Annotated in this window: 44 protein-coding genes and 1 riboswitch; of the genes, 26 read left to right on the top strand and 18 right to left on the bottom strand. The window is 68.4% G+C overall.

Annotated elements, in window-relative coordinates; translation table 11 throughout:
• Nucleotides 1-368 (bottom strand): 2-phospho-L-lactate guanylyltransferase (locus RJ03_RS17580; protein ID WP_036503779.1); only part of this gene is annotated, 368 nt, incomplete at its 3' end.
• A 112-nt stretch (nt 369-480) separates the two neighbouring features.
• On the opposite strand from RJ03_RS17580, the gene RJ03_RS17575 reads away from it, so the two are divergent.
• Genes RJ03_RS17575 through RJ03_RS17565 form a run of 3 tightly spaced genes read left to right on the top strand, consistent with a single transcriptional unit; the run spans nt 481 to nt 2,960 of the window.
• On the top strand, nt 481-1,476 hold the full coding sequence (locus tag RJ03_RS17575; RefSeq protein ID WP_036503803.1) for an NAD(P)H-dependent glycerol-3-phosphate dehydrogenase: 996 nt from the start codon (nt 481-483) through the stop codon (nt 1,474-1,476).
• Nucleotides 1,477-1,510: 34 nt separating this feature from the next.
• On the top strand, nt 1,511-2,629 hold the full coding sequence (locus tag RJ03_RS17570; RefSeq protein WP_036503778.1) for a D-alanine--D-alanine ligase family protein: 1,119 nt from the start codon (nt 1,511-1,513) through the stop codon (nt 2,627-2,629).
• A 31-nt stretch (nt 2,630-2,660) separates the two neighbouring features.
• Nucleotides 2,661-2,960 (top strand): DUF6191 domain-containing protein, encoded by a 300-nt coding sequence (locus tag RJ03_RS17565; protein ID WP_245552313.1) that lies wholly within the window; start codon nt 2,661-2,663, stop codon nt 2,958-2,960.
• Between the two features lie 5 nt (nt 2,961-2,965).
• Here RJ03_RS17565 and RJ03_RS17560 read toward each other — a convergent pair whose 3' ends face one another.
• Entirely contained in the window at nt 2,966-3,664 is a 699-nt protein-coding gene (locus tag RJ03_RS17560; RefSeq protein WP_036503773.1) for a DUF3515 domain-containing protein, read from the bottom strand.
• A 205-nt stretch (nt 3,665-3,869) separates the two neighbouring features.
• Here RJ03_RS17560 and RJ03_RS17555 point away from each other — a divergent pair, with 205 nt between their 5' ends.
• From RJ03_RS17555 to RJ03_RS17545, 3 genes are all read left to right on the top strand, one after another.
• On the top strand, nt 3,870-4,868 hold the full coding sequence (locus tag RJ03_RS17555; RefSeq protein ID WP_281032287.1) for a thiamine-phosphate kinase: 999 nt from the start codon (nt 3,870-3,872) through the stop codon (nt 4,866-4,868).
• Nucleotides 4,869-4,942: 74 nt separating this feature from the next.
• Nucleotides 4,943-5,620, top strand: a complete 678-nt coding sequence (locus RJ03_RS17550; RefSeq protein WP_036503772.1) for a uracil-DNA glycosylase — start codon at nt 4,943-4,945, stop codon at nt 5,618-5,620.
• Between the two features lie 38 nt (nt 5,621-5,658).
• Nucleotides 5,659-5,937: a hypothetical protein gene (locus tag RJ03_RS17545; RefSeq protein WP_036503766.1), complete on the top strand. Its 279-nt coding sequence runs from the start codon at nt 5,659-5,661 to the stop codon at nt 5,935-5,937.
• Here RJ03_RS17545 and RJ03_RS17540 read toward each other — a convergent pair.
• Nucleotides 5,921-6,451 carry a GNAT family N-acetyltransferase gene (locus RJ03_RS17540; RefSeq protein WP_157163445.1) on the bottom strand — a complete coding sequence of 177 codons (531 nt, stop codon included), beginning with the start codon at nt 6,449-6,451 and terminating at the stop codon, nt 5,921-5,923. The genes RJ03_RS17545 and RJ03_RS17540 overlap by 17 nt on opposite strands.
• 115 nt (nt 6,452-6,566) lie before the next feature.
• Nucleotides 6,567-6,758 (bottom strand): 50S ribosomal protein L28, encoded by a 192-nt coding sequence (gene rpmB / locus RJ03_RS36055; protein WP_011210730.1) that lies wholly within the window; start codon nt 6,756-6,758, stop codon nt 6,567-6,569.
• A gap of 323 nt (nt 6,759-7,081) precedes the next feature.
• Here rpmB and RJ03_RS17535 point away from each other — a divergent pair, with 323 nt between their 5' ends.
• Nucleotides 7,082-8,962 (top strand): DAK2 domain-containing protein, encoded by a 1,881-nt coding sequence (locus tag RJ03_RS17535; protein WP_036503764.1) that lies wholly within the window; start codon nt 7,082-7,084, stop codon nt 8,960-8,962.
• Nucleotides 8,963-11,254: an ATP-dependent DNA helicase RecG gene (recG, locus tag RJ03_RS17530; RefSeq protein WP_036503763.1), complete on the top strand. Its 2,292-nt coding sequence runs from the start codon at nt 8,963-8,965 to the stop codon at nt 11,252-11,254.
• Here the strand turns inward: recG and RJ03_RS17525 are convergent, their stop codons facing one another.
• Both RJ03_RS17525 and metE read right to left on the bottom strand, forming a co-directional pair.
• Nucleotides 11,255-12,667: a short-chain fatty acyl-CoA regulator family protein gene (locus tag RJ03_RS17525; RefSeq protein ID WP_051024804.1), complete on the bottom strand. Its 1,413-nt coding sequence runs from the start codon at nt 12,665-12,667 to the stop codon at nt 11,255-11,257.
• Nucleotides 12,668-12,961: 294 nt separating this feature from the next.
• Nucleotides 12,962-15,232: a 5-methyltetrahydropteroyltriglutamate--homocysteine S-methyltransferase gene (gene metE, locus RJ03_RS17520; RefSeq protein ID WP_245552312.1), complete on the bottom strand. Its 2,271-nt coding sequence runs from the start codon at nt 15,230-15,232 to the stop codon at nt 12,962-12,964.
• Between the two features lie 135 nt (nt 15,233-15,367).
• Nucleotides 15,368-15,586: riboswitch (cobalamin riboswitch) on the bottom strand.
• Between the two features lie 213 nt (nt 15,587-15,799).
• Between metE and RJ03_RS17515 the strand changes: the two genes are divergently transcribed.
• Together RJ03_RS17515 and rsmD are read left to right on the top strand one after the other, a co-directional pair.
• Nucleotides 15,800-19,204 (top strand): pyruvate carboxylase, encoded by a 3,405-nt coding sequence (locus tag RJ03_RS17515; RefSeq protein ID WP_036503758.1) that lies wholly within the window; start codon nt 15,800-15,802, stop codon nt 19,202-19,204.
• A gap of 153 nt (nt 19,205-19,357) precedes the next feature.
• Nucleotides 19,358-19,915: a 16S rRNA (guanine(966)-N(2))-methyltransferase RsmD gene (gene rsmD / locus RJ03_RS17510; RefSeq protein WP_036503756.1), complete on the top strand. Its 558-nt coding sequence runs from the start codon at nt 19,358-19,360 to the stop codon at nt 19,913-19,915.
• Between the two features lie 83 nt (nt 19,916-19,998).
• Here the strand turns inward: rsmD and coaD are convergent, their stop codons facing one another.
• The 3 genes from coaD to RJ03_RS17495 all read right to left on the bottom strand — a co-directional run bounded on the left by coaD (nt 19,999) and on the right by RJ03_RS17495 (nt 22,352).
• Complete coding sequence (coaD, locus tag RJ03_RS17505; RefSeq protein WP_036503754.1) at nt 19,999-20,484, bottom strand: pantetheine-phosphate adenylyltransferase; 486 nt, start codon at nt 20,482-20,484, stop codon at nt 19,999-20,001.
• A gap of 45 nt (nt 20,485-20,529) precedes the next feature.
• A complete protein-coding gene (locus RJ03_RS17500) occupies nt 20,530-21,540 on the bottom strand; it encodes a hypothetical protein (protein ID WP_051024801.1) in 1,011 nt (336 codons plus the stop codon).
• Nucleotides 21,541-21,842: 302 nt separating this feature from the next.
• Nucleotides 21,843-22,352 (bottom strand): GtrA family protein, encoded by a 510-nt coding sequence (locus RJ03_RS17495; RefSeq protein ID WP_306304681.1) that lies wholly within the window; start codon nt 22,350-22,352, stop codon nt 21,843-21,845.
• Nucleotides 22,353-22,609: 257 nt separating this feature from the next.
• Between RJ03_RS17495 and RJ03_RS17490 the strand changes: the two genes are divergently transcribed.
• The 7 genes from RJ03_RS17490 (at nt 22,610) to RJ03_RS17460 (ending at nt 27,603) form a co-directional block, all read left to right on the top strand.
• Nucleotides 22,610-23,356, top strand: coding sequence for a DivIVA domain-containing protein (locus RJ03_RS17490; protein WP_036503753.1), 747 nt, complete (start codon nt 22,610-22,612; stop codon nt 23,354-23,356).
• Between the two features lie 96 nt (nt 23,357-23,452).
• Nucleotides 23,453-24,112: a YceD family protein gene (locus RJ03_RS17485; protein WP_083870934.1), complete on the top strand. Its 660-nt coding sequence runs from the start codon at nt 23,453-23,455 to the stop codon at nt 24,110-24,112.
• A gap of 2 nt (nt 24,113-24,114) precedes the next feature.
• Nucleotides 24,115-24,297 (top strand): 50S ribosomal protein L32, encoded by a 183-nt coding sequence (rpmF, locus tag RJ03_RS17480; protein WP_030513024.1) that lies wholly within the window; start codon nt 24,115-24,117, stop codon nt 24,295-24,297.
• Between the two features lie 23 nt (nt 24,298-24,320).
• The gene (gene rnc / locus RJ03_RS17475; protein WP_036503747.1) at nt 24,321-25,076 is read left to right on the top strand and encodes a ribonuclease III; all 756 of its coding nucleotides are present in this window, start codon (nt 24,321-24,323) and stop codon (nt 25,074-25,076) included.
• Nucleotides 25,076-25,933 carry a bifunctional DNA-formamidopyrimidine glycosylase/DNA-(apurinic or apyrimidinic site) lyase gene (gene mutM / locus RJ03_RS17470; RefSeq protein WP_036503745.1) on the top strand — a complete coding sequence of 286 codons (858 nt, stop codon included), beginning with the start codon at nt 25,076-25,078 and terminating at the stop codon, nt 25,931-25,933. Before rnc ends, mutM begins: the two co-directional genes overlap by 1 nt.
• Nucleotides 25,934-25,996: 63 nt before the next feature.
• Nucleotides 25,997-26,578, top strand: a complete 582-nt coding sequence (locus RJ03_RS17465; protein ID WP_036503792.1) for a dihydrofolate reductase family protein — start codon at nt 25,997-25,999, stop codon at nt 26,576-26,578.
• Nucleotides 26,578-27,603 (top strand): PHP domain-containing protein, encoded by a 1,026-nt coding sequence (locus RJ03_RS17460; protein ID WP_036503743.1) that lies wholly within the window; start codon nt 26,578-26,580, stop codon nt 27,601-27,603. The genes RJ03_RS17465 and RJ03_RS17460 overlap by 1 nt, the downstream gene beginning before the upstream one ends.
• A 10-nt stretch (nt 27,604-27,613) precedes the next feature.
• On the opposite strand, the gene RJ03_RS17455 is transcribed toward RJ03_RS17460, so the two are convergent.
• The 8 genes from RJ03_RS17455 to RJ03_RS37215 all read right to left on the bottom strand — a co-directional run bounded on the left by RJ03_RS17455 (nt 27,614) and on the right by RJ03_RS37215 (nt 34,632).
• On the bottom strand, nt 27,614-28,066 hold the full coding sequence (locus tag RJ03_RS17455) for a DUF350 domain-containing protein (RefSeq protein WP_036503742.1): 453 nt from the start codon (nt 28,064-28,066) through the stop codon (nt 27,614-27,616).
• 36 nt (nt 28,067-28,102) lie between these two features.
• The gene (locus RJ03_RS17450; RefSeq protein WP_036503738.1) at nt 28,103-29,269 is read right to left on the bottom strand and encodes a glutathionylspermidine synthase family protein; all 1,167 of its coding nucleotides are present in this window, start codon (nt 29,267-29,269) and stop codon (nt 28,103-28,105) included.
• Nucleotides 29,270-30,256, bottom strand: coding sequence for a hypothetical protein (locus tag RJ03_RS38450; protein WP_245552311.1), 987 nt, complete (start codon nt 30,254-30,256; stop codon nt 29,270-29,272). It abuts the gene before it with no gap.
• Between the two features lie 24 nt (nt 30,257-30,280).
• Nucleotides 30,281-30,562, bottom strand: a complete 282-nt coding sequence (locus RJ03_RS17440) for an acylphosphatase (RefSeq protein ID WP_036503737.1) — start codon at nt 30,560-30,562, stop codon at nt 30,281-30,283.
• Nucleotides 30,559-31,074 carry an OsmC family protein gene (locus tag RJ03_RS17435; protein ID WP_083870942.1) on the bottom strand — a complete coding sequence of 172 codons (516 nt, stop codon included), beginning with the start codon at nt 31,072-31,074 and terminating at the stop codon, nt 30,559-30,561. The genes RJ03_RS17440 and RJ03_RS17435 overlap by 4 nt, the downstream gene beginning before the upstream one ends.
• Nucleotides 31,075-31,191: 117 nt before the next feature.
• The gene (locus RJ03_RS17430; RefSeq protein ID WP_036503736.1) at nt 31,192-31,899 is read right to left on the bottom strand and encodes a response regulator; all 708 of its coding nucleotides are present in this window, start codon (nt 31,897-31,899) and stop codon (nt 31,192-31,194) included.
• 67 nt (nt 31,900-31,966) lie between these two features.
• The gene (locus RJ03_RS17425; protein WP_036503734.1) at nt 31,967-34,489 is read right to left on the bottom strand and encodes a DUF4118 domain-containing protein; all 2,523 of its coding nucleotides are present in this window, start codon (nt 34,487-34,489) and stop codon (nt 31,967-31,969) included.
• A complete protein-coding gene (locus RJ03_RS37215; protein WP_157122018.1) occupies nt 34,486-34,632 on the bottom strand; it encodes a hypothetical protein in 147 nt (48 codons plus the stop codon). The genes RJ03_RS17425 and RJ03_RS37215 overlap by 4 nt, the downstream gene beginning before the upstream one ends.
• 368 nt (nt 34,633-35,000) lie before the next feature.
• Here RJ03_RS37215 and kdpF point away from each other — a divergent pair, with 368 nt between their 5' ends.
• From kdpF to RJ03_RS17405, 4 genes are read left to right on the top strand one after another with little or no spacing between them, the layout of a single operon-like run.
• Nucleotides 35,001-35,087: a K(+)-transporting ATPase subunit F gene (gene kdpF / locus RJ03_RS38445; protein WP_223273250.1), complete on the top strand. Its 87-nt coding sequence runs from the start codon at nt 35,001-35,003 to the stop codon at nt 35,085-35,087.
• A complete protein-coding gene (kdpA, locus tag RJ03_RS17415; protein ID WP_036503730.1) occupies nt 35,088-36,758 on the top strand; it encodes a potassium-transporting ATPase subunit KdpA in 1,671 nt (556 codons plus the stop codon).
• A 1-nt stretch (nt 36,759) separates the two neighbouring features.
• Nucleotides 36,760-38,913 (top strand): potassium-transporting ATPase subunit KdpB, encoded by a 2,154-nt coding sequence (kdpB, locus tag RJ03_RS17410; RefSeq protein WP_051024800.1) that lies wholly within the window; start codon nt 36,760-36,762, stop codon nt 38,911-38,913.
• 16 nt (nt 38,914-38,929) lie between these two features.
• The gene (locus tag RJ03_RS17405) at nt 38,930-39,838 is read left to right on the top strand and encodes a potassium-transporting ATPase subunit C (RefSeq protein WP_036503786.1); all 909 of its coding nucleotides are present in this window, start codon (nt 38,930-38,932) and stop codon (nt 39,836-39,838) included.
• 34 nt (nt 39,839-39,872) lie between these two features.
• On the opposite strand, the gene RJ03_RS17400 is transcribed toward RJ03_RS17405, so the two are convergent.
• Nucleotides 39,873-41,105: a L,D-transpeptidase gene (locus RJ03_RS17400; protein ID WP_051024799.1), complete on the bottom strand. Its 1,233-nt coding sequence runs from the start codon at nt 41,103-41,105 to the stop codon at nt 39,873-39,875.
• A 354-nt stretch (nt 41,106-41,459) separates the two neighbouring features.
• Here RJ03_RS17400 and RJ03_RS17395 point away from each other — a divergent pair, with 354 nt between their 5' ends.
• The 5 genes from RJ03_RS17395 to RJ03_RS17375 all read left to right on the top strand — a co-directional run bounded on the left by RJ03_RS17395 (nt 41,460) and on the right by RJ03_RS17375 (nt 45,483).
• The gene (locus RJ03_RS17395) at nt 41,460-42,170 is read left to right on the top strand and encodes a response regulator transcription factor (RefSeq protein ID WP_036503729.1); all 711 of its coding nucleotides are present in this window, start codon (nt 41,460-41,462) and stop codon (nt 42,168-42,170) included.
• A gap of 40 nt (nt 42,171-42,210) precedes the next feature.
• Nucleotides 42,211-43,194 carry a HAMP domain-containing sensor histidine kinase gene (locus RJ03_RS17390; RefSeq protein WP_051024798.1) on the top strand — a complete coding sequence of 328 codons (984 nt, stop codon included), beginning with the start codon at nt 42,211-42,213 and terminating at the stop codon, nt 43,192-43,194.
• Nucleotides 43,195-43,390: 196 nt separating this feature from the next.
• Nucleotides 43,391-43,813: a diaminobutyrate acetyltransferase gene (gene ectA / locus RJ03_RS17385; RefSeq protein ID WP_231509009.1), complete on the top strand. Its 423-nt coding sequence runs from the start codon at nt 43,391-43,393 to the stop codon at nt 43,811-43,813.
• Nucleotides 43,814-43,825: 12 nt separating this feature from the next.
• Nucleotides 43,826-45,088: a diaminobutyrate--2-oxoglutarate transaminase gene (ectB, locus tag RJ03_RS17380; protein WP_036503728.1), complete on the top strand. Its 1,263-nt coding sequence runs from the start codon at nt 43,826-43,828 to the stop codon at nt 45,086-45,088.
• A gap of 2 nt (nt 45,089-45,090) precedes the next feature.
• Nucleotides 45,091-45,483 carry an ectoine synthase gene (locus RJ03_RS17375; protein WP_030513045.1) on the top strand — a complete coding sequence of 131 codons (393 nt, stop codon included), beginning with the start codon at nt 45,091-45,093 and terminating at the stop codon, nt 45,481-45,483.
• The last annotated feature ends 37 nt before the right edge of the window (nt 45,484-45,520 follow it).

Below are 45,520 nucleotides of genomic sequence, written 5' to 3'. Positions count from 1 at the left end.
AGATCGGCTTGCAGCGCAAGCAGATCGACGGCGCCGTGGCGCTCGCGCACGGCGGCGGCGGCCGATGCCAGCGCGGTGTTCAGGCCGTCGCTGTCCGAGTGGGGCTGGGCGGCATCGGCGGAAGGTGTCGTGGACGGGTCCGGATGCACTGCCGCACCGAGTTCGCGCACGACGGTCGCGACGCGCTGGTCGGGTGTCACCACCGTGACCGAGCCCAGCCCGGCGTCCAGGGTCGCGGTGACCGTATCCGACAGCATGGCCAGCACCAGCCGCGAGCGTTCGCCGGCCGGCAATCGGTCGGCGAGTCGGCTCTTGGCTCGGTCGAGGTGCTTGACCGCGATCACGGCGTGGACGGCATCCGGACGCATGTGTTCATCGTCGCACGTTCCGGGTGCCCGCAGCCTGGGAGCGGTGACCGATCGAACACGCGAACCCCCGAGTACCGGGTACTCGCGCGGCGGCGAGTGGCATATTGAAACGATGACGAGGGCGGCAGTGATGGGTGCGGGATCCTGGGGTACCGCATTCGCGAAAGTGCTCAACGACGCGGGTACCGAGGTAACGATGTGGGCGCGGCGGCCCGAGATCGCGAAGGCCGTGGCGACCGAACATCGCAATCCCGCCTACCTGCCCGATGTGTGGCTCGACGGGATCGCGGCGACCGACGATTACCGGGTGGCCCTCGACGACGCCGACATCGTCGTGCTGGCGGTTCCGTCGCAATCCTTGCGTCCCAATCTCGCGCACTGGCGCGCGGCCGTCCGCTCCGATGCGACACTGCTGAGTCTGGCCAAGGGCATCGAGACCGGGACGCTCATGCGGATGAGCGAGGTCATCGCGGAGGTGACCGGCGCGGATTCCGGGCGCATCGCGGTGCTGTCGGGCCCGAACCTGGCCCGCGAGATCGCCGCCGAACAGCCGGCCGCCTCGGTGGTCGCCTGCTCCGACGCCGCGCGTGCGGAGGCCGTGCAGCATTCCTGCGCCACCGGCTATTTCCGCCCCTACACCAATACCGATGTGATCGGCTGCGAGATCGGCGGCGCGTGCAAGAACGTGATCGCGCTGGCGTGCGGGATCGCGGCGGGCATGGGTCTGGGTGACAATTCCGTCGCCAGTCTGATCACCCGCGGGCTCGCCGAGATCATCCGGCTCGGGGTGGCGCTGGGTGCGAATCCGGTCACGCTGGCCGGTCTGGCCGGGGTGGGCGATCTGGTGGCAACCTGCACCTCGCCGCTGTCGCGCAACCGGTCCTTCGGTCATGTGCTGGGCGCCGGCGGTTCGATGCGCGCCGCTCAGGACGCGACACACGGGCAGGTCGCGGAGGGTGTGAAGTCGTGCACCTCGATCCGGGCGCTGGCCGAGACCCACAATGTGGAGATGCCGCTGACCACCGCGGTGCATCGGGTCTGTCACGAGGAGCTCTCGGTGTCCGATGCCGTCGGGCAATTACTCGGTCGGCGGATCAAACCGGAATGAATGATTTCGGTCCGGCCGGGGTACGGTTCGGACTATGACAAACCGGATCAGGGTTGCGGTGGTGTTCGGTGGCCGCAGCAACGAACACGCGGTGTCGTGCGTTTCGGCCGGCATGGTGCTGACGAACCTGGATCCCGAACGCTACGAGGCGGTGCCGATCGGTATCACCCGCGAGGGCGCCTGGGTCCTCAGCAGCGCCGATGCGCGCGCTCTCGCCATCCGCGAGCGTGCCCTGCCCACGGTCGACTCGGCCGGCACCGTGCTGACCCTGGCCGCCGATCCGAGCCGCTCGGGCGCCCTGGTCGCGCTCGACGGCGCCGAAGCGGTACTGGGCGTGGTCGACGTGGTGTTCCCGGTACTGCACGGGCCGTGGGGTGAGGACGGCACGCTGCAGGGACTACTGGAGCTGGCGGGTGTTCCGTACGTCGGCCCCGGAGTGCTGGCCAGCGCCACCGGAATGGACAAGGAGTTCACCAAGAAACTCCTTGCCGCGGAAGGACTTCCGGTCGGCACGCAGGTGGTGCTGCGCCCCGGCACCGATTCGGTGAGCGAGGCCGACCGTGACCGGCTCGGCCTGCCGGTCTTCGTCAAACCCGCGCGCGGGGGCTCCTCGATCGGCATCACCAAGGTCGAGGACTGGATCGATCTCGATTCGGCAATCGCCGCGGCCCGGCTGCACGATCCGAAGGTGATCGTGGAAGCCGCCATCGTCGGACGCGAAGTCGAGTGCGGCGTACTGGAATTCCCGGACGGCCGGGTGGAGGCCAGCGTGATCGCCGAGATCCGCATGCCCGACGACGACATCTCCGAGAGCGAAACCGCCTCCGGCACACCGCAATTCTACGATTTCGACACCAAATACCTCGACGACGTGTGCGAGTTCGATATCCCGGCCAAGCTGAACGACGATATCTCGCAACAGATCCGGGAACTCTCGGTGCGGGCGTTCCGGGCGCTGGACTGCCAGGGGCTGGCGCGGGTCGACTTCTTCGTCACCGCATCCGGACCGGTGATCAACGAGATCAACACCTTGCCCGGATTCACCTCCATCTCCATGTATCCGCGCATGTGGGATGCCACCGGAATCGACAATCGCACCCTGATCACCACCCTGATCGAGACGGCGCTGACCCGGGGCACCGGACTGCGCTGAGCGGCGGTGCGGCGCGCGTAATCTGGGTGGGGTGATTCTCGCGATGACTCTGCCCGGGCTGGCGCTGCTGATCATCGCGGTCGCGTTCGCCGAGGTGGGCTACCGGAAGACGACCGGGCGCGCCGCGCTGCCGTGGATGCGCGAGTCCGCCGGGCCGAGCGCGGCGGGGATCGGATTCGAGCAGTTCGACGCGTTGTTCGACGCGGGTAAGCGGCATGAATTCGAGGAACGGCAGACGGTTCTCATGCACCGCGAGAACTCGGGGGACGGAACCCCCGGTGACGCGGAGATCGACCTGACCTCCGGACGGGCGCGGTTACCGCGTTCCTGACCGGCTCAGTTCGGTACGGCTCCCGGGTCGAGGGGCTTCGCGGGCAAGGTCTTGCCGATCGTGTTCGACATCTCCTGCAGGGGAGACGGTCCCGCCTTGGTGGGCATCGTCACAGCGATATAGGTGCCGCGATCCACCGCGTACCAGGTGCCGGAGGTCACGCCGCTGGTCTGATCGCGCACCTCGAACCAGTTCACGCCGTTGACCACCTGTAGCGCGGAGGCCTTGGTGAACTCCAGCGGCCGGTCCAGGCCGCAGCGCAGCACGATCGGATCGCCGCCGTCCGACGGCTGCCAGGCCGCGGTCGCGGGCGGAGCCGGTTGGGCCAGTTCGGATTTGGTGTAGTCGTCGCCGAGTGACTCCGGCAGTGCGGCCAGCAGGGTGGTGCAATCCTGGCTCGACGCCGCGGGCGCCGGTACCGAGCCCAGCGCCAGCGGCTCGCGACCGGCGGACTGTCGCGACATGGCCGCGATGACGAGGACGACGACGATCAGCGCGACCGGAAGGGCGACAGCGGTCGCGATCAGCGCCGGATGCAGCTGGGGGCCGTCGTCGGCCTCGGCGGTTTCGGCCACGGTCGGCGCGGAGTTCCCGGGCCGGTTGGTAGCGGGTTCCGGGTCGGCCGCGGCGGGGAGGCCGGGCTCGGACTCCGGTCGGTCGGGCTGCGGGGTGTCCGCTGTCGGCCGGTCCGTCTCGCTACTCATCCGGGATTCGTCTCCACTCGTGCCGGGCGGGCGTCGCGCCCGGCTGATTGTCTGGAATGCGTGTTCGAGGGTATCGAACGGCCGTCGGCACGCTCTCGCGGCATCCGGGCACCGCCGCGCCCGAGAGGAGGCCACAGCGGACCGGTGCCGCCGCGCAGGCACAGGGTAGCGTCGGAGTGTGGTGTCCCCGGTGACCTGACCGGGTGTGGAGAAGGAGAGCGGCATCACCGAGAGCGGCCCGCGCACCGTGCGCGACCTGGGCGAATTCGCATTGATCGAACGGATGAACGCCGGGCGGTCGTTCGGTGGCGGCGTCGAGCTGGGGCCCGGGGACGATGCGGCGGTGATCGCGGCGCCGGCCGGGCGCTACGTGGTCAGCACCGACATGCTCGTGCAGGATCGGCATTTCCGGCTGGACTGGTCGCGGCCGGAGGACATCGGGGCCAAGGCGATCGCGCAGAATGCCGCCGACGTGGTCGCGATGGGTGCGGTGCCCAGCGCGTTCGTGGTGTCGCTGGGCTGCCCCGCCGAGACGCCGGTGACATTCGTCGACGGATTGGCCGACGGCATGTGGGCGGAGGCCCGGCGGGCCGGGGCCCCGATCGCCGGGGGCGATGTGGTGCGCAGCCCGCAGCTGGTGATCTCGGTGACCGCATTCGGTGACCCCCGCGGCCGGGCCGTGCTGCGCTCGGGGGCACGCGACGGCGATATCGTCGCGGTCGCCGGGTGGCTCGGCTGGTCGGCGGCCGGACTGGCGGCCCTGTCGGCCGGCGCGGACAGCGGTTCCGATGCCGAGCTGTTCACCGATGTGGTTGCCGCCCATCGTGTTCCGCGACCGCCCTATTCCGCCGTGCTGGAGCTGCCGGAGGCCACGGAGATCACCGCGATGACCGACGTCTCCGACGGACTGCTCGCCGATCTATCGCATATCGCCGAATCCTCCGGTGTGGCGGTCGATGTCGATTCGGCGGCGGTGGCGGATCCGGCGCTGACTCCGGTCGCCGCCGCGCTGCACGCCGACGCGCTCGGCTGGGTGCTCACCGGTGGGGAGGACCATGCCTTCGCCGCCACCTTCGGGGCCGGCGCCGCGATCCCGCCGGGCTGGCGGGCGATCGGCCGGGTGTGCACCGGCTCGGGCGTTTTCGTCGACGGAGCGCGGTGGTCGGGGCCGTTGGGCTGGGAGTCGTTCGGAGGGGGCGAATAGCGGTGCGGCCCGACGATGCGACGGCGGGTGGGCGGCGTGCGGACGCCGAGCCGCGGCGACTATCTTGTCCCGACATGGGCGCGAAACCACTGCCGCAGATCATCGATACGGGCTGGGCCGAGGCATTGGAACCGGTGACCGACCGGATCTCCGAGATGGGGGAGTTCCTGCGGGCGGAGAACGCCGCCGGCCGTGGCTACTTTCCCAAGGGCGAGAACGTCTTACGCGCCTTCACCCGTCCCTTCGACAAGGTGCGCGTGCTGATCGTCGGGCAGGATCCGTACCCGACTCCCGGGCATGCCATGGGGTTGAGTTTCTCGGTGGCGCCGGATGTTTCGCCGGTGCCGCGCAGCCTGGCGAACATCTTCTCGGAGTATTCGCGCGATCTCGGCCATCCGACCCCGTCGTGCGGTGACCTGTCGCCGTGGTCGGATCAGGGTGTGCTGCTGCTGAACCGAGTGCTGACGGTCTCGCCCGGCCAGCCCGCGTCGCATCGCGGCAAGGGCTGGGAAGCGGTGACCGAGCAGGCGATTCGCGCGCTCGTGGCGCGTGAGCAGCCGCTGGTCGCGATCCTGTGGGGCCGCGACGCCTCGACGTTGAAGCCGATGCTCGGCGATGTCCCGACCATCGAATCCGCCCATCCCTCACCACTGTCCGCCTCACGCGGTTTCTTCGGATCGAGGCCTTTCTCCCGCACCAACGAATTGCTCGGTACATTGGGGGCCGCCCCGGTCGATTGGCGCTTGCCCTGACCGCGGCGTAACAGTTCGAGCGAAACAGGAGCAGATGCATGCAGATCACATCCGTGCGCGGTGCCGTAGTCGCCGTTGCCGCCGGTGCGGCGGTCCTCGGCGCACCCGCGATAGCGCAGGCCGCCGGCCTGCCGCTGGAGCCGGCCACCCCGCAGGAAGAGGTCACCACCACTCAGCACGCGGGACCGGTGCTGGCCCTGTGGGATCCGCAGACGGGTTCGTCGTCGCTGTCGTCCAATGTCAACGCGCGCGGTCTGTGCGTCTTCCAGAGCATCAGCGCGCAGGGTGGGCTCGACTGCTTCAACGGCGCCCAGTAATCGGGCGGCGAGCGATCATCCGGATCTCGCTCGCCAGGGAGAACGGTTCGATTCGGCGGGCCTCGTCGGCGGCGAATCCGAACTTTCGATAGAAATTCCGGGCGCGTGGATTCTCCTCGAACACCCATAACGCGGTGTCGGTGTCGGGGAGGAGAATCGCACGCAGCAATTCCTGTGCGATGCCGGTGCCGTATCGGTCGGCCCGGACGTAGAGCGCATACAGTTCCCGATCGGCGACGCGCGGTTCGTCGCGAGGCGGTCCGGCGTGCGCGAATCCGAGGACACGGTTGCCGGGGGCGCGGGTGTCGTCGACGGCCAGCACGATGGTGTGGGCCGTTCGGTCGGCCGCCGCGCTCTCGTCGATCGAGTCGATGAGGGCGGCCCACCGGGCGGCGCGGCGGTCGACGTCGAAGGCGGCGAGCACATGCTCGGGCACCAGTCCGCGGTAGGCCTCACGCCACGATTCGATATGGCAGATCGCCAGATCACGGGCGTATTCGGCAGACGCCGTCACAATCCGCGGGCAGTGCGGGTTCATGCTGCCGTCCCGCGTGCGCGGCCGGGTGAGCACATGACAACGCCCCGGTCACCCTGTGGGCGCGCCGGGGCGTCGAAGATGTCTACGCAGCTCAGCCGCGAACAACCTTTCCGGCCTTCAGGCAGGAGGTGCAGACGTTCATGCGGCGGGTGTTGCCGGGGGCAACCTGGGCACGAACGGTCTGGATGTTCGGGTTCCAGCGACGGTTGGTGCGCCGGTGCGAGTGCGAAACCGACTTACCGAAGCCGGGGCCCTTGGCGCAGACGTCGCAGACGGCAGCCATAGTCGCGAGCTCCTTCATGTCATGGGGGACCGCTGTCGGTGAGACAGCCTGTCCGGAAACTTTATCCTCAATGCCTACCAGCGCTACCGCCGGTGAACGCGACCGGCAGGGGCCGCGTGAGGCAACCCTGCAAGAGTAGCGGTCGGCCGTCTTCGATGTCCAATCGCCCCGGGGCTCGCCGCAGGCACCCGGTCGCGGCTGCCTCGTCTCCGCCGCCGGATCCGCCTCCCTACCCGGCTTCGTGTGTCGAGGGTGTCGGTGCGGACGACTACCCTGGCTGGCGGGTTCGACGGTGTGATCGCGGTGGCGGGAAGGACGGTGACGTGCGCGGGGTCCGGGAGAGGCTCGATGCGGCCGCACTGCGGCAGTGGGGTGCGCTGTGTGTGGAACGCCTGCTCGCGCACCGCGAGGAGATCAACGCGCTGAACGTCTTCCCGGTGGCCGATTCCGACACCGGAACCAATCTGCTCATCACCATGCGCGCCGCACTCGCCGCGACGCAAGCGCACGTCGACGCGGACCCGTCGGGTGACGCCGCCGGTCCGCTCGGCGCCATGGCCCGGGCCGCGACCGCCGCGGCGTGCGGGAATTCGGGGATCATCCTGTCGCAGGTGCTGCGGGGGCTGGCCGAGTCGGCCGATCGCGACGCCCTCACCGCGGCCACGCTGCGCGCCGCGTTGCGCCGGGCGGCGGTCCTGGTCCGGGAATCGCTGAGCGAACCGGTCGAGGGCACCATGCTCACCGTGCTGGAAGCGGCCGCGGACCGCGCGGAGGACTGTGCGGAACAGACGGTCGCCGCGGTGGCCGTCGCCGCCGCCGACGGCGCGGTGAAGGCGCTGGGGGAGACACCGTCACAACTGGTCGTGCTGCGCGCGGCCGGTGTGGTCGATGCCGGGGCGCGCGGGCTGCTGGTCCTGCTGGACGCCCTGGTGGAGGTGTGTACCGGGAGCGCACCCGCGCGTCCGGTCTACCGGGTGACGGCTTCGGATGCCGCGCGGTCGGCCGCTGGACCCCTACGTCGCGGTGCTCTGGTGGCGGATTCGCCGGACGTGCACGTGAACGACACTGCGGTGCATGCGGATTCGTCGTCCGAGCGACCGAGGGCTGCCCCGTCGGAAGTGATCGCGGGCGACGGCCCCGGTACGAGTCGCGCTGTACCGCCCGGGAACTCCGATTACGCACACATCGTCAGTGCGCAGGCCGGTTCTGAAGACGCTGTGCTGCCGATGATTTCGCCGCAGCGCGTGTCCGGTACGGAGGCCGTGCGGCGCGCCGGAGAGGAATCCGGCCGGCGCGATCGGGCGAGCGTGCACCGGTACGAGGTCATGTACCGGATCGTCGAGTCCGATCCGGCGCGCATCGACCGGCTGCGTGATGCCCTTGCCGCGCTGGGGGATTCGGTGGTCGTGGTGGGCGACGGCGAGGGCAGCTGGTCGGCGCACGTGCATTGCGCCGATGCCGGCGCCGCGGTGGAGGCCGGGCTGGCCGCCGGCGTCCTGAGCAACATCCGGATCGAGGGTTTGTCCGGCACTTCCGTTGCCGCGCAAGGACAGCCAGATCGAGGCATTCTCGCGATCGCCACCGGAGCGGGGGCGGTACGGTTGTTCGAGGACTCCGGTGCGGTCGTGCTCACCGGCGCGGTGACCGCCGATCGACTGCTCGCCGCCATTCGCGCGATGCCGCAGCGGGAAGTGCTGGTGCTGCCCAACGGGGCGTTGCCGGCGCCGGAGCTGGTGGCGATCGGTATGGCCGCCCGGGACGGGTGGCGTGAGGTGATGATGTTGCCCAGCGGCTCCATGGTGCAGGGGCTGGCGGCGCTCGCCCTGCACGACAGCGGCAGCCTGGCCGTCGACGACGCGCTGACGATGTCGCAGTCGGCCGCCAGTACCCGGTGGGGCGCGGTCCGCGTCGCCGCCGAACGCGCGCTGACCATCGTCGGCACGTGCGAGCAGGGCGATGGGCTCGGCCTGGTGGGCCACGACGTGGTCGTCATCGATGCGGACCTGCGCCGAGCCGCCCGGACCCTGCTCGATCGCATGCTCGGCCTGGGCGGGGAACTGGTGACGCTGCTGCTGGGCGCGCAGGCGCCCGCCGGGTTGGCGGACGAGCTCACCGCACACATCACCACGGAATTTCCCGGCGTGGAGGTCGTCACCTACGACGGCGGTCAGGCCGTGGACCTGGTCCAGATCGGGGTGGAGTAGATGGCGACACTGAGCGACCGGCTCGATCACGTGCTGGGGGTGAAGGCGGCCGAACCGCTGGCCGACGCCTTCGATATGCATATCGTCGAGGATCTGCTGCGGCACTATCCGCTGCGTTACGCCACCCAGGGCCAGCCGCTCACCGAGGAGGCCCCCGAGGAGGGCGCCCACATCACGGTGGTGGGCCGGGTGAGCAAGACCGAACTGCGGCCGATGCGCCAGCGTCGCGGCAAACTGCTCAAGGTGGAACTCGACACCGGCTCCGCGAAGCCGGTGGAGATCACCTTCTTCAACGGCGACAAGGTGAATTACCTTGTCAAACAGGGTGTTCGGGCCATGATGTCGGGCACCGTGCACTGGTGGCGGCCGGACCGCTGGAATCTGTCGCATCCGTCGTATCTGATCCTGCCCGAAACCGCCGAATCGGTGGACAGTCTCACCTCCGTGCGCGGCGGCGGCGCCCTCCGCGGTCTGGCGGAGAGTGCGAAAGGCGCTGGGGGAGTGGATATCTCGTTCTTCGAGCGGGAATACATCCCGGTGTATCCGGCGACCGCGAAGGTGCAGAGCTGGGACATTCTGGCTTGTGTGCGGCAGGTGCTCGACCAGCTCGACCCGATCGACGATCCGCTGCCGCAGGACCTTCGCGAAGACCACGAACTGCTTCCCGTGTCGGATGCGCTGCGGCTGATCCACCTGCCCGAACGAAAATCCGATATCGACCAGGCCCGGCAGCGGCTGCGCTTCGACGAGGCCCTGGCGTTGCAGCTGGTTCTGGCTCAGCGCCGCCACGACGCCGCCGGGCGCACCGCGCGGCCGTGCCCGCCCCGCTCCGACGGTATCGCCGCCGAATTCGAACAGCGCCTGCCGTTCGAGCTGACCGCCGGCCAGAACAAGGTGATCGCCGAGATCTCCGGGGACCTGTCGCGCCCGCATCCGATGCACCGGTTGCTGCAGGGTGAGGTCGGTTCCGGTAAGACTATCGTCGCCCTGCACGCGATGTTGCAGGTGGTCGATGCCGGACTGCAGTGTGCGCTGCTGGCACCGACGGAAGTCCTTGCCGCCCAGCATTATCGGTCGCTTCGGTCGATGCTCGGCGATCTCGGTGACGCGGGTGAACTGGGCGCCGCCGACCATGCCACCAAGGTGGTGCTGCTGACCGGTTCGATGTCGGCGAGTGCGAAGAAGGCGGCACTGCTGGACGTGGTGACCGGGACGGCCGGCATCGTGATCGGCACGCACGCGCTGATCCAGGACGCGGTCGAATTCTTCGATCTGGGCATGGTGATCGTCGACGAACAGCACCGCTTCGGTGTGGAGCAGCGAGACGCGTTGCGCGCCAAGGCGAAAGACGGCATCACCCCGCATCTGCTGGTGATGACCGCGACGCCGATTCCGCGCACCATCGCGATGACCACCCTCGGCGATCTGGAAACCTCCACCCTGACCGAACTGCCGCGCGGCCGCTCACCCATCACCACCCGGGTGGTGCCGGCCCGGATGAAACCGGCATGGGTCGAGCGCGCCTGGGAGCGGATCCGGGAAGAGGTGGCGGCGGGCCGGCAGGCCTACGTGGTGTGCTCGCGCATCGGCGACGAGGAGGACGACGGCGCACCGAAGAAGGGCGCCAAGTCGAAAGGCAAGAGCCGCAAACAAGCCGACGACGACACGGGCGAGGCGCCGACCACCCATGCCGCGATCGACGTCTTCGAAACGCTGCGCACCGGGCCGCTGGCCGATCTGCGTCTCGGACTGTTGCACGGCCGGCTGCCGACCGACGACAAGGATCGCGTCATGCGCTCGTTCAACGACGGCGATATCGACGTGCTGATCTGCACCACGGTCGTAGAGGTCGGGGTCGACGTGCCCAATGCGACCGTCATGGTCATCGTGGACGCCGACCGGTTCGGCGTCAGCCAGCTGCATCAGCTGCGCGGTCGCGTGGGTCGCGGCAAGCATCCCGGTCTGTGCCTGCTCATCACCGAAACCTCGCCGATGGGTACGGCCATGGCGCGGCTGGAGGCGGTGGCCGGCACGCTGGACGGTTTCGAACTGTCGGTGCTCGATCTGCGGCAGCGCCGGGAGGGCGATGTGCTGGGTTCGGCGCAGTCGGGTACCGCGCGCAGCCTGAAACTGCTCTCCTTGCTCGACGATCTCGACGTCATCACCACCGCCCAGGTGCTGGCGCGGGAGATCGTCGACGCCGATCCGGGGCTGGCCGCCCATCCGGGATTGGCGAATATGATGCATGCCGCCGTCGACTCCGAGCGGCTGGAATATCTGGCGAAGTCCTGATCAGCGGACCGCGGGCGGATACGGCAGATCGACGCTGGAATTCTCGGTGACCGCCAGCGGGCGGCCGATCTGCGGGAACGCGCGCTGCGGGCAGGCGGGCCGCTCGCACACCTTGCAGCCGGCGCCGATGGGCACCGCGGCGGCCGGCTCGTCGAGCTGCAGGCCTTGCGAATACACCAGCCGATCGGCGTATTCGATATCGCAGCCCAGCCCGACCGCGAACTCCTTGGTGGCGGTGCCGAATCCGTGCGGACTGGGATAGGTCGTGCGCGCGATCCACAGATAGCGGCGGCCGTCGGGCATGGCCGCGACCTGCGTGAGGATCCGCCCGGGATGGGAGAACGCCTCGTGCACCACCCACAGCGGGCAGCTCCCACCCACTCTGGAGAAGTGGAATGCGGTGGCGGACTGGCGTTTCGAGATATTTCCCGCGCGGTCGGTGCGGACGAAGAAGAACGGCACCCCGCGCTGTCCCTGCCGCTGCAGCGTGCTCAGCCGATGGCAGACCGTCTCGAAGCCGACCTCGAAACGCAGCGAGAGCAGGTCGATGTCGTAGGACAGTTCCTCGGCCGACCGCAGGAACTTCCCGTACGGCAGCACCACCGCGCCCGCGAAATAGTTGGCCAGGCCGACCCGGGCCAGCGCCCGCGATTCACCGACCAGCGACGGGGTGGCGTCGAGGACCTCGTCGAGCAGATCGCCGTGCAGCAGGAAGGCGAGCGTGGTGGCGATCTGGAATGCCCGCTGACCGGGGCGCAGTCGGCGCGCGAGGATGAGGGTGCGGGTCTCGGGGTCGTAGCGCCGTTTCGGAACGGCGGGATCGGCGCCGTCGCCGCGGACCAGAACGGTGACCCCGGCCCGCTCCTCGGCCACGCGGGCAAGTTGGCGATCGATCGATCCGATGGTCAGACCGCATTCGTCGAACAGCCGTTCGGCGGCCAGATCCAGCTGGGGGATGTGGTTGTGGTGGTCGTAGAAGAAGTCGCGCACATCCTCGTAGGGCATCGGAACGCCGGGCGCCCCGGCGGGGGCGGCGACCTTCGACGACAACAGATCGAGCTGATCGGTCGTGGCGCGCAGACGGCGATGCATGGCGACGATGGTCTTGGCGACCTCCGGCAGCCGGGTGGCGAGATCTTCGACCTCCGCGGCCGGCGGGGCGGTGCCGCCGGCCGCCTCCACCAGCACCTCGTGCAGGTCCGACACCAGGCGTGCGTCGGAGTCGGCGGCGAAGAATTGCACATCCAGATCGAAGGTCGAATTGAGTTTCAGGAGAACGGGAATAGTCAGGGGTCGCTGGTCACGTTCGAGCTGATTGAGATAGCTGGGCGAAAGCTCCAACGACTTGGCCAGGGCGGCCTGGGTCATCCGTCGTTCTTCGCGCAACCGCCGTAACCGGGCACCCGCATACATCTTGCGCACGCCGCAGATGCTACCTTCACATCTTCGCAATCATTGCAATTTCGCTACTCGGCGCGTACAAAAATCTGCTGTTGCAAGGAGTTTTGATCAACTTCGGACATGCGTAGCGTGCGAAGTAGGCGGCCGGATCCGGTGGGTGCACGATAGCGGAAGTGCTGCTCGGAGGTGGTGAACTACCGGGTGGAAAAGGTTGCCGGAGAGGCTGCTGGGGCTCGCCGGAGCCACATTTCCGAGAGCCTGTCCGGCCGGCGACCCGCGTCCGGGCGAGTCGCCGACCGTGCGGTATCAGCGCACCAGCGCGGCCGCCTCGACCATATTGCGCAGCGACGCCTCCACCTCGGCGCGGCCGCGGGTCTTGAGTCCGCAGTCCGGATTCACCCACAACCGCTCCGCCGGAACGGCTTTCATCGCTTCGCGCAGCGAGTTCTCGATCTCGCTCACACTCGGCACCCGCGGTGAGTGGATGTCGTAGACGCCGGGCCCGATGCCGAGCGCGTATCCGGCGGTGGTGAGATCGTCGAGGATCTCCATATGCGAGCGCGCCGCCTCCACCGATGTGACATCGGCATCCAAGGCCGCGATGGCTCCGATGATCTCGCCGAATTCGGAGTAGCACAGATGGGTGTGGATCTGAGTGTCGTCGCGAACCCCGGCGGTGGCCAGGCGGAACGCGCCCACGGCCCAGTCCAGGTACTGCTCCTGATCAGCACGGCGCAGCGGCAGCAGCTCCCGCAGCGCGGGTTCGTCGACCTGGACGATCCGGATGCCGGCGGCCTCCAGATCCACCGTCTCGTCGCGAATGGCCAGCGCCACCTGCCGCGCGGTGTCGGCGAGCGGCTGATCGTCGCGCACGAACGACCAGGCCAGAATCGTGACCGGGCCGGTCAGCATGCCCTTGACCGGCCTGGCGGTCAGCGATTGGGCGTAGGTGATCCACTCGACGGTCATCGGCGCGGTGCGCACGACGTCGCCGTAGAGGATCGGCGGGCGCACGCAGCGGGTGCCGTAGGACTGCACCCAGCCGTTGTCGGTGGCGGCGAAGCCGTCGAGCTGTTCGGCGAAGTACTGAACCATGTCGTTGCGCTCGGGTTCGCCGTGCACGAGCACGTCGAGCCCCAGATCCTCCTGTAGCGCAATCACATCCGCGATCTCGGCGCGCATCCGCTCGCGATACTGCGCGTCGTCGATCGTGCCGGCGCGCAGGTCCGCGCGAGCGGTGCGGATCGCGGTGGTCTGCGGATAGGAGCCGATGGTGGTCGTGGGCAGCAGCGGCAGGCGCAGCTGTGCGCGCTGCAGCTCACTGCGGCGCTGCGCCGGCGCCCGCCGCGCCTGATCCTCACCGAGACCGGCGAGCCGGGCCCGCACCGCCTCGTTGTGCAGACGCGGATCGGAGCGGCGGCTCGCGATCGCGGCACGGGATGCGGCGAGCTCCGCGGCGACCGCGTCGGTGCCCGCACCGACCGCATGCGCCAGGACCCGCACCTCGTCGATCTTCTCGGCGCCGAAAGCCAGCCACGACCGCAGCACCGGATCCAGGCCGGGCTCCGCGTCCAGCGAATACGGCACATGCAGCAGTGAACTCGAGGTCGACACCGCCAGCGCGCCGACCGAACCCAGCAGGGTGGCCAGCTCACTCAGCGCCGCTTCCAGATCCGTGCGCCAGATGTTACGGCCGTCCACCACACCGGCCACCACCAGTTTGTCCGCCAGGGCGGGCACTGCGGCGACCTCGGAAACGGTTGTGCCGGAACGGAAGTCGAGTGCCACCCCCTCGACCGGCGTGGCGGCCAGGGCGCCCAGCGCCGGACCCGGGGAGCCGAAGTAGGTGGCCACCAGGATGTTCGGCCGCCGGTCCCCGTCGCTCAATTCGGCGTAGGTGGTGCGGACGGCGCCGAGTTCGGCCTCGGAGAGGTCGCGCACCAGCACGGGTTCGTCGATCTGGACCCACGCGGCGCCCGCGTCGGCCAGGCGGGCCAGCAGGTCCCGGTACAGCGGGATCAGCTCGGCCAGCCGGTCCCTCGGCGCGACGCCGCCGACACCTTTGGACAGCGCCAGGAAGGTCAGCGGGCCGATCACCACCGGCCGGGCGGCGATGCCCAGCTCACGCGCCTCGCGCAGCTCGCCGAGCAGTGCCGACGGATCGAGGGCGAACCGGGTGTCCGGGCCGATTTCGGGCACCAGATAGTGGTAGTTGGTGTCGAACCATTTGGTCATCTCCAGCGGTTCGACGCCCTCGGCGCCGCGCGCGGCGGCGAAATAGCGGTCCAGCGGATCGCCGATGCCGGCGACTCGCGGCGGCAGCGCGCCCAGCATGACCGCGGTATCGAGCATCTGGTCGTAGAACGAGAAGGTGCCCACCGGTATCGCGTCGAGGCCGGCGTCACGCGCCGCGGTCCAGCCCTGCGCGCGCAGCTGCCGGGCGACGGCCTGCAGTTCGGCGGCGTCGATCCGTCCGGCCCAATAACCTTCGACGGCGCGTTTGAGTTCGCGCCGCGGCCCGATGCGGGGCAGGCCCAGAACCGTTGCGGTGAAACGAGTATGCGTTGTGACAGTCACGGTGTTCTCCAGAAGTGGAAGCCACAGGTCACCGCCGCACGGCGGACGAAGCCCCGAAAAACACTGCCGCACCGGGGGTTCCGGTGTGCCGCGGGTCCGCCCGCCCGATCCACGAGGCGGTGGCCGCCGGATACGGCGTATCCGGCACAACCGGCAGGTCTTCGGACTCACAGGCATCGGTCGTGCGGACCGGTCCGGAGATGGGCCCCGGATGTCGCCTACTGGCCGTCGCTTCCCGGAAATGATCCAGTGCTCATGACGGCGGTCGTTCCTGTTCACCGCTGCGGGACAGTCCCGGATTCCCACCGGGTTCCCTCTCGCCGGTCCGCGAGGACCGGTTTCGACGCTGCGCGCGACGCTCGGGGCTCCAACTCGTCGACGGCAGCGAACCAGCTGCGTTCCCGAGCGTAATCCACCGCGAGCGGCAGGGGAAACACCGCCCGCCCGGCCGCCTATGTTTCCGCTGGAAGAACACAACTTCGCAGACTCGCCGATCCGGTTTGTGAGGATGGCTGCGAAGCCGTATTCGCTGTCCGGCCCCGCTCACCGGGCAGGTACCTTTATCGAATGTTCTCCAAAGTGCTGGTCGCCAACCGCGGGGAAATCGCCATCCGTGCCTTCCGTGCCGCCTACGAACTCGGCATCGGCACCGTGGCGGTTTTCCCCTACGAAGATCGCAACTCGGTGCATCGCCTCAAGGCCGACGAGTCGTATCAAATCGGTGTCCCCGGACATCCCGTGCGGGCCTACCTCTCGATTCCCGAGATCATCAGCGCCGCCAAGTCCGCCGGCGCCGATGCGGTCTACCCCGGCTACGGCTTCCTGTCGGAGAATCCGGACCTCGCGGCGGCGTGCGCGGCGGAGGGCATCACCTTCATCGGTCCCTCGGCCGAGGTGCTCGAACTGACCGGTAACAAGGCACGGGCCATCGCGGCGGCGAAGGCCGCCGGGCTTCCGGTGCTGAACTCCAGCGCGCCCTCGGCCGATGTCGAGGAGCTGCTGCGCGCCGCGGAGCAGATGGAGTTCCCGGTGTTCGTGAAGGCGGTCGCCGGTGGTGGTGGCCGGGGTATGCGCCGGGTCGCGGACCGGGTGCAGCTGCGCGAGGCGATCGAGGCGGCCATGCGCGAGGCGGAGTCGGCGTTCGGGGACGCGACGGTCTTCCTCGAGCAGGCGGTGATCAACCCCCGTCATATCGAGGTGCAGATCCTGGCCGATCAGCACGGCAACGTCATGCATCTGTTCGAGCGCGACTGTTCGCTGCAGCGGCGGCACCAGAAGGTGATCGAGCTGGCGCCCGCGCCGAATCTGGATCCCGCACTGCGGATGCGCATTTGCGCGGACGCGGTGGCCTTCGCGCGGCAGATCGGGTACTCGTGCGCCGGCACCGTGGAGTTCCTGCTCGACGAGCGCGGCCGGCACGTGTTCATCGAGATGAACCCGCGCATCCAGGTCGAGCACACGGTGACCGAGGAGATCACCGACGTCGACCTCGTGCAGTCGCAGCTGCGCATCGCGGCCGGCGAGTCGCTGGCGGATCTGGGACTGAGCCAGGACAGCGTGTCGATTCACGGTGCCGCGCTGCAGTGCCGGATCACGACCGAGGATCCGGCCAACGGCTTCCGACCCGACACCGGACGCATCACCGCCTACCGCTCGCCCGGCGGCGGTGGTATCCGCCTCGACGGCGGTGCGAACCTCGGCGCCGAGGTCGGCGCGCACTTCGACTCCATGCTGGTGAAGCTGACCTGCCGCGGCCGCGACTTCCCGCAGGCCGTGGCGCGGGCCCGGCGCGCGGTGGCGGAGTTCCGCATCCGTGGCGTGGCCACGAACATCCCGTTCCTGCAGGCGGTGCTCGACGATCCGGACTTCCGGGCCGGGCGGATCACCACCTCGTTCATCGACGAGCGCCCGGAGCTGCTGACCCAGCGCGGTTCGGCCGACCGAGGCACCCGCATCCTGCGCTATCTGGCCGACGTGACGGTGAACAAGCCGCACGGTGAGCGGCCGACGGCGGTATATCCGCACGACAAGCTGCCGGCGATCGATCTGAGTGCGCCGCCGCCGGACGGCACCCGCCAGCGCCTGCTCGAGCTGGGGCCCGAGGGGTTCGCGCGCTGGTTACGCGACCGCGACGCCGTCGGCGTCACCGACACCACGTTCCGCGACGCCCATCAGTCGCTGCTCGCCACCCGGGTGCGGACGCGTGGACTGCTGACGGTGGCCGGACACGTGGCCCGGATGACGCCCGAACTGCTGTCGGTCGAGTGCTGGGGTGGCGCGACCTACGATGTGGCGCTGCGATTCCTGTACGAGGATCCGTGGGAGCGGCTGGCCGCACTGCGGGAGGCGATTCCGAACATCTGCCTGCAGATGCTGCTGCGCGGGCGCAACACCGTCGGCTACACGCCGTATCCGGAGCAGGTGACGCGGGCGTTCGTGCGGGAGGCCACCGATACCGGCATCGACATCTTCCGGATCTTCGACGCACTCAACAATGTGGATCAGATGCGGCCGGCGATCGACGCGGTGCGTGAGACCGGGACCGCGCTGGCCGAGGTCGCGATGTCCTACACCGGCGATCTGTCGAATCCGAACGAGAACCTCTACACCCTCGACTACTACCTGAAGCTCGCCGAGCAGATCGTCGAGGCAGGCGCACACGTGCTGGCGATCAAGGACATGGCCGGACTGCTGCGGGCGCCGGCCGCGCACACGCTGGTGACGGCGCTGCGCAGCAACTTCGATCTGCCGGTGCACGTGCACACCCACGACACCCCGGGCGGTCAGCTCGCCACCTATCTGGCGGCCTGGCAGGCCGGCGCGGACGCCGTGGACGGGGCGAGCGCCCCGATGGCCGGCACCACGAGCCAGCCCGCACTGTCGGCGATCGTCGCCGCGGCGGCGCATTCGCCCTACGACACCGGGCTGAACCTCGACGCCGTCTGTGATCTCGAGCCGTACTGGGAGGCGTTGCGCAAGGTGTACGCGCCCTTCGAATCCGGATTGCCGGGGCCGACGGGCCGGGTGTACCACCACGAGATTCCGGGTGGGCAGCTGTCGAATCTGCGGCAGCAGGCCATCGCACTCGGGCTGGGCGACCGGTTCGAGGAGGTCGAGGCGAAATACGCGGCCGCCGACCGGCTGCTGGGCCGCCTGGTCAAGGTCACCCCGTCCTCGAAGGTCGTCGGTGATCTCGCCCTGTCCCTGGTCGGATCCGGTGTGGACGTGGAGGATTTCGCCACCGACCCGGCGCGCTACGACATCCCGGACTCGGTCATCGGGTTCCTGCGCGGCGAACTCGGCACCCCGGCGGGTGGCTGGCCCGAACCCTTCCGCAGCCGCGCTCTCGAGGGCCGCGGCCCGGCGAAGCCGGAAGTGCCGTTGACCGCGGAAGACGCCGCGGCGCTGGACGGTTCGTCGCAGCAGCGCCGAGAGACGTTGAACCGGTTGCTGTTTCCCGCACCCACCGCGGAATTCCTGACGCATCGGGAGAAATACGGCGACACCACCGGCTTGTCGGCGAATCAGTTCTTCTACGGACTGCGCCACGGCGAGGAACACCGCGTCGAACTGGAGAAGGGCGTCACCCTGCTGATCGGTCTGGAGGCGATCTCCGAGCCGGACGAGCGGGGTATGCGCACGGTCATGTGCATCCTCAACGGGCAGCTGCGTCCGGTACAGGTGCGCGACCGCTCGATCGCCAGCGAGGTCCCGGTCGCGGAGAAGGCCGACAAGAACAACGCCGGCCACATCGCCGCCCCCTTCGCCGGTGTCGTCACGCTGACCGTCGGCGAAGGTGACACGGTCGCCGCCGGTGACACGGTCGGCACGATCGAGGCCATGAAGATGGAGGCCGCCATCACCGCACCCCGCGCCGGTGTCGTCGCCCGCGTTGCCATCGGCACGGTGCAGCAGGTGGAAGGTGGCGATCTGCTGGTGGAACTGCGCATGAACGAGACCGCTGCCGAATGACGGTGCCGGTCAGCCACATTCGGGCGCGTAGCGGGGGCCGGCCGTGATCGGTCGTACACGCCGTATGTCGGTGCAGGTGCCGATGCCGTCGCGCGGGCGGGGCCGACCCGCTCGCGCGACCTCGCGCCCTCGGCGGGCCACGGAGGGATCGCGGTGACCCGGATCGTCGCGGGCACGGCCGGTGGCCGGCGGCTGCGGGTTCCGCCCGCTGGAACCAGGCCCACCTCGGATCGGGTGCGGGAAGCACTGTTCAACGCGCTCTCCGCGCGCCTGGATTTCGACGGCATCCGGGTGCTCGACCTCTATGCCGGTTCCGGGGCCCTCGGTCTGGAGGCGCTGTCGCGCGGGGCGACTCATGCTCTGCTGGTCGAATCGGATCGCAAGGCGGCCGCGGTGATTCGCGGAAACATCGCGGATCTGGATGTGCCCGGCGCCGAATTGCGCACGGGCACAGTCGCTTCCGTCGTGGCGACGGCACCCGCCGAACCGTACGACCTGGTGCTGTCCGACCCGCCCTACGCCGTGGACGAGGCCGCTGTCGAGGCCGACCTGCGGGCGCTGGCGGCCAACGGGTGGCTGTACGAGGACGCGCTGATCGTCGTCGAGCGGTCGGCGCGATCACCCGAAACGGCATGGCCCGCAGGTTATTCGGCGTTGAAGTCGCGCCGATACGGCGAAACCCGCGTCGACCTGGCGGAATACCGCGGGTAATCCTCGGCCCGGGCCTCGGTCAGCGGTCGTTCCCGTCGGCGAAGCCTGCCGCGGCGGTGGCTCCGGCCGCCGCGGCGACCGGCTCAGCCGCGACGTTCGGCGATGCGCGCGAGCAGGCGTTTGTGAACCTCCGGCGGCAACATGCCGGTGACGTCGCCGCCGAAGGTCGCGACCTCCTTGACCAGGGAACTGGACAGGAAGCTCAGCGCCGGGTTGGTGGCCAGGAAGTAGGTGTCGACGCCCGAGAGGTGCTTGTTCATCTGGGCCATCTGCATCTCGTATCCGAGATCGGTGGCATCGCGCAGGCCCTTGACCATGGCGGTGATGCCCTGTTCGCGAGCGAAATCGACCAGCAGCCCGTACCAGGATTCGATCCGCACGTTCGGCAGATCGGCGGTCGCCTCGCGCAACATCTCGATCCGCTCGTCGACGCTGAACATGCCCTGCTTGCTCTTGTTGATCATCACGGTCACGACCACCTCGTCGAACTGCGCGGCCGCGCGCGAGATGACGTCGATATGCCCGTTGGTCACCGGATCGAAGGACCCGGGGCACAGTGCTCCAGCCATGCAGCGACGCTAACAGGTCCGGGCAGGCCGAGCCGATCGTGGTCGTCACAGCGCACGCAGCCGCAGCGGCGTCGCGGGCGGAAGCGGAGCGGGGCGGATGTAGCCGCGAGGACGCTGCTCGCGCGCCCGGCTCAGCGCGGCGTGCACGCGCTGCGCGGCGACTCCGGTGCTCAACTCGCGCCAAGTGGTACGGATCGTCCGAAATCCGTAGCGCCGCAACAGCACATCCGGCGCTCGGTGCGACGGGTCCCCGTGTACGTGTGCCCTTTTCGTCCGGTGCCCGTCGACCTCGAGCACCACGCCGGTCCGGCCCAGATACAGATCCGCCGTCCCCAGCACCCGCCCGTCGTCGGCATGGATCACTCCGCCCGCGGCCGCGGGCGGGTATCCGAGCAGCCGCAGCAGCACCCGGACCCGGGAGTGGTCGACTCCGGCGCTGCGCGGATCGAGGAAACCGATCACGTGCCGGGCAGCGTCGACGCCGCGCCGGCCGCGGGCCCGGGCCAGTTCGCGCGCCAATGCCGCTGCGGTGATGCCGAACTCGCGAGCGAGGGCGTCGCCGACGACGACCGCGGATTCGAACGGAAGCGTGCGCGCCAGGTCGACGACGGTGCGGGCGGGACTGGTGACCAGCAGCCCATCCCGTTCGGCGACGACGGGGACCGGTGCGCAATGCACCGTCAGATTCGGCTTGATGCGCCCGCCGTGGCGTCGATTGCGCGTGACGTGCACCCGATCCAGCAGCGCCGGGGACATCGGCGCCCCCAGCAGCACCGCCGCCGATTGATGGCTCACCACGGCGTCGGCCGCCATCTCCGGTAGCAGCGCCGCCACCGCCAGCCGGTGCCGCGCCACGCCGTCCAGTTCGGCGAGTGCCGAGGCCTCCGCATACGCCCCGCGCCGCACCCGCCGCCAGCTTCCGATCGCGCACCGCCGCCGGATCTCGTCGTCGCTGACCCCGACCGACACCACATCACGACGTCGATGCAGCCCACCCGCACGCGCCTGCCGCCCTGGGCCGCACAGGATTTCGGCACATCCGCTGTCGTGGGTCATTGCGGATCCTGGTACGGGCGGGTGTGGCGCGGGCGGGGCAGGAGCGGACAGGGGATCGGTACCCGAGGGCGCGGGGACGCGGCCGCGCGCAGACCCGCGCGCCAGAGGGTGGGTCTTCCCGGGCAGTAATTCCCCGAACGGTGATGCATTGCCGAACCTCCCACGATGAGAACTCGCAACGACGTTTGCTGAGTTAGGACGTGGGGTACAGAGGCTCGGTTCCTTGCTCAAATGACCAGGTTGCAGCCGCACCCCGTGCAGGAGCACGACGGGCGATCAGAAGACCCAGAGCCGCCAGGCGATCAGAAGACCCAGAGCCGCAGGGTGAGGAAGCGCAGCGCGCCGACTCCGGCGGTGATGCCGATGACGGCGATCGCCTCGGTGACGTCGGCGAGTCCGGGCGCCGCGATATCGAGGACCGCCAGCGCCCCCGAGGTGATGGCGAGTCCGGCCAGCGCCAGTCCACCGCCCTCGAGTTGGGCGGCGAGCCAGCCGACCCGGTCGGCGGCGTGGAAGGTCAGGCGGCGGTGCAGTTCGTTGGCAAGTGCCGTGCTGACGATGGATCCGGTCAGGTTGGCGAGCTGCGGCCCGCCGCTGTAGCAGGCCAGGAACAGCAGGAAGTAGCCGATATTGCTGAAACCGCCGACCAGCGCGAAGCGGACGAGTTGCGGCAGCCAGTGGTCGCCGCGCAGATAGCTGGCGAAGCGCGAGGCGAGGCGGCGGATGCGAGGCGGGGACTGCTGCGGCTCCGGCGTCTCGGCCAGCAGTTCGCTGTGCACGATGGATACACCCGGATCGGGCTGTGGGTTCACCCACATACCCGGAGGTGCCGGATAAAGGACAACCATGGTCGTTCCGATCGCACAGTGCCGGACGCCGTTGGCGACGGGTTCCGGCTGGTCTACCGCTCGGTAGAAAAGATAGCACCAAGCGGAGAGATTTCCTCCACTTGATTTGTGTGGGATAGGAAACACCGCCCGACACACCGATGGTGATCTGGGCAGACACGCGGGATGCGGGCACACTGGGGCCGAGAGCAGTAGTTCGGCACGAGAGTGGGGTCAGCAGGATGTATCGCGTATTCGAGGCACTCGACGAACTGGTCGCGATCGTCGAAGAGGCGCGGGGTATCCCGCCGACCCGCAATTGCATCGTGCCCCGCGGTGAGGTGCTGGAACTGCTCGACGATGTGCGTGAGGCGCTGCCCGGCGAACTCGACGACGCCCAGGACGTGCTCGACCACCGCGACAAGATCGTCTCCGACGCCCGCAACTCCGCCGAGGCGACGGTGACCGGCGCCAACGACCAGGCCGAACAGACCGTCGCCGGCGCCCGCGAGGAGGCCGACCGGTTGCTGGCCGACGCCAAGGCGCACGCCGACCGGATGGTCGCCGAGGCTCGCGCGCACGCCGATCATCTGGTCGCGACCGCGCAGGCCGAGGCCGATCGCATCGTGACCGACGGCAAGGCCGAATACGAGGCGCTCACCGGCCGCGCCCGCACCGAATCGGAGCGGATGATCGCGGCGGGCCAGGCCTCCTACGACCGGTCGGTGGCCGAGGGACAGGCCGAACAGGAACGCCTGGTGTCGCAGACCGAGGTGGTGCGGGCCGCGCACGGCGAATCCGCGCGGTTGATCGACGCCGCGCAGACCGAGGCGGACCGGTTGCGCGAGGAATGCGACCAATACGTCGATTCCCAGCTCGCCGATTTCGAGGAGACTCTGCACTCGACGCTGCGGACGGTCGGCCGCGGTCGTCAGCAATTGCGTTCGGGGACCGGCATTCCGGACTACGCCGCCGACTTCCGCCGCTGATCCGCTCGCGCTCGTTCCGGGATTTGGGGGGATCGGCGCAGTTCGCGTACTGTGGAGTGGTTGCCCAAACCCCCTCGAAACGTGAGTGAGTGCCCGATGTCCGCCCAGTCCGGTCCCGGTTCGCGTCGTCGTCAGACCGACGCGGATTTCGTGCTGGACACCCGTAGTCTGGGGCGTGCCCCGGGCTCGATCCGGCAGGTGCATCGGGTCGTCACCGCCTCCGAGAAGATCGGCTTGGATCTGATCGCGATCCCGGCGGGCGCCGAGATCGATCTCGATCTGACCCTGCAGGCGGTCTCGGAGGGCGTGCTGGTCACCGGTTCGGTGTCGGCGCCGATCGAGGGGGAGTGCTCGCGCTGCCTGGAGTCGTTCACCGACGATCTGGAACTCGAGATCACCGAACTGTTCGCCTATCCGGACAGCGCGACCGAGCAGACCACCGAGGAAGACGAGATCTACCGGCTCGTCGACGGCATGATCGACATCGAGCCGGTGGTCACCGACGCCGTCGGCCTGGAATTGCCACTGCAACCGCTGTGCGAACCCGATTGCGCCGGGCTGTGCCCGGAATGCGGTGTCCGGATGGCGATTGCGGGTCCGGATCACACGCATGAGATACTGGACCCTCGCTGGGCGGGGCTTGCGAAATTCGCGAGCGAAACCCCCGGCACCGGCGTCTCCGACGCCCCATCAGACGTAGACCGATCTCTTGCCAGCCGCAATGGTTCGGCAAGTTCGACGACAGAGGAGAAGTAGTCGTGGCCGTTCCGAAGCGCCGGATGTCTCGTGCCAACACCCACTCGCGGCGCAGCCAGTGGAAGGCCACCGCGCCGACCCTGATCACCTGCCCGAACCGGGCGTGCGGTCAGAAGACCCTCCCGCACATCGCGTGCCCCAACTGCGGCACCTACAAGGGCCGCCAGGTCACCTCGGCCATCTGATCTGCCGATCGGGTAGCCGCGAAGTGACCGCCGGTAAGGACGAAGCGGCCGCACCCGCAGCGGGCGATGCCGCTGACCACGCCAGCCTTCTGGAAGCGCTCGGCGTGGAGCTGCGTCCGGATCTGCTCCGGCTGGCGCTCACCCACCGTTCGTACGCCTACGAGAACGGTGGTCTGCCGACCAACGAACGCCTGGAGTTCCTGGGCGATTCGGTCCTCGGTTTGAGCATCACCGAGCGCCTGTACCTCGAGCATCCGGAGAAATCCGAGGGTGAGCTCGCCAAACTGCGTGCCAGTGTGGTGAATATGCACGCCCTGGCCGAGGTCGCGCGCGGCCTGGGTGAGGGCGGCCTCGGCCGTCATCTGCTGCTCGGCAAGGGCGAGGAGCTCACCGGCGGTCGGGACAAGGCGAGCATCCTCGCCGACGGGATGGAATCGCTGCTGGGCGCGGTCCATCTGCAACACGGCATCGAGGTCGCGCGCGGAGTCGTGCTGCGGCTGTTCGCCGAACTGCTCGAACGCGGTCCCCGGATGGGCGCCGGCCTGGACTGGAAGACCAGCCTGCAGGAGCTCACCGCGGAACGCGGTATCGGCGTGCCCAGCTACGAGATCACCTCGACCGGTCCCGACCACGACAAGGAATTCACCGCTACCGCGGTGATCGGCGGCACGGCCTACGGGCAGGGCGTCGGCCGGTCGAAGAAGGAAGCCGAGCAGAAGGCCGCCGGCGCTGCCTGGCAGGCGCTCACCGCGGACGGTTCCACCGAAGCCGGGGACTGATGCCCGAGCTGCCCGAGGTCGAGGTGGTGCGGCGTGGACTCGAGGAACACGTCGTCGGCCACGTCGTGGAATCGGTCCTGGTCAAACATCCGCGGTCGGTACGCCGCCACGAACTCGGCGGCGACGATCTCGCCGCCCGGATGGCGGGCCTGCGGATCGAAGCGGCCCGCCGCCGCGGCAAATTCCTCTGGCTGACCTTCGACGATCCCGATGCCGCACTCGTCGTCCACCTCGGTATGAGCGGGCAGATGCTGGTGCAGTCCGCGCAGGCCCCGCTGGAGAAGCATGCGCATATCGTCGCCGGACTCGACAACGGCTCGCAGTTGCGCTTCATCGATCAGCGCACCTTCGGTGGCTGGGCGCTGAACCGGCTCGGCACGCTCGACGGTGAGGAGCTGCCGGAATCGGTCGCCCACATCGCGCGCGATCCGCTCGACCCCCGTTTCGACACCGAGGCCGTGGTCGCGCGCATGCGGACCAAATCCTCCGAGATCAAACGCGTGCTGCTGGATCAGACGGTGGTCTCGGGCATCGGCAACATCTACGCCGACGAGGCGTTGTGGCGAGCCCGCATCCACGGCGAACGCCCCGCCGCGGCGCTCACCCGGCCCGCGCTGCGGCGGCTGCTGAGCGAGGTGCAGACGGTGATGGGCGCGGCCCTCGACGCGGGCGGCACCTCCTTCGACGCGCTGTATGTCAACGTCAACGGCAATTCCGGTTACTTCGAGCGGTCGCTGGCCGCCTACGGTCGTGAGGACGAGCCGTGCCGTCGCTGCGGCGCCCCGATCCGCCGCGAGAAGTTCATGAACCGCTCCTCCTACTCCTGTCCGCGATGCCAGCCGAAGCCCCGGCGATAGTGGCGAGCACGCGCTAAATTTGCGGTGTGTCCGATGACGCCACTTCGCATGAAGGGAGAACGGATGCGCAAGCTCACCTACTTCGTGGCCTCGACCATCGACGGGTATATCGCCACCTCGGACGGATCGGTCGATTTCTTCCCGGTCGGCGGTGACCACGGCCCGGCCATCACCGCCCAGTATCCGGAGACGCTGCCGACCAAGATCCGGGAATCGCTCGGGATCGACAGTCCGGGGGAAAGCTTCGACACCGTGCTGATGGGCCGCAAAACCCACGATTTCGGCGTGCGGACCGGCACGTCGAGCCCGTATTCACATCTGCGGCAGTTCGTCGTGTCGACCACCCTGCCCGGCGATCCGGCCCGAGACGTCGAGCTGATCTCCTCCGACCCGCTGGGACGCGTGCGCGGACTCAAGCAGGAGCAGGGGTCGGGCATCTGGTTGTGCGGCGGCGGCGAATTGGCCCAGGCGCTGCTGCCGGAAATCGACCAGATCTTCCTGAAGTTGTATCCGATCGTGCTGGGGCACGGCCGGCCGCTGTTCGGCGCGGGACCGCGGCTGCCGGAGCCGGCACTGTTCCGGGTCCTCACGGGCCGCGTGTTCGAGGACGGGGTGGCATTCGTCAAGTACAGCCGGATCCGCTAGTGGCCGATCACGTTCCGGACCCGGTGGCCGCGCTGCGCGAGATCGCGTTCTGGATGGAACGCGATCGCGCCCAGACCCATCGGGTCAAGGCCTACCGGCGCGCGGCCGATGTCGTGTCCGAGCTGTCGGACGCCGATTTCGATCGGTACCGCGAATCCGGTGCCTGGCAGGAGCTTTCGGGTATCGGACCCAAGACCGCCGCGGTGATCGAGCAGGCCGTGTCCGGTGCCGTACCGCAGCGGCTGGCCGAATTGCGTTCCGGCGCACAGCCGATCGCACCCGCGGGCGCCGAGGTTCGCGCGCTGCTGCGGGGCGATCTGCACACCCACTCCGACTGGTCCGACGGCGGCAGCCCGATCGAGGAGATGATGCGCACCGCGCAGGCGCTGGGCCACGAATATTGTGCGCTGACCGATCATTCGCCGCGGTTGAAAGTCGCCAACGGCCTGTCCGCGGAGCGGCTGCGCCGCCAGTTGGACGTGGTCGCCGAACTCAACGAGCGGCTGGCGCCGTTTCGGATCCTCACCGGTATCGAGGTCGACATCCTCGACGACGGCACCCTCGACCAGGAGGCCGATCTGCTCGCTCGCCTGGATGTCGTTGTGGCCAGCGTACATTCGAACCTGCGGGCCGACTCGGCGACGATGACGAAACGCATGGTGTACGCGGTGGCGAATCCGAATGTCGATGTGCTCGGCCACTGCACCGGACGATTGGTCGCCGGCAATCGCGGCATCCGGCCGGAATCGTCGTTCGACGCCGAACTCGTCTTCGAGGCCTGCCGCCGCTACGGGACGGCGGTGGAAATCAACAGCCGCCCGGAACGTCTCGATCCGCCGAGCCGGTTGCTGCGCCTGGCCGTGGAGATGGGCTGCCATTTCAGCATCGATACCGACGCGCACGCGCCGGGCCAGCTGGATTGGCAGGGCTACGGTTGCGAACGTGCCGCGGCGAACCAGGTCCCGGCCGACCGGATCATCAACAGCCTTCCGCTGAGCGAACTCCTGGCGTTCACCGCGCGGTGAACGCGACCGTTCAGAGGATCGCGAACGCGACGACCATGCCGATCGCCAGATGGGCGGCGGCCACCAGCAGCGACTGAATCTGGTACGTGGCCGATTTCAGCAGATCGCCGATGTGCAGGCCGACCAGCCATTCCAGCAGCCGGATGGAGACCACCTGCGCGATGATGCCCACCAGCCCGTAGATCCCGGTGGCGATGAGGCCCTCGATGAGCCGGCCGCCGGAGGAGTAGATCGCCAGCACCACGATCAACGCCATACTCACCATGCCCGCGGAGGCGATGACGACCGCGTTCGGATTACCGGCGGCGACCATCTTGCGCAGCGGTCCGGGCGTGGAGCTGTCGATGGCCTGGAAGCCGATCAGCATCAGGGCCAGACCCAGCACCGCGTAGAGCGCGATCGCGCCGACGCCGTGGCCGACGGAGCTCCAATACCCTGATTCGAGCGCGAGGGTGGACGACACAGGTTCCTCCGGTGATGTTGATCGAGTCGCTGAATGCTACTTGGTCGGAATACGATGCGGAACGAAGGTGGCGCCGTCGTCGGTGATCAGGCCGGGTGATTCGCGGATGCCGAGACCGGCCGAGGTGTCGCCGACGATCCAGGCGCCGAGCACCGGGCGCAGGCCGTCGAACTCCGGCAGCGGATCGAGGAGTTGGTAGACGAACCCCTCCTCGCCGTACACACCGCCGGTCGAGGTTTCCATCCCGGCGCCGACGATGGTCATATTGGCGCCCTCACGACCCAGCTTCGGTTTGCGGATGTATTCGGTGAGTTCGTGCGGATCGTCGAGGTAGGCCGGCAGCAGATTCGGATGCCCGGGATACATCTCCCACAGCACCGCCAGCAGCGCCTTGTTGGAAAGCAGTGTCTTCCACAGCGGTTCGACCCAGGCGGTCTCCGGGACGGAGTTCACCACGCGCTTGCCGAAATCGTCGTCGAGGGCCCATTCCCACGGATACAGCTTGAAGATCGAACCGATCGGCGCCTCGGCCAGATCGACGAAACGCTCCAGCTCGGTGTCGAAGCCGATCTCCTCGATCGGCAGCGCGATGGTGTCGAATCCGGCCTCGGCGGCGGTCTCCTGCATATACGCGGTGGTCACGTTGTCCTCGCCGGAAGCGTCGGCCGAGGACCAGGTGAAGTGCAGCTGGTTGGTGGGCAGCTGGTCGAGCAGCTCGCCCCAGCGCTCGACGAGGCGTTCGTGCAGCGAATTCCACTGGTCGTCGTCGGGGTAGACGTCGGTGAGCCAGTGCCACTGCACGATGGCCGCTTCCAGCAGTGAGGTCGGCGTATCGGCGTTGTACTCCAGCAGTTTCGCGGGTCCGCGGCCGTCGTAGCGCAGATCGAAACGTCCGTAGACGTACGGGTCGCTGCGCTGCCACGACTTCTTGATCGGCTCCCAACTCCATTCGGGCAGGCCGAAATCGGCGAAGCGCTCGGTGAGCACGATCTGCTCGACCGCGTGCAGGCACATCGAATGCAGCACCTCGACCTGGGCCTCGAGCGCGAGGATTTCGTCGAGATCGAATTCGTAGTGCACCGATTCGTCCCAGTACGGGCGCGACTGTCCGTTCGCGTCGCGGCCGGGTGAGCCGAATACCAGCCCTTGATCGGCGATGATCTTCTGCCAGCCGGTACGTTGCCGGTTGCGCATCCGACGCATCTAGGAGCCTCCACTGGTGGAACCGGATTTACTGCCGAGACCGCCTCGTACGACGGTTCCGCTCTTGGTGCTGACGGTGGCCTTCTTCGGCGCGACCGTGCTGCCGCCGACGGGCGCGCGCCCGACGGCGTTGTTGCCGCCGTAGTAGTAGCGGTACTGGTGGCCGTTGTAGAGGAAGATGCCGGGCCCGAGCCCGCCACCGCCGTAATAGCCGCCGGTACTGGCGTAGGACTGGGCGCGCACGCAGTCGTCGTCGGGGACGACCTGCTGCTGCCCGTTGTCGTCGGTGATGCAGTAGGCGGTCACATTCGCCGGCCGGTGTGCGGCCTGGTAGGCGAGATAGCCGGTGCCGACCACCGCGGCGATGCCGGCGACCGCCACGCCGCCGATGAGCAGCCGTTTGCGGTTGCGCCGCTTGGTTTCCGCGGCCTCGGCCGCGGCCCGTTCGGCCTCTTCGGCGCGTTTGCGCGCCTTGTCGCGCGCTCGCGCCTCGGCCACCGTCGGCGGCCGGGGCTGGGTGACGCCGGCCTCCTGCCGCTGCATGCTGCCGCGCATGCGCCGGGGTTTGCCGGATTCGCCTGCGCCGCCGGGATTCTCACCTTCGGATCCGGTCGAGCCCCCGGCGTCGGCGCCGAAGGCGTTGTCCGACAGCGGGTTCGGCACGCCGGGGGTGGCGAGGCCGGGGATCGGCGCGGTGGGGTCGGGGAAGCCGGGCAGGATGGGTGTGCCCGGAAGCGTCGGCGCGGTCTGCGGATTCGGGAGTGTGGGGTCCGGTTCGCCCAGCCGTCGCGTCGGTTCCGCTCGGGATCCGCCGGTCTCGCCCTCGCCGGGCTGTGCGCCGAAACGCACCGTCGGATCCGAGGCGCCGATTCCCTTCGGCTTTCCGGACTCCGGGCCGCCGTCGGTGCTGTCGTCCCCCGCGGGTGGGGTGTCGCGGGGGTCGTGCGAATCCCGATCCCCGGGCCCGCCCGGCTCATGTGTTGCCAACGATCGACTCCTGTATCCCCGCCGCTACCGTTCCTCGAACCCGGTGATTCCGCCGAGGGCGGCGCCCCAGTTTTCCACAACCAGATCGACTCGACCAGGAGTGTCACCCGAACGCAACAATGCCAGCAAACGCTCGCACGCCGGTCGCGGACCCTCGGCCACCACGTGCACCCGCCCGTCCCGGGTGTTGCGGGCGTGGCCCACCACACCGAGCTCCAGCGCCCGCGCGCGCGTCCACCAGCGGAACCCGACGCCCTGCACGTAGCCGTGCACCCAGGCGCTGAGCCGGACGGGGTCGGAGCTCACGACTCGATCTTGTCGATCTGGAACGTCAGGTTCACCGTGCTGCCCGCCTTCAGCGTCCGTCCCACGGTGCACACCTTGTCGATGGCGCGCTGCACGGTGACCAGCAAGCGCTGGCGACCGGCCTCGTCGAGTTCGGACAGGTCCAGCTCGACGACCTCTTTCAGCTCCGGATACACCTCGTTCTCGCGGTCGGCGTCGCCGGAGACGCGGATGGTGGTGTCGTAATTCTCGCCGAGCCGGTTGGACAGCGGGAAGTCCGAACTCATCCCGGTGCAGGCGGCCAGCGCGATCTTCAGCAGCTCACCGGGGGTGAAGACGCCCTCGACGCCGTCGGAGCCGATGAGCACCTCGGCCCCGCGCGAACTGCGCCCGGTGTAGCGGCGGGTGCCGGTCCGCTCCACCCACAATTCGGTCACCGGCTTCGGTGCCTTGGTCTGCGGTGCCGCCGCGACGGTCGCGGGCTGCGAGGCGGCGGCGGTGGGTGCGGCGGAGTTGGCGGTCTGTTCGGACATACCGTCGATCCTGCCATCGGGCCCGGCGCAGGCGCATCGCACACCGGATTTCACCACGGCGTGAGTGGGTGGTTGTGTCCGATATCACCGGTTTTGTCCAGCTCGGGCGGGGACTGGTCAGGCCTGGAAGCGGTATCCCATGCCGGCCTCGGTCAGCAGATGTTTCGGCTGCGACGGATCGTCTTCGAGCTTGCGCCGCAGCTGCGCCAGATATACCCGCAGATAGTGGGTTTCGGTCGCGTACGTCGGCCCCCACACCTCGCGCAGCAGTTCGCGCCGCCCCACCAGCTTGCCCTGGTTGCGCACCAGCATCTCCAGCACACCCCATTCGGTCGGGGTGAGGTGCACGTCGCGGCCGCCGCGGACGACCTTCTTCGCCGCGAGATCGACGGTGAAGGAGGAGGTTTCGACAATCGGCGCGGACTCCTCGGCCGCCGAGGCGGACCGCCGCACCGCCGCCCGCAGCCGGGCCAGCAGCTCGTCCATGCCGAACGGTTTGGTGACGTAGTCGTCGGCTCCGGTGTCGAGGGCCTGCACCTTGTCCGAGGAATCGGTGCGGGCCGAGAGCACGATGACCGGCATCGAACTCCAGCCGCGAATGCCGGCCAGCACCTCGACACCGTCGATATCGGGCAGGCCCAGATCCAGCACGACCACGTCGGGATGCTTCTCCGCGGCCGCGCGCAGGGCCGCCGCGCCCGTGGCCGCGGTGATCACCTCGTAGCCGCGTACCGACAGGTTGATCCGCAGTGCGCGCAGGATCTGCGGTTCGTCGTCGACGACCAGCACCCGGACGGCGGCCGGCGGTCGTTCGGCCGATGTCACGACGCCTCCTGTGTTGTGCGGGACACCCGCACCCGGTCGGCGTCGCGAGCGGGCTGCGCAGTGTCGCTCACGACGCCTCCTGTGTTGTGCCGGCCGGCAGCTCGATCACCATGGTCAGACCACCTCCCGGCGTCGGCTCGGCGTGGACGGTGCCGCCCATCGCCTCGACGAATCCGCGGACCACCGACAGGCCCAGGCCCACGCCGGTCGAATTGTCGCGGTCGCCCAATCGTTGGAACGGTTCGAACATCTGGTCCTCGAGTCCGGTCGGAACGCCCGGACCGTAGTCGACCACTGTGATGGATACCCGGTCGCCGTCGCGTTCGGCGCCAACCCGCACCGGTGTGTCGGGGGCCGCCATACCGGTCGGGGCCGAGTAGCGCAGCGCGTTGTCGACCAGATTGGCCAGCACCCGTTCCAGCAGGCCGCTGTCGGCGCAGACCGAGACCTCGCCGACCTCGACCTTGACCCGGTCCATCGCCGCCTGGCGGACACCGCGGGTCCCCATCCCGACACCGACGACCGCGCGGTTGACCACCTCCTCCAGGTACACCTGTTTGAGGTTGGGCTCCACCGCGCCGGCCGCCAGCCGCGAGGAGTCGAGCAGATTGCCGACGAGCGCGGTGAGCTGATCGGTGGATTCCTCGATGGTTTCCAGCAATTCGGCGGTATCGGCGGGGGAGAACTGCACGTCCTCACTGCGCAGACTCGACACCGCCGCCTTCGCCGCGGCCAGCGGCGTGCGCAGGTCGTGGCTGACCGCCGACAGCAGCGCGCGCCGCAGCCGGTCCGTCGCCATCACACCCGCGGCGGCCTGGGCCTGATCGGCGAGTTCGCGCTGGCGCACGAGCCCGGCCGCCTGCCCGGCCACCGCCGCGAGCACCCGGCGGTCACCGGGGGTCAGCGCGCGCCCGCTGAGCAGCAGCCAATGTTCCTCGTCGCCGGCGCCGATCGCGGTATCGGCGGCGGCGGGTGTGCGCGCCGGATCGTGACCGACGCAGGCGATCACCTCCTCGTCACCGACGAAACTCACCGCCCGCTGCCGGTAGATCTCGCGGGCCCGCTCGAGCAGATCGGGCAGGTCGGCGCCGTGCAGGATCGCCCCGGCGAACAGGGTCAGCAACTCGGCCTCACGGGAGGCGGTGCGTGCCTCGCGGGTGCGATTGGCGGAGATGTCGACCAGCGCCGCCACCGCCACCGCGACTCCCGCCATCACGACGATGGTGAGGAAATTGTTGGGTTCGGCGATGGTGAGACTGTGCCGCGGGGTGGTGAAGAACCAGTTCAGCAGCAGCCCGCCCAGCACCGCCGACAACGCGGCCGGTGCGACACCGCCGAGCAGCGCGACCGCGATCACGCCGATGAAATACATCGCGCTCTCACCGGCCAGATCCAGGCGCGAATCCAGCCACAGATAGCAGACCAGGGTGATCAGGGTGGGCACCACCAGGGCGGCCAGCCATGACACCGTCGACCGCTGCCGCCGTAGCAGGGCCGACCAGCGCAGCCCCCGTTGCGCCTCCTCGTGGGTGACCATGTGGACGTCGATACTGCCCGAGCGCTGCACCACGGTCGCGCCGATGCCCTGGTCGAGGATGCGCGCCCAGCGCGAGCGGCGGGAGGTGCCCACCACCAGCTGAGTGGCGTTGACCTGGCGGGCGAAATCCAGCAGGGCATTGGGGACGTTCTCGCCGGTCACCGTGTGCAGGCTGGAACCGAGCCCGGCGGCCAGCTCACGCAGCCGATGCAGCCGTTGTGCCGACACTCCGGCCAGTCCGTCCCCGCGCACGACGTGCACGACGAGCAGTTCGGCACTGGATTTGGTGGCGATGCGGCTCGCGCGCCGCACGATCGTCTCCGATTCCGGGCCGCCGGTCACCGCGACGACCACGCGTTCGCGCGCCTCCCAGGTCGCGGTGATCTTGTGGTCGGCCCGGTATCTGGCCAGCGCGGCGTCGACCTGATCGGCCAGCCACAACAGGGCCAGTTCGCGTAACGCGGTGAGATTGCCCGGCCGGAAGTAGTTGCGCAGCGCCGCGTCCACCTTGTCGGCGGTGTAGACGTTGCCGTGGGAAAGCCTGCGCCGCAACGCCTCCGGCGTGATGTCGACCAGTTCGACCTGATCGGCGCCGCGCACCACCCAATCCGGCACGGTTTCGCGCTGCACCACGCCGGTGATCTGCTCGACGACGTCGTTGAGGCTGTCCAGGTGCTGAACGTTGACCGTGGAGATGACGTCGATACCGGCGTCGAGCAGTTCGTGGACGTCCTGCCAGCGCTTCTCGTTCTTCGATCCCGGCACGTTCGTATGCGCGAGTTCGTCCACCAGCGCGACGGCCGGCGCCCGCCGCAGCACCGCCTCGACATCCAGTTCGGGCAGGGTCGTGCCGCGGTAGGTGCGCATCGCCGGCGGAATCCGCTCGATGCCCTCGAGTAGTTCCGCGGTCTTGCTGCGGCCGTGGGTCTCCACCACCGCGGCCACCACGTCGCGGTCACGGCCTATTCGCCGGTGCGCCTCGCCGAGCATCGCGTAGGTCTTACCCACGCCGGGCGCGGCCCCGAGATAGATGCGTAGTTGTCCGCGCTTCACAGGTCCATCATCGCGCGATTCGGACGACGTGGACGGCGCGAAACCCGGACGACCCGAGTGGTGCGCCCGGCGGCCACGCGCAGGCCCAGCGCGCAGCTGACGAAGGCGAGGATCACCATCGCCGCGACCGCGAAATCCGGCACTGTCTTCTCCTCACGACCCGGTGATTGCCGCTGTGCCGGTCGACTGGACCGGACAACACACTGTGCACCGCCGCGCGGGCCCGATCGCCGATCTTTACGACTCCTTGACGGGGTCGCCGCCGACCTTGACGGCGCGGCAGCGGGGCCGCGGCGGCCTGTAAGCACCCCGTCAATGCCGTCGCCGCGACCGCTAAGAAGCCGTCAACGCCGTCGAAATCGGTCGTTTCGCGAGCTTGACTCACTGCGGCGCATTCGCTTCCGGATGCCGTCAACAGAGAGGACTGCACTATGTCCGTCGCGGTGTTCACCGTCGTGACCGTGGCGATCTTCGCCCTGCTCGGCCTGCTCCAACGGGGGGTGGAACGGCTGTGATCGCGAACATCGTCGGTCTGATCCTGGCCCTCGGCGTCGCCGTCTACATGGTCGCGGCGCTGCTGTTCCCGGAAAGGTTCTAGGTGAGCACAACCACTGCCGGGGTCGTGTTCGTCGCGACCCTGATCATCGCGCTCGCGGCGGTCCACATCCCACTCGGCGACTACATGTACCGGGTGTACTCGGGCACGAAACACTCGCGGGCCGAACGCATCGTCTACCGCGCCATCGGGGTCCAGCCCGGCGTGGAGCAGACCTGGGGCGTCTACGCCCGCAGCGTGCTGGCCTTCTCCGCGATGAGCGTGCTGGCGCTGTTCTTCCTGCAGCTGATCCAGGGCCGGCTGCCGCTGCATCTGCACGAGCCCGGGACCGAGATGACCGCGGCGCTGGCGTGGAATACCGCGATCAGCTTCGTCACCAATACCAATTGGCAGAACTACGCCGGGGAGTCGACCCAGGGACATCTGGTCCAGATGGCGGGCCTGGCCGTGCAGAACTTCGTCTCGGCCGCGGTCGGGATGGCGGTCGCGGTCGCGCTGGTGCGCGGTTTCGCCCGCCGTCACACCGGTGACCTCGGCAACTTCTGGGTCGATTTGGTGCGCGGCACGCTGCGGATCCTGTTGCCGATCGCGTTCGTGTTCGCGATCGTGCTGATCGCCGGCGGCGCGATCCAGAACTTCCACCTTTACGATCAGGTCGCCCAGACGATCACCGGTGCGCCACAGACGATTCCGGGCGGCCCGGTCGCCTCGCAGGAAAGCATCAAACTGCTGGGCACCAACGGCGGCGGCTTCTTCAACGTGAACTCCGCGCACCCGTTCGAGAATCCGACGGCCTGGACCAACTGGGTCGAAATCTTCCTGATCCTGCTGATCGCCTTCTCGCTGCCGCGAACCTTCGGCCGCATGGTGGGCAGCACGAAGCAGGGGTATGCGATCGCGTCGGTGATGGCAGTGCTCGCGCTGATCAGCGTGACGCTGACCAACCTCCTGCAGCTGCGCCACCACGGCACCGTGCCGACGGCGGCCGGCGCGGCGCTCGAGGGTGTCGAAACACGATTCGGCGTAGCGGATTCCGCGACGTTCGCGGCGTCGAGCACGCTGACCTCCACCGGCGCCGTCGACTCCGCCCACGATTCCTACACCAGCCTCGGCGGCATGGTGACGATGGTGAACATGCAGCTGGGCGAAGTCGCGCCCGGCGGTGTCGGATCGGGCCTGTACGGCATGCTGATCCTGGCCGTGATCACCGTCTTCGTCGCCGGGCTGATGGTCGGGCGCACGCCCGAATATCTCGGCAAGAAGATCACCCCGCGCGAAATCAAGTTCGCCGCATCGTATTTCCTGGTCAGTCCGCTGATCGTGCTGGTGGGCACCGCGCTGGCGATGGCGTTGCCGGGCGAGCGCGCGGCCATGGCGAATGCGGGGCCGCACGGCCTGTCGGAGGTGTTGTACGCCTTCACCTCGGCCGCCAACAACAACGGCTCGGCCTTCGCCGGGCTCGGCGGCAACACCGTGTGGTGGAATACCGCCCTCGGTCTGGCGATGGTGTTCGGCCGGTTCGTTCCGATCGTTCTCGTGCTCGCGCTGGCCGGATCGCTGGCGCGCCAGGGGCATACGCCGGAATCGATCGGCACCCTGCCGACGCACCGGCCGCAGTTCGTCGGCATGGTCGCCGGCGTGACGCTGATCCTGGTCGCCCTCACCTTCCTGCCCATGCTGGCGCTCGGGCCACTCGCCGAAGGAATTCACTGAAATGACCGCTCCGACAACCAATTCCGTGGCCGTCCCGCGCGCTGCCAATCCGTCGCCGCGCCGAGGCAGCCGTGGCATGTTCGATCCGGCGATACTGGCCCGGTCGCTGCCCGACGCCCTGCGCAAACTGGACCCGCGCACACTGTGGCGCAATCCGGTGATGCTGATCGTGGAGCTCGGCGCACTCTGGTCCACCATCCTCGCGGTCGCCCATCCCACGGTCTTCGCCTGGGCGATCGTGATCTGGCTGTGGCTGACGGTGATCTTCGCCAACCTGGCCGAGGCCGTCGCCGAGGGGCGCGGCAAGGCGCAGGCCGATACGCTGCGAAAAGCCAAGACCGACACCGTCGCCCGGCGATTGGTGAACTGGCACCCGGGCGCCGCGGCGCCGCTCGAGGACACCGTTGCCGCACCCGAACTGCGGCGCGGCGACTACGTGGTGGTCGAGGCCGGGCAGGTGGTTCCGGGCGACGGTGACGTCGTGGAGGGCATCGCCTCGGTCGACGAATCGGCGATCACCGGTGAATCGGCGCCGGTGATCCGCGAATCCGGCGGCGACCGGTCCGCGGTCACCGGCGGCACCACCGTGCTCTCGGACCGCATCGTCGTCGAGATCACCCAGGAGCCGGGCGGCAGTTTCATCGACAAGATGATCGCCCTGGTGGAGGGCGCCAGCCGGCAGAAGACACCCAACGAGATCGCGCTGAACATCCTGCTGGCGGCGTTGACGATCATCTTCGTGTTCGCGGTCGTGACGTTGCAGCCGCCCGCGATCTTCGCCAAGGCGAACAATCCGGGAGTCGGCGACAGCGCGGCGCTGAACGCGCACGGGGTCACCGGCATCGTCATGGTGTCGCTGCTGGTCTGTCTCATCCCGACCACGATCGGCGCACTGTTGTCGGCGATCGGCATCGCGGGAATGGATCGGCTCGTCCAGCGCAATGTGCTGGCGATGTCGGGTCGCGCGGTCGAGGCCGCCGGCGATGTGAACACGCTGCTGCTCGACAAGACCGGCACCATCACTCTCGGCAACCGGCAGGCCGCCGGCTTCGTCGCCATGCCGGGTGTCACCGAGGACGAGATGGCCGACGCCGCACAGCTTTCCAGCCTCGCCGACGAAACTCCCGAGGGCCGTTCGATCGTGGTGTTCGCGAAATCCGCGTACGGCAAACGCGAGCGCACGCCGGGTGAACTGGCGGGCGCGACCTGGGTGGAATTCAGTGCCCAGACCCGGATGTCGGGCGTGGACCTGCGCGACGGGCATGGGTTGCGCAAGGGCGCGGCGAGTGCGGTCACCGAATGGGTACGGGCCCACGGTGGTTCGGTGCCGGAGGAGGTCGGGCGGACCGTGGACGGTATCTCGGCCTCCGGTGGCACACCGCTGGTGGTCGGCGAACTGCTCGACGGGCAGGCCCGGCTGCTGGGTGTGGTCCATCTGAAGGATGTGGTGAAACAGGGCATGCGGGAACGCTTCGACGAGATGCGCCGCATGGGAATTCGCACGGTCATGATCACCGGCGACAATCCGCTCACGGCCAAGGCGATCGCGGACGAGGCCGGGGTCGACGACTTCCTGGCCGAGGCCACCCCCGAGGACAAGCTGGCGCTGATCAAGGGCGAACAGGCCGGCGGGCGCCTGGTCGCCATGACCGGCGACGGCACCAACGACGCGCCGGCGTTGGCGCAGGCCGACGTCGGCGTCGCGATGAACACCGGGACGTCGGCGGCCAAGGAGGCCGGCAATATGGTCGATCTGGACTCGGATCCGACCAAACTGATCGAGATCGTCGAGATCGGCAAACAGTTGCTGATCACCCGGGGCGCGCTGACGACCTTCTCCATCGCCAACGACGTCGCCAAGTACTTCGCGATCATTCCGGCGCTGTTCGTGGCGTTGTTCCCGGGCCTGGATGTACTCAACGTGATGCGGTTGCACAGTCCGCAGTCGGCGATCCTGTCCGCGGTGATCTTCAACGCGATCGTCATCGTGGCGCTGATCCCGCTGGCGTTGCGCGGCGTCGGCTACCGCCCGTCGAGTGCGTCGAAACTGTTGAGCCGCAACCTCGCCATCTACGGGGCGGGCGGCATCGTCGCTCCGTTCATCGGCATCAAACTCATCGACCTTGTCGTCCGATTCCTTCCTGGGATGTCCTGATATGCCTTCGTTCTCGATGCGATACACCACCTGGTTCCGTCAGCATCTGGCCGCGGTGCGAGCACTGCTCGTGCTGACGGTGATCACCGGAATCGTCTACCCGCTGGCGGTCTTCGCGCTCGCCCAGCTGCCGGGACTGCACGACCGGGCCGAAGGCTCGCTGGTCCACCGGGACGGAAAGCTGGTGGGCAGCAGCCTGATCGGTCAGGCGTTCACCGACGGTAAGGGCGCGGCACTACCGCGGTACTTCCAGACCCGGCCGTCGAATTCCGCGCCCGCCGACGGCAGCCGCCCCGACGGCTACGACCCGACCAACACCGGTTTCGGCAACAAAGGCCCCGAGGACGTCGTCGACACCCTGGCGGCCGACCAGTCGCAATCGACGACCGGTTTGCTGACCACGGTCTGCACGCGCAGCAAACAGATCGGCGAGCGCGAGGGCGTCTCCGGCGCGCGACCGTTCTGCACGCCCGGCGGGGTCGGTGCGGTGCTCGCGGTCTTCGGTCCCCGCGACGGCCACGGGCAGGTCACCGCGCCCACGAAGGTCGTCAGCGTGAACGAGGCGTGCCCGGCGGTGCCGTTCCAGGACGCCTACCGCGGGGTCCGGGTGGACTGCGCCCAGCCCGGGACGGACTATTCGGCCGGACTGATCGTCCCCGTCCGCGGTGACGCGCCGGCCGACACCCCGGTGCCCTCCGACGCGGTCACCGCATCGGGCTCCGGACTGGATCCGCACATCTCACCGCGCTACGCGCAGATCCAGAGCGCGCGGGTGGCGGCCGCGCGGGGCATCACGGCCGAGCAGGTCGCCGCCGTGGTGGCAGCACACACCGCCGGGCGCGACCTGGGCTTCCTGGGGGAGCCCAGGGTCGACGTCCTCGGTGTGAATCTCGAGCTGGACCAGCGCTATCCGACGCGGCACTGAACTCGGCAGCTGTGGTGATCGGTGCGGGTGGCGATCAGGAGTGCAGCGCGCTGCCGGCCACCCACTGATCCCACGGCACGATCCAGTCGCCGTTGTTCCACGAGGGCAGCGGCGGACCGCTGGTGTTGCGGACTTCGACCACATCGCCGGGGATCGCGAAGTTGTAGAACCAGCGCGCGTTGTCGAGGTTCAGGTTCAGGCAGCCGTGTGAGGTGTCGGTATTACCCTGCGCCCACACCGTGGAGTCGAGCTGGTGCAGGTAGATCCCGTCGCCACTGATCTGGGTGGCCCAGCCGATCGCCTCCTTGTAACCCAGGCGCGAGTTCACCGGCAGCCCGTAACTCGAGGAGTCCATGATCACCGGATTGCCCTTGCCCATCACGGTGTAGATGCCCGCGGGGGTGTTGAAGTAGATCGTCTTACCGCCGACCTGCTCGCTGCCGCCGCGGCCCATCGAGGTGGGCATGGTGCGGATCAGTTTGCCGTTCTCGAACACCTGCACTTCGTGGGTGTTGTCGTCGGCGATGGAGACATGCGAGTCGCCGATGGTGAAGCTGGTCTTCGAATCCTCCTGGCCGAACAGGCCGGGGCCCAGCTGCGCGCCGAAGATGTTTGCCGCGACGGTGACCTTGGTGCCGGGCTGCCAGTACTGCTGCGGCCGCCAGTGCGCGTTCTTGTCGTCGAGCCAGTACCACGAGCCCTGGACCTGCGGTTCCGTCGTCACCGAGAGACGCTTCTCGGCCGCCGCGCGGTCGCCGACCGCCTCGTCGAAGTGGGCGACGATCACGGTGCCCACGCCGTAGGTTCCGCCGTCGGCCAGCGGCTGCCCACCGGTGGTGGTCAGATACGCCTTGACCTGGTTGCTGGGAGTGAGCGTGGTGAACGACGAGGTCATCGGACCGCTGGGTCCGGTGACGGTGATGCCGTTCGCGCTCATCTTGTAGTTGTGGCCGTAACCGAGCGGAACCTTCGGCTTCCACGCGGTTCGCTCCGGATTGAGCGTGCCGTCGACCTGTTTGCCTTCTTCGTTGGTCAACGTCACATCCGTGAGGATGCCGTCGGTTGCGCTCACCTCGATCGTGCCGAGCGGATCGACGTCGGCACTACCCGGCGCCGGGACCATCGCAATGGCCGGCGCGGCGGGCCCCGGGGTGCCGCGCGTCGGATTCGACGCCGGCTCCGGGGATGACGAGCACGCGGCCATCAGCGTCGTCACCAGGGCGATAGCTCCCAGCGCAACACTGAATCGGCAGCGGCGAGTGGACATGGTGTCTCCTGCGTTCGACGTGCGCCTGAGCAAGCCCTCGCAGCGCACCAATCGCCTTACTGTCTCGGTACGTAGTTTACGGGGCTTTTTCAGGTGCTTGCACCTCGGTGGTGTTGCCCCGTGTTTACGCATCGTGGTCCCGGGTACTCCAGTTACTGTTGTGTGCCCAGTGGGCGCTCAGGGACCGATCGGCCGGCGCCCGGCGTCGTGTGGTCCGCCACCGATGTCTGTGAGGGATGTGTGGTTATGAGAGAACGGTGCGAGACCACAGGCTGCGCGGCCGCTCGCACTGCTGACGAACGGACGGGTCGGGGAACCACGCTCCGATGACGCGCAGCTGGACGAGGTGTAGCGATGAGTGCAAATTTGATGATCGTAGAGGACGACGACCGGGTTCGCAGTGCGCTGCGACTGGCCATGGAGGACGAGGGCTACGACGTCGCCGAGGCCGAGGAGGCCGAGGATGCGCTCGAACATCTGCGTGACAACGGCGCACCGGATGTGATGATCGTGGATCTGATGCTGGGGGAGATGGACGGATTCACCTGTATACGTGAGATTCGTCGCGATCACGACGTGCCGATCATCGTGGTCAGCGCGCGGGACGACACCCACGACGTGGTAGCCGCGCTGGAGGCCGGCGCCGACGACTTCGTCACCAAGCCGTTCGAGATCAAGGAGATCACCGCCCGGATGCGGGCCCTGCGCCGCCGCGCCCAGCAGACCGTGGAGCCGCCGGCCCCGCAGGAGATCGTGCTCGACGCCTATCCCGAAGCGCCGCTGGTGCTTTCGGCCGACGGCGGTACCGTCCACCGCGGCGACGAGGAACTGCACCTGACCCTCACCGAATTCCGGTTGCTGTGCGAACTGGCCGAGACCCCCGGCCGGGTGCTGTCGCGCAGTGTCCTGCTCGAAAGGGTTTGGGACCGTGGGTTCTTCGGTGACGAGCGGATCGTGGACGTGCATGTCCGGCGGCTGCGGACCAAGATCGAGCGCGACCCGTCGGAGCCGGCGATCGTGGTAACCGTGCGCGGGCTCGGCTACCGCCTCGATGTGCAGCGCTAGATTTCCGCGCCTGCCCCGCCGCCAGATTCTGCGCGGTCGCGTGATCGTCGCTTTCACCGTCACCGGGCTGGTCTCGGCACTGCTGGCGGTGCTGATCGCCAAGCTCGACGGCGGCGGATGGCGCACCGCGCTGGCCTGCGCACTCGGCGGCACCGTGATCGGCGCGATCTTCGGAATCTGGTTGTCGCACCGTTTGCTGGAACCGTTGCGCCAGGTCACGGGCACTGCGGCCAAGATCGCCTCCGGTGAGCTCGGCACCCGGCTGCCCGATACCGACGATCCCGATCTGGCCCCGACCGTGGACGCCTTCAACACCATGGTCGACTCCCTGCAGAACCGCATCGATCGCGAACGCCGGCTGGTGGGTGACGTGAGCCACGAACTGCGCACCCCGCTGACCACCCTCACCACCAGCGTCGGCGTGATGTCGCGCTATGAGGATCAACTTCCGGAACGGTCGCGGCGGGCGCTGGAACTGGTCCGCGCCGAACTCGACCATCTGCGCAGGTTGCTCGACGATCTGCTGGCACTGGCCCGGGCCGAGGCGCGGATGCACGGCGCCGACGCCGAACCGCTGTCGGTGCGCGAACTGCTCACCCACACCCTCGCGGAAATGCGTTATTCACCGGAACTGCTGACCGTCGCCGACGACGGAATCGTTACCGGCCGAAAGCTCGAACTCGAGCGAGCGCTGGTGAATTTGCTCGAGAATGCGCAGCGGCACGGCGGCGGAGTGGTCGCGGTGGGGGTCGCACGCGCCGGGGACGAAATGGTGATCACGGTCGACGACGCCGGTCCGGGAGTGGCGCCACAGGATCGGCAACGCATCTTCGAAAGATTCGTGACGGTGCGCCGCGGGAAACGGTCGGGCACCGGCATCGGATTGGCATTGGTGGCCGAAACCGTTGCCGCCCACGGGGGCCGCGTGAAATGTGACGACCGTCCCGGCGGAGGTGCCCGATTCATGGTGTGGTTGCCCACCGTGACGAAATTCACCGATCATACTTCTGTAACACAACCGTAAAGTAGTCGCACGATAGACCTCAACGTTCGCGGGCAATTCTGAAGAGGTGATGCAGACCCGAACGCGGAGTATGTCGTTCAGTTCTCCGGCAACCGACGAGCCGAACGGCCGTCGGCACGTTTCCTCCCAGACGCTGATTCGTCGGCCGCGGGTGGACGACGGAGCGCGGATGTGGCGAATCGCAGTGGATTCCCAAGTGCTCGACGCCAATTCGAGTTACGCGTATCTGCTCTGGAGCCGTGACTTCGCCTCGACCACCGTCGTGGCCGAAATCGACTCGGAGATAGCAGGATTCGTCACCGGATATCTGCGCCCGGAATCGCCGGACACACTGTTCATCTGGCAGGTAGCCGTCGATCACGCCTTCCGCGGCCGCGGAGTGGGCGTTGCAATGCTGGATCGGCTCGTCGAAGACGTTGCCGACCAAGGTGTTTCGAAGTTGGAGACAACCGTTTCGCCGGACAACGAAGCCTCGCTGGCAATGTTCGCGTCACTGGCCCGGCGCCGTGACGCGGAAATGACGCGAGAAACGTTGTTCGAGCCAGAAGATTTTCCGGACGGGCACGAATCGGAGGACCTGTACCGGATCGCGCCACTGCAGGGTGACGCAAAACGATAGGAAGGATCATCGATGACCACCGCTGAGATGACCGTTTTCGAATCGCTCGAATCGAATGTCCGTGGATATTGCCGCTCGTGGCCCACGCTGTTCGACACCGCCTCCGGCGCCTGGCTGCGCGACGGTAGCGGACGTGATTACCTCGATTTCTTCGCGGGCGCGGGAGCGCTCAACTACGGGCACAACAACCCCGTTCTCAAAGAAGCACTGATCGATTACATCGCCCGTGACGGAATTACCCACGGACTCGATATGTCGACCGTCGCGAAGCGTGAATTGCTGGAGACGATCAACAACGTTCTGCTGGATCCGCGCGGCCTCGATTACAAGGTGCAGTTCCCCGGTCCCACCGGTGCGAACGCGGTGGAATCGGCGCTGAAACTGGCCCGCAAGGTGACCGGCCGCACGTCGATCCTGAATTTCACCAACGCATTTCACGGCATGACCCTCGGCGCGCTGTCGGTGACCGGAAACGCGACCAAGCGCGCGGGCGCCGGAGTACCGTTGAACCACGTGAATCCGATGCCCTACGACGGGTATCTGGACGGCACCGACGATCTGGCGTGGATGGAGCGGGTCCTCGATGACAATTCCTCCGGTGTGGACAAGCCCGCGGCGGTGATCGTGGAAACCGTGCAGGGCGAGGGCGGCGTGAACGTCGCTCGGGCACAGTGGCTGCGGCACCTGTCGGAGCTGTGTGCCGCGCGCGGAATTCTGCTCATCGTCGACGACGTGCAGATGGGCTGCGGCCGGACCGGCCCGTTCTTCTCCTTCGAGATCGCCGGCATCACCCCCGACATCGTCACCCTGTCGAAGTCGATCGGCGGTTACGGCATGCCGCTGGCGCTGGTGCTGATGAAGCGCGAGCTGGACCAGTGGGCGCCCGGTGAGCACAACGGCACCTTCCGCGGCAACAACCCGGCGTTCGTGACCGCCCGCGTGGCGCTCGAGCACTACTGGACCGATGACCGGCTGGAGGTGTCCACCGCCGCCAAGGGCGAGAAGATCCGGAAGTCGTTCGAGGCCCTCGCGGAGAACTTCGAGGGTGTCTCGACCCGCGGACGCGGGCTGGTGCAGGGACTGGTGTTCGACGACGCCTCGGAGGCGGGCAAGGTCAGCAGCATCGCCTTCGAGGAGGGCCTGCTGGTGGAGACCTCCGGCGCCGAAGACCAGGTGGTCAAGCTGCTGCCGCCGCTGACCATTACCGACGACGAACTCGACCACGGCCTGGCCATCCTGGACCGGGCAGTCGACATGGCCCGAGGAGGCAACTGACCATGATCGTGCGTACCACTGCCGAGATCACCGGAACCGACCGCGACGTCGCGGCCGAGGACTGGCGCAGCAAGCGGATCATCCTCGGCGGCGACGGGGTGGGTTTCTCCTTCCACGAGACGACGATCCAGCCGAACACCGTGCACGAGTTCCACTATCAGAACCACGTCGAAGCGGTGTGGCTGGTGGAGGGCGAGGGCACGCTCACGGATCTGACCAACGACGTCACCTACGACCTGGCGCCGGGAACGATGTACCTGCTCAACGGGCACGAGCGGCATCGGGTCGAGACCCGCACCCTGATGCGGATGCTGTGTGTGTTCAACCCTCCGGTCACGGGCAAGGAAGTTCACGACGAGAACGGCGTCTATCCGCTGGTGGCCGTAGGCGAGTAGTGATGTAGTTAGGAGGGCGACGCCGCGATGACATTGG

Source organism: Nocardia aobensis NBRC 100429, from assembly GCF_000308375.1.
Lineage (GTDB): Bacteria > Actinomycetota > Actinomycetes > Mycobacteriales > Mycobacteriaceae > Nocardia > Nocardia aobensis.
The sequence above is the reverse complement of the archived record's forward strand: the minus strand, read 5'-3'. Positions and strand labels throughout refer to the sequence as shown.

What these genes read in the sequence shown, in the direction of transcription:
- ectB (WP_036503728.1), top strand. Translation starts at nt 43,826, where the DNA reads ATGACCACCGCTGAGATGACCGTTTTCGAATCGCTCGAATCGAATGTC.
- recG (WP_036503763.1), top strand. Translation starts at nt 8,963, where the DNA reads ATGGCGACACTGAGCGACCGGCTCGATCACGTGCTGGGGGTGAAGGCG.
- RJ03_RS17545 (WP_036503766.1), top strand. Translation starts at nt 5,659, where the DNA reads ATGCAGATCACATCCGTGCGCGGTGCCGTAGTCGCCGTTGCCGCCGGT.
- kdpB (WP_051024800.1), top strand. Translation starts at nt 36,760, where the DNA reads ATGACCGCTCCGACAACCAATTCCGTGGCCGTCCCGCGCGCTGCCAAT.
- RJ03_RS17570 (WP_036503778.1), top strand. Translation starts at nt 1,511, where the DNA reads ATGACAAACCGGATCAGGGTTGCGGTGGTGTTCGGTGGCCGCAGCAAC.
- RJ03_RS17515 (WP_036503758.1), top strand. Translation starts at nt 15,800, where the DNA reads ATGTTCTCCAAAGTGCTGGTCGCCAACCGCGGGGAAATCGCCATCCGT.
- coaD (WP_036503754.1), bottom strand. Translation starts at nt 20,484, where the DNA reads ATGGCTGGAGCACTGTGCCCCGGGTCCTTCGATCCGGTGACCAACGGG.
- RJ03_RS17435 (WP_083870942.1), bottom strand. Translation starts at nt 31,074, where the DNA reads ATGTCCGAACAGACCGCCAACTCCGCCGCACCCACCGCCGCCGCCTCG.
- RJ03_RS17485 (WP_083870934.1), top strand. Translation starts at nt 23,453, where the DNA reads ATGTCCGCCCAGTCCGGTCCCGGTTCGCGTCGTCGTCAGACCGACGCG.
- mutM (WP_036503745.1), top strand. Translation starts at nt 25,076, where the DNA reads ATGCCCGAGCTGCCCGAGGTCGAGGTGGTGCGGCGTGGACTCGAGGAA.
- RJ03_RS17450 (WP_036503738.1), bottom strand. Translation starts at nt 29,269, where the DNA reads ATGCGTCGGATGCGCAACCGGCAACGTACCGGCTGGCAGAAGATCATC.
- RJ03_RS17500 (WP_051024801.1), bottom strand. Translation starts at nt 21,540, where the DNA reads ATGACCCACGACAGCGGATGTGCCGAAATCCTGTGCGGCCCAGGGCGG.
- RJ03_RS17525 (WP_051024804.1), bottom strand. Translation starts at nt 12,667, where the DNA reads ATGTATGCGGGTGCCCGGTTACGGCGGTTGCGCGAAGAACGACGGATG.
- RJ03_RS17560 (WP_036503773.1), bottom strand. Translation starts at nt 3,664, where the DNA reads ATGAGTAGCGAGACGGACCGGCCGACAGCGGACACCCCGCAGCCCGAC.
- RJ03_RS17550 (WP_036503772.1), top strand. Translation starts at nt 4,943, where the DNA reads ATGGGCGCGAAACCACTGCCGCAGATCATCGATACGGGCTGGGCCGAG.
- RJ03_RS17395 (WP_036503729.1), top strand. Translation starts at nt 41,460, where the DNA reads ATGAGTGCAAATTTGATGATCGTAGAGGACGACGACCGGGTTCGCAGT.
- RJ03_RS17490 (WP_036503753.1), top strand. Translation starts at nt 22,610, where the DNA reads ATGTATCGCGTATTCGAGGCACTCGACGAACTGGTCGCGATCGTCGAA.
- RJ03_RS17400 (WP_051024799.1), bottom strand. Translation starts at nt 41,105, where the DNA reads ATGTCCACTCGCCGCTGCCGATTCAGTGTTGCGCTGGGAGCTATCGCC.
- RJ03_RS17405 (WP_036503786.1), top strand. Translation starts at nt 38,930, where the DNA reads ATGCGATACACCACCTGGTTCCGTCAGCATCTGGCCGCGGTGCGAGCA.
- RJ03_RS17375 (WP_030513045.1), top strand. Translation starts at nt 45,091, where the DNA reads ATGATCGTGCGTACCACTGCCGAGATCACCGGAACCGACCGCGACGTC.
- RJ03_RS17575 (WP_036503803.1), top strand. Translation starts at nt 481, where the DNA reads ATGACGAGGGCGGCAGTGATGGGTGCGGGATCCTGGGGTACCGCATTC.
- rpmB (WP_011210730.1), bottom strand. Translation starts at nt 6,758, where the DNA reads ATGGCTGCCGTCTGCGACGTCTGCGCCAAGGGCCCCGGCTTCGGTAAG.
- RJ03_RS17465 (WP_036503792.1), top strand. Translation starts at nt 25,997, where the DNA reads ATGCGCAAGCTCACCTACTTCGTGGCCTCGACCATCGACGGGTATATC.